50 protein-coding genes and 2 pseudogenes (2 of these 52 running past the window's edge) are annotated in these 55393 nt (G+C 74.1%); 22 read left to right on the top strand and 30 right to left on the bottom strand.

The genetic code is table 11. From position 1 onward, the window contains the following. Positions 1 to 1116 carry the beginning of a bifunctional lysylphosphatidylglycerol synthetase/lysine--tRNA ligase LysX gene (gene lysX, locus ACZ5NJ_RS12825; protein ID WP_468764857.1) on the bottom strand. It extends 2193 nt beyond the left edge of the window, so 1116 of the gene's 3309 nt are visible here — the first part of the coding sequence; it begins with the start codon at positions 1114 to 1116; the stop codon falls past the left edge of the window. Positions 1117 to 1177: 61 nt separating this feature from the next. Here lysX and ACZ5NJ_RS12820 point away from each other — a divergent pair, with 61 nt between their 5' ends. Beyond that, positions 1178 to 1639, top strand: coding sequence for a universal stress protein (locus ACZ5NJ_RS12820; RefSeq protein ID WP_468764856.1), 462 nt, complete (start codon positions 1178 to 1180; stop codon positions 1637 to 1639). A 62-nt stretch (positions 1640 to 1701) separates the two neighbouring features. Here ACZ5NJ_RS12820 and ACZ5NJ_RS12815 read toward each other — a convergent pair whose 3' ends face one another. Continuing rightward, positions 1702 to 2922 carry a CapA family protein gene (locus tag ACZ5NJ_RS12815; protein ID WP_468764855.1) on the bottom strand — a complete coding sequence of 407 codons (1221 nt, stop codon included), beginning with the start codon at positions 2920 to 2922 and terminating at the stop codon, positions 1702 to 1704. Between the two features lie 333 nt (positions 2923 to 3255). Between ACZ5NJ_RS12815 and ACZ5NJ_RS12810 the strand changes: the two genes are divergently transcribed. Together ACZ5NJ_RS12810 and ACZ5NJ_RS12805 are read left to right on the top strand one after the other, a co-directional pair. After that, complete coding sequence (locus ACZ5NJ_RS12810; RefSeq protein ID WP_468764854.1) at positions 3256 to 3789, top strand: sigma-70 family RNA polymerase sigma factor; 534 nt, start codon at positions 3256 to 3258, stop codon at positions 3787 to 3789. Positions 3790 to 4044: 255 nt separating this feature from the next. Next, on the top strand, positions 4045 to 4506 hold the full coding sequence (locus ACZ5NJ_RS12805) for a hypothetical protein (protein ID WP_468764970.1): 462 nt from the start codon (positions 4045 to 4047) through the stop codon (positions 4504 to 4506). A gap of 45 nt (positions 4507 to 4551) precedes the next feature. Here the strand turns inward: ACZ5NJ_RS12805 and ACZ5NJ_RS12800 are convergent, their stop codons facing one another. From ACZ5NJ_RS12800 to ACZ5NJ_RS12785, 4 genes are all read right to left on the bottom strand, one after another. Beyond that, positions 4552 to 4938 carry a hypothetical protein gene (locus ACZ5NJ_RS12800; protein ID WP_468764853.1) on the bottom strand — a complete coding sequence of 129 codons (387 nt, stop codon included), beginning with the start codon at positions 4936 to 4938 and terminating at the stop codon, positions 4552 to 4554. 27 nt (positions 4939 to 4965) lie between these two features. Beyond that, positions 4966 to 5826, bottom strand: coding sequence for an Fpg/Nei family DNA glycosylase (locus ACZ5NJ_RS12795; protein ID WP_468764852.1), 861 nt, complete (start codon positions 5824 to 5826; stop codon positions 4966 to 4968). A 111-nt stretch (positions 5827 to 5937) separates the two neighbouring features. Beyond that, entirely contained in the window at positions 5938 to 8034 is a 2097-nt protein-coding gene (locus ACZ5NJ_RS12790; protein ID WP_468764968.1) for a SpoIIE family protein phosphatase, read from the bottom strand. A gap of 7 nt (positions 8035 to 8041) precedes the next feature. Beyond that, a complete protein-coding gene (locus ACZ5NJ_RS12785; RefSeq protein WP_468764851.1) occupies positions 8042 to 9733 on the bottom strand; it encodes a DUF6777 domain-containing protein in 1692 nt (563 codons plus the stop codon). Between the two features lie 165 nt (positions 9734 to 9898). On the opposite strand from ACZ5NJ_RS12785, the gene ACZ5NJ_RS12780 reads away from it, so the two are divergent. From ACZ5NJ_RS12780 to ACZ5NJ_RS12770, 3 genes are all read left to right on the top strand, one after another. Then, positions 9899 to 10771 carry a YndJ family protein gene (locus tag ACZ5NJ_RS12780; RefSeq protein WP_468764850.1) on the top strand — a complete coding sequence of 291 codons (873 nt, stop codon included), beginning with the start codon at positions 9899 to 9901 and terminating at the stop codon, positions 10769 to 10771. A gap of 88 nt (positions 10772 to 10859) precedes the next feature. After that, the gene (locus ACZ5NJ_RS12775) at positions 10860 to 11390 is read left to right on the top strand and encodes a DUF1990 family protein (RefSeq protein ID WP_468764849.1); all 531 of its coding nucleotides are present in this window, start codon (positions 10860 to 10862) and stop codon (positions 11388 to 11390) included. A gap of 11 nt (positions 11391 to 11401) precedes the next feature. After that, positions 11402 to 12841 carry a lipase maturation factor family protein gene (locus ACZ5NJ_RS12770; RefSeq protein WP_468764848.1) on the top strand — a complete coding sequence of 480 codons (1440 nt, stop codon included), beginning with the start codon at positions 11402 to 11404 and terminating at the stop codon, positions 12839 to 12841. Here the strand turns inward: ACZ5NJ_RS12770 and ACZ5NJ_RS12765 are convergent. From ACZ5NJ_RS12765 to ACZ5NJ_RS12755, 3 genes are all read right to left on the bottom strand, one after another. Then, on the bottom strand, positions 12821 to 13813 hold the full coding sequence (locus ACZ5NJ_RS12765) for an NAD-dependent epimerase/dehydratase family protein (protein WP_468764847.1): 993 nt from the start codon (positions 13811 to 13813) through the stop codon (positions 12821 to 12823). The genes ACZ5NJ_RS12770 and ACZ5NJ_RS12765 overlap by 21 nt on opposite strands. 207 nt (positions 13814 to 14020) lie before the next feature. After that, complete coding sequence (locus ACZ5NJ_RS12760; RefSeq protein WP_468764979.1) at positions 14021 to 14188, bottom strand: hypothetical protein; 168 nt, start codon at positions 14186 to 14188, stop codon at positions 14021 to 14023. 335 nt (positions 14189 to 14523) lie between these two features. Next, positions 14524 to 16005 carry an SDR family NAD(P)-dependent oxidoreductase gene (locus tag ACZ5NJ_RS12755; RefSeq protein WP_468764846.1) on the bottom strand — a complete coding sequence of 494 codons (1482 nt, stop codon included), beginning with the start codon at positions 16003 to 16005 and terminating at the stop codon, positions 14524 to 14526. Positions 16006 to 16285: 280 nt separating this feature from the next. On the opposite strand from ACZ5NJ_RS12755, the pseudogene ACZ5NJ_RS12750 reads away from it, so the two are divergent. Next, positions 16286 to 17059 (top strand): annotated as a pseudogene (locus tag ACZ5NJ_RS12750) (DMT family transporter); the annotation flags it as partial. 84 nt (positions 17060 to 17143) lie between these two features. On the opposite strand, the gene ACZ5NJ_RS12745 reads toward ACZ5NJ_RS12750, so the two are convergent. From ACZ5NJ_RS12745 to ACZ5NJ_RS12715, 7 genes and pseudogenes are all read right to left on the bottom strand, one after another. After that, entirely contained in the window at positions 17144 to 18502 is a 1359-nt protein-coding gene (locus tag ACZ5NJ_RS12745) for a transglycosylase family protein (protein ID WP_468764845.1), read from the bottom strand. Positions 18503 to 18843: 341 nt separating this feature from the next. Beyond that, positions 18844 to 19455: pseudogene (locus tag ACZ5NJ_RS12740) on the bottom strand (aspartate/glutamate racemase family protein); the annotation flags it as partial. Next, positions 19452 to 19793: a GNAT family N-acetyltransferase gene (locus ACZ5NJ_RS12735; RefSeq protein ID WP_468764844.1), complete on the bottom strand. Its 342-nt coding sequence runs from the start codon at positions 19791 to 19793 to the stop codon at positions 19452 to 19454. The pseudogene ACZ5NJ_RS12740 and the gene ACZ5NJ_RS12735, both read right to left, overlap by 4 nt. A gap of 15 nt (positions 19794 to 19808) precedes the next feature. After that, the gene (panD, locus tag ACZ5NJ_RS12730; RefSeq protein WP_468764843.1) at positions 19809 to 20228 is read right to left on the bottom strand and encodes an aspartate 1-decarboxylase; all 420 of its coding nucleotides are present in this window, start codon (positions 20226 to 20228) and stop codon (positions 19809 to 19811) included. A 111-nt stretch (positions 20229 to 20339) separates the two neighbouring features. Then, complete coding sequence (locus ACZ5NJ_RS12725; protein WP_468764842.1) at positions 20340 to 21071, bottom strand: RraA family protein; 732 nt, start codon at positions 21069 to 21071, stop codon at positions 20340 to 20342. Positions 21072 to 21121: 50 nt separating this feature from the next. Then, the gene (locus tag ACZ5NJ_RS12720; RefSeq protein WP_468764841.1) at positions 21122 to 21880 is read right to left on the bottom strand and encodes a DUF72 domain-containing protein; all 759 of its coding nucleotides are present in this window, start codon (positions 21878 to 21880) and stop codon (positions 21122 to 21124) included. 17 nt (positions 21881 to 21897) lie between these two features. Next, positions 21898 to 22638: a PP2C family protein-serine/threonine phosphatase gene (locus ACZ5NJ_RS12715; protein WP_468764840.1), complete on the bottom strand. Its 741-nt coding sequence runs from the start codon at positions 22636 to 22638 to the stop codon at positions 21898 to 21900. A gap of 327 nt (positions 22639 to 22965) precedes the next feature. Between ACZ5NJ_RS12715 and ACZ5NJ_RS12710 the strand changes: the two genes are divergently transcribed. From ACZ5NJ_RS12710 to ACZ5NJ_RS12690, 5 genes are read left to right on the top strand one after another with little or no spacing between them, the layout of a single operon-like run. Next, positions 22966 to 24519 (top strand): sensor histidine kinase, encoded by a 1554-nt coding sequence (locus ACZ5NJ_RS12710; RefSeq protein WP_468764838.1) that lies wholly within the window; start codon positions 22966 to 22968, stop codon positions 24517 to 24519. A 17-nt stretch (positions 24520 to 24536) separates the two neighbouring features. After that, positions 24537 to 24923, top strand: coding sequence for a roadblock/LC7 domain-containing protein (locus ACZ5NJ_RS12705; protein WP_395512354.1), 387 nt, complete (start codon positions 24537 to 24539; stop codon positions 24921 to 24923). Then, the gene (locus ACZ5NJ_RS12700; protein ID WP_468764837.1) at positions 24920 to 25282 is read left to right on the top strand and encodes a DUF742 domain-containing protein; all 363 of its coding nucleotides are present in this window, start codon (positions 24920 to 24922) and stop codon (positions 25280 to 25282) included. Before ACZ5NJ_RS12705 ends, ACZ5NJ_RS12700 begins: the two co-directional genes overlap by 4 nt. Further along, on the top strand, positions 25263 to 25883 hold the full coding sequence (locus ACZ5NJ_RS12695; RefSeq protein WP_468764836.1) for a GTP-binding protein: 621 nt from the start codon (positions 25263 to 25265) through the stop codon (positions 25881 to 25883). The genes ACZ5NJ_RS12700 and ACZ5NJ_RS12695 overlap by 20 nt, the downstream gene beginning before the upstream one ends. Continuing rightward, positions 25880 to 27232 (top strand): cytochrome P450, encoded by a 1353-nt coding sequence (locus ACZ5NJ_RS12690; protein ID WP_468764835.1) that lies wholly within the window; start codon positions 25880 to 25882, stop codon positions 27230 to 27232. Before ACZ5NJ_RS12695 ends, ACZ5NJ_RS12690 begins: the two co-directional genes overlap by 4 nt. A gap of 16 nt (positions 27233 to 27248) precedes the next feature. On the opposite strand, the gene ACZ5NJ_RS12685 is transcribed toward ACZ5NJ_RS12690, so the two are convergent. From ACZ5NJ_RS12685 to ACZ5NJ_RS12675, 3 genes are all read right to left on the bottom strand, one after another. Further along, entirely contained in the window at positions 27249 to 28358 is a 1110-nt protein-coding gene (locus tag ACZ5NJ_RS12685) for a terpene synthase family protein (RefSeq protein ID WP_468764834.1), read from the bottom strand. A gap of 2 nt (positions 28359 to 28360) precedes the next feature. Continuing rightward, a complete protein-coding gene (locus ACZ5NJ_RS12680; protein WP_468764833.1) occupies positions 28361 to 29275 on the bottom strand; it encodes an SAM-dependent methyltransferase in 915 nt (304 codons plus the stop codon). A gap of 157 nt (positions 29276 to 29432) precedes the next feature. After that, positions 29433 to 30341 (bottom strand): MBL fold metallo-hydrolase, encoded by a 909-nt coding sequence (locus ACZ5NJ_RS12675; RefSeq protein ID WP_468764832.1) that lies wholly within the window; start codon positions 30339 to 30341, stop codon positions 29433 to 29435. Between the two features lie 108 nt (positions 30342 to 30449). On the opposite strand from ACZ5NJ_RS12675, the gene ACZ5NJ_RS12670 reads away from it, so the two are divergent. From ACZ5NJ_RS12670 to ACZ5NJ_RS12655, 4 genes are all read left to right on the top strand, one after another. Then, positions 30450 to 31367 (top strand): AraC family transcriptional regulator, encoded by a 918-nt coding sequence (locus ACZ5NJ_RS12670; RefSeq protein WP_468764831.1) that lies wholly within the window; start codon positions 30450 to 30452, stop codon positions 31365 to 31367. Positions 31368 to 31460: 93 nt separating this feature from the next. After that, positions 31461 to 32819, top strand: coding sequence for a radical SAM protein (locus ACZ5NJ_RS12665; protein ID WP_468764830.1), 1359 nt, complete (start codon positions 31461 to 31463; stop codon positions 32817 to 32819). 233 nt (positions 32820 to 33052) lie between these two features. Then, positions 33053 to 33814: a DUF4142 domain-containing protein gene (locus tag ACZ5NJ_RS12660; protein ID WP_468764829.1), complete on the top strand. Its 762-nt coding sequence runs from the start codon at positions 33053 to 33055 to the stop codon at positions 33812 to 33814. 4 nt (positions 33815 to 33818) lie between these two features. Beyond that, positions 33819 to 35183, top strand: coding sequence for a DUF1996 domain-containing protein (locus tag ACZ5NJ_RS12655; RefSeq protein WP_468764828.1), 1365 nt, complete (start codon positions 33819 to 33821; stop codon positions 35181 to 35183). An 83-nt stretch (positions 35184 to 35266) separates the two neighbouring features. On the opposite strand, the gene ACZ5NJ_RS12650 is transcribed toward ACZ5NJ_RS12655, so the two are convergent. Then, on the bottom strand, positions 35267 to 36484 hold the full coding sequence (locus ACZ5NJ_RS12650; RefSeq protein WP_468764827.1) for a PucR family transcriptional regulator: 1218 nt from the start codon (positions 36482 to 36484) through the stop codon (positions 35267 to 35269). A gap of 457 nt (positions 36485 to 36941) precedes the next feature. Between ACZ5NJ_RS12650 and ACZ5NJ_RS12645 the strand changes: the two genes are divergently transcribed. From ACZ5NJ_RS12645 to ACZ5NJ_RS12620, 6 genes are all read left to right on the top strand, one after another. Beyond that, positions 36942 to 37946, top strand: coding sequence for a hypothetical protein (locus ACZ5NJ_RS12645; protein WP_468764826.1), 1005 nt, complete (start codon positions 36942 to 36944; stop codon positions 37944 to 37946). Continuing rightward, entirely contained in the window at positions 37943 to 39406 is a 1464-nt protein-coding gene (locus ACZ5NJ_RS12640) for an NADH-ubiquinone oxidoreductase-F iron-sulfur binding region domain-containing protein (protein ID WP_468764824.1), read from the top strand. Before ACZ5NJ_RS12645 ends, ACZ5NJ_RS12640 begins: the two co-directional genes overlap by 4 nt. A 158-nt stretch (positions 39407 to 39564) precedes the next feature. Continuing rightward, on the top strand, positions 39565 to 40593 hold the full coding sequence (locus tag ACZ5NJ_RS12635; protein WP_468764967.1) for an SCO0930 family lipoprotein: 1029 nt from the start codon (positions 39565 to 39567) through the stop codon (positions 40591 to 40593). A gap of 94 nt (positions 40594 to 40687) precedes the next feature. Next, positions 40688 to 41137, top strand: a complete 450-nt coding sequence (locus ACZ5NJ_RS12630; RefSeq protein WP_468764823.1) for a hypothetical protein — start codon at positions 40688 to 40690, stop codon at positions 41135 to 41137. 176 nt (positions 41138 to 41313) lie between these two features. Further along, positions 41314 to 42891, top strand: a complete 1578-nt coding sequence (locus ACZ5NJ_RS12625; protein WP_468764966.1) for an alpha/beta hydrolase — start codon at positions 41314 to 41316, stop codon at positions 42889 to 42891. Between the two features lie 160 nt (positions 42892 to 43051). Next, positions 43052 to 43519 carry a hypothetical protein gene (locus ACZ5NJ_RS12620; RefSeq protein WP_468764822.1) on the top strand — a complete coding sequence of 156 codons (468 nt, stop codon included), beginning with the start codon at positions 43052 to 43054 and terminating at the stop codon, positions 43517 to 43519. Here ACZ5NJ_RS12620 and ACZ5NJ_RS12615 read toward each other — a convergent pair. The 10 genes from ACZ5NJ_RS12615 to ACZ5NJ_RS12570 form a co-directional block, all read right to left on the bottom strand. Continuing rightward, positions 43425 to 44771 (bottom strand): MFS transporter, encoded by a 1347-nt coding sequence (locus ACZ5NJ_RS12615; protein WP_468764821.1) that lies wholly within the window; start codon positions 44769 to 44771, stop codon positions 43425 to 43427. The two genes, ACZ5NJ_RS12620 and ACZ5NJ_RS12615, sit on opposite strands and share 95 nt — an antisense overlap. 3 nt (positions 44772 to 44774) lie before the next feature. Next, positions 44775 to 45188 carry a PaaI family thioesterase gene (locus tag ACZ5NJ_RS12610; RefSeq protein WP_468764820.1) on the bottom strand — a complete coding sequence of 138 codons (414 nt, stop codon included), beginning with the start codon at positions 45186 to 45188 and terminating at the stop codon, positions 44775 to 44777. Positions 45189 to 45243: 55 nt separating this feature from the next. Next, complete coding sequence (locus ACZ5NJ_RS12605) at positions 45244 to 47259, bottom strand: oxidoreductase (protein ID WP_468764819.1); 2016 nt, start codon at positions 47257 to 47259, stop codon at positions 45244 to 45246. A 162-nt stretch (positions 47260 to 47421) separates the two neighbouring features. Then, a complete protein-coding gene (locus ACZ5NJ_RS12600; RefSeq protein WP_468764817.1) occupies positions 47422 to 50445 on the bottom strand; it encodes an alpha-mannosidase in 3024 nt (1007 codons plus the stop codon). A 54-nt stretch (positions 50446 to 50499) separates the two neighbouring features. Continuing rightward, positions 50500 to 51321, bottom strand: coding sequence for a carbohydrate ABC transporter permease (locus ACZ5NJ_RS12595; protein ID WP_468764815.1), 822 nt, complete (start codon positions 51319 to 51321; stop codon positions 50500 to 50502). Then, positions 51318 to 52220 (bottom strand): carbohydrate ABC transporter permease, encoded by a 903-nt coding sequence (locus ACZ5NJ_RS12590; protein WP_468764814.1) that lies wholly within the window; start codon positions 52218 to 52220, stop codon positions 51318 to 51320. Before ACZ5NJ_RS12590 ends, ACZ5NJ_RS12595 begins: the two co-directional genes overlap by 4 nt. After that, positions 52217 to 53551 (bottom strand): ABC transporter substrate-binding protein, encoded by a 1335-nt coding sequence (locus ACZ5NJ_RS12585; protein ID WP_468764812.1) that lies wholly within the window; start codon positions 53549 to 53551, stop codon positions 52217 to 52219. The genes ACZ5NJ_RS12590 and ACZ5NJ_RS12585 overlap by 4 nt, the downstream gene beginning before the upstream one ends. Before the next feature lie 304 nt (positions 53552 to 53855). Next, complete coding sequence (locus ACZ5NJ_RS12580) at positions 53856 to 54215, bottom strand: hypothetical protein (RefSeq protein WP_468764810.1); 360 nt, start codon at positions 54213 to 54215, stop codon at positions 53856 to 53858. Between the two features lie 112 nt (positions 54216 to 54327). Next, positions 54328 to 55248, bottom strand: coding sequence for a serine/threonine dehydratase (locus tag ACZ5NJ_RS12575; protein WP_468764809.1), 921 nt, complete (start codon positions 55246 to 55248; stop codon positions 54328 to 54330). Positions 55249 to 55285: 37 nt separating this feature from the next. Next, positions 55286 to 55393: the 3' portion of a TetR/AcrR family transcriptional regulator gene (locus tag ACZ5NJ_RS12570; protein WP_468764808.1), read on the bottom strand. 534 nt of this gene lie beyond the right edge of the window; the window shows 108 of its 642 coding nt (coding positions 535-642); the start codon falls outside the window, past its right edge; the stop codon is at positions 55286 to 55288.

Raw genomic sequence — 55393 nt, 5'->3', positions numbered from 1 at the left:
GCGGGTGGTGGCGCCGGTCCGCTTGACCCGGTTGACGGCCTGCCGGGTGACGCGCATGTCGCGGCCGTCGAGGTCGAAGTGGGCGACGTGCAGGATGGCCTCGTCGCCGAGCTGGAGGGCGCCGAGTCCGGAGCGGGCGTACGCGGTCGCGCCGTCCTCGGAGGCGCCCATGACGGCGGGCTGCCAGCCGTAGCGGCGGGCGACGGCCAGCCAGGCGTCGATGGCGGGCGTCCAGGCACCCGGGTCGCCCACCGGGTCGCCGCTGGCGAGGCAGACGCCGGCCTCGACGCGGTAGGTGACCCCGGCTTTGCCGTTGGGGGCGAAGACGACGGCCTTGTCGCGCCGGGTGGCGAAGTAGCCGAGGGAGTCGGCGCGGCCGTAGGCGCCGAGCAGGGCGCGGATGCGCAGCTCCTCGTCCCCGTGCAGGGCGGCGGTCAGCCGCTGGGAGCGGAAGAGGGTGGAGGCGGCGTTCAGCAGGGCGACGGCGCCGAAGAGGCCGAGGAGGAAGTAGAGCACCCTGGGCGGGCGGCCGTCGAACTGGCGGGCGGAGAAGAGGCCGCCGAAGACCTGCTTGGCGGCCCAGTCCAGCCACTGCCCCTTGGGCAGGGTGCCGGGGAACAGGGCGACGAGGGCCCAGCCGAGGAGGACGGCGGCGAGCAGGCCGAGGCCCAGGACGAGCATGGCCCGCCAGACGGCGCCGGGGCGGGAGGCGGCGTAGAACTCCTTGCGGGCGGCGGTCAGCACGCCGAGGGCGGCCACCGCGAGGGCCAGGGAGAGGCCGCCGACCCACAGGTCCCCGTCGGCGATGATCAGTACGTCGACGAGGATCAGCAGGGCCAGATAGGTGACGACGATCCACCAGGCGATCTTCTTGCGGATGCCGAGCGCGGCGGCGAGCAGGAAGAGGAAGACGGCGTAGGCGAGGTTCTCGCTGACCGGCACCACGAAGTCGTCGAGGAAGCGCACCACGGGCCGCAGCAGCCCTCGCAGCACCGGGGAGAGCGCCAGCAGCGCGCACAGCAGGCCGAGCGTTCCGAAGAACGCCCCGAAGGCGTCCGGGACCCGGTTCAGGAACCTGCTGCGGGTACCGCGGGTCTGCTCCTGCGTGGCACTCATGCCATGCACTGTAGGGAGGCCCGCGCCGCCGCGCGCGCCGAACGCGGATAGCCTCGGCAGGGTGACGGAGCGAGCGAGTACGGCATTCGAACGGGGCACGGACGGGCCGAAGGTCATCCTCGCGGGGGTGGACGGTTCGGAGTCCTCCCTGCGGGCGGCGGCCTACGCGGCGGGGCTGGCCCGGCGGCAGAACGCGCTGCTGGCGCTGGTGTACGTGCAGCCGGTGCTGGCGGCCGGGGCCTCCCTGGGCGCGCCGGTGGCCGAGGCGACCGGGGAGATCGCGGAGGAGATCGTGGCCGAGATCCGGGCCTCGGCGGAGCGGCTGAAGGGGATCTTCGAGGTGCGGTGGCAGTTCCACACCTTCCGCGGCGACCCGTACGCGGGGCTGGTGAGCGCGGCCGACGAGCTGAAGGCGGACGCCGTGGTGGTGGGCGCCTCGGAGCGGGCCGGCCACCGGCTGGTCGGCTCGGTGGCGGTCCGGCTGGTGAAGGCGGGCCGGTGGCCGGTGACGGTGGTGCCGTAGGGGGCGGAGGGCTGTAGGGGCGGAGGGCTGTAGGGGGCCGCGGGGGGGGCCGTGGGCCCCCGTCAGCCGGCGCGCTTGAGGCCGTCCTTGGCGGCGCCGCGGCTGAGGACGGCCTCGGTGATCGCGTCCTGGGCGCTCTCGTACTCGGCGTCGCCGGGGTCCTGGGCGAGGGCGGCGGGGAGGTTGACGACCCGGCCGGTGGACAGGTCCATCATCTGCGGGACGAACTCCGCCCCGGTGACCCGCCAGCGCTGTCCGGGCGCGGCGGGCGGGGCGAAGGTGAAGCGGGCGATGGAGCCGTAATTGCCGCGCAGGTCGCGGGCGCCGGTGTGGTTGAACATCTCGCCGGCGACCTGGTCGCCCATGCCGTAGACGATCCAGGTCCCGTTGACCTTCTCGTAGGCCTGCGGGATGTGGGCGTGCGTGCCCAGGATCATGTCGATGTCCGGCCGGCCGCCGGTCTGCGAGGCGGTGAGGGCCTTGCCGAGCGAGAGCTGGGTCTCGTCGGGTTCGGTCTCCCATTCGGTGCCCCAGTGGAGGCTGACGAGGACCACGTCCGCGCCCGCCTTCCGGGCCGCCCGCGCGTCCGCGACGATCTTGTCCTGGCGCATCAGGTTCACCGCCCAGGGCTGGCCGTCGGGCATGGGGTAGCCGTTGGTGTCGTAGGTGTAGGCGAGGTGGGCGACCTTGGCGGAGCCGGCCGTGTAGAGGGTGGTGCGGGCGGCCTCCGCGGCGGTGCGGGCGGAGCCGGCGTGGCCGAGGCCGACCTTGTCGAAGCGGTCGAGGGTGCGTTTCACGCCTTCGGCGCCGTCGTCGAGGGTGTGGTTGGAGGCGGTGGAGCAGCCGTCGTAGCCGGCGTCCTTGAGGGCGTCGGCGACGGCGGGCGGGGAGACGAAGGCGGGGTAGCCGCTGAAGGGTCCGTCGTCGTCCCCGTAGATGGTCTCCATGTGGCACAGGGCCAGGTCGGCGGCCGAGACCACCGGCTTGACCGCGGAGAACATGGGCCGGAAGTCGTAGCCGTCCCCGCCCGCGTCGGTGTGCGCCCGCTGGATGACCGAGGTGTGCGGGAGCACGTCGCCGCTCGCGACCAGGGTGAAGCCCCGGGCGGCGGAAGGGGCGGCGGGGGACGCGGATCCGGCCGTGCCGGCGGGGGCGCCGGCGGCGCTGGAGCCCATCCGGGCGGGGGCGGGGTGGCCTCCGCCGCCGGCGGAGCAGCCGGCGGTCACGGCGGACAGCAGGGCGGCCGACAGCAGGGCGAGGGCCCGCCGGGTGCGCTGGGTCATCTGACGGGCTCTCCTTGAACGGATGATCGGATTGTCGGTAATTCCTATGAATCCATACGAGGAGTCGCCCCGCGTCAAGGAGCGGCGCCGTCCGCCCGCTCCCGCCTCACTCCGACGGCCCCGGCCGTTCGCCGCGCCGTTCAACCGTTCGTCGTCCGGCGCGGCCGCCCACCGGACCACCCGGGTGCTTGGGCGCAACGCCGGCGCCGGACGGTTCCCGGGCGGCTCCGCGCAGGTGAGGGTGGGTGAAGCCGGATACGAGGGCCCCGCCGGCCCCCCGCCGGCCGTCCCCGCAGCAGTCGCCCGCCCCGCGGACCGGAAGGAGCCACCGACGTGCCGCCCTCCCCCACCCTCCAGCGCACGGAACCCGAGGCGCTCGCCGCACTCCAGCGCGAGCACGGGCGGGCCCTGTTCTGCTTCCTGCTCGGCCTCACCGCCGGGGACGCCCAGCGTGCCGAGGACCTCGTGCAGGAGACCCTCGTCCGGGTCTGGCAGCATCCCGAGGCCCTGACGACCGGCCACGAGTCGATGCGGCCCTGGCTGTTCACCGTGGCCCGGCGGCTCGCCATCGACGCCCGCCGGGCCCGGATGTCGCGCCCCCAGGAGGTCGAGCCCGACGGTCTGGAGCAGGCGCCCGCGCCCGAGGACGCGGTGGCCGGCTCGGTCATCGCCATCGACGTGCGGCGGGCGGTCGGCAGTCTGGGGCGGGAGCACCGCGACGTGCTGATGCAGGTCTACTTCCAGGACCGCTCCGTCGCCGAGGCCGCGGCGGAGCTGGGCATCCCGGCCGGCACGGTCAAGTCCCGTACCCACTACGCCCTGCGCGCCCTGCGGAAGGGCCTCCAGGGGTACGGACTGGGCGCCTGAACCGGGGGCGGAAGCACGAGGAGCGCCCCCGCCCCGCCGGAGGAGCACTCAAGGAACGCCCTCCACGTGCACGAACCGGACACAAACCACGCCGAAATCGGCATCAGTCCGTTCAAGTTGAGTAAACATCCCCCGTTCCGCGAGCCCGCCGGTGAAGGCTCGGGGGGACGGCGGCAGGCTCGACGCGCGGGAGAAGGTGGAACGGTGCAGCCCGAGGGTTTGAACGGCACCAGTGACGGCGGACTGGCAGTGCCCATGGCGTGGCTCTACGCGGAGTACATCGCGGACGAGCTGCTGCGCACGGGCCGGCTGATCCCGGTCGGCACCCTGGAGTTCCGGGCCGGACGGGACACGCTCGCGCTGACGATCTACCTCTCGGACGCGGCCGGCGAGCTCTCCGGGATCCGGGTCGTCTCGCAGCTCGACGAGTGGCTGTCGCTGACGGCGTACGGGCACCCCTGGCGCGACTGGGTCCAGACCCGGTTCCTCGCCCTGGGCGAGCGGGCCCGTGAGCGCGGAGGCGAGGACCCGGACCTGGAACTGGCCCGGGCGGCCTGGCGCTGGCTGGACCACACCGAGCTGTTCGCCACCCACCTCGACCCGGACCACCCCGCCCAGGCCGGCCCCCCGCCGGGCCTCGACGAGAACGCCCGCGTCTGGACCCCGGCCTGGCAACTCGGGCTGCCGCTGGGCAACCTGGCGATGCACCTGTTCTGAGCGGCCCGGCCTGGCCCGACCCGCAGACCCGGACGCCCGGTGGCGCTAGGCCACCGGGTCGGCGGGGTCGGTCACCAGGCCGGTGAAGTCCGCCTCGTTGCGCTCGGCCCGCGCCACGTACCAGCGGGCGATCAGCCACATCACCGGGTACGCCACCAGCCCGAGCGCGACCCACACCACCGTGCCCGCGGCCGCCCGGGGCAGCAGGAAGCCCAGCGGCAGCAGCCCGAGCACCAGGACCAGTACCGCCATGGCACCCAGAGCCGCCCGCAGCTGGCTGCGCATCAGGGCCCGTACGTAGGTCGCGCCGAGGGTGGTCTGCTCGGAGATCTCCGAGCGGGCCGGGGCGTGCGCGGGCGGCCTGCGGCGGGCGCCGCGCGGGACTCCGGTGACGACCTCCCGCCGGGGCGGTGGCTGCTGCTGCTCGGCCATGGTGCCGGAGTCTACGCAGCGGCCCCGCTACTTGAGGAGGCGGGAGAGCCTGCGGTCGGCGAGCGGCTTGCCGCCGGTCTGGCAGGTGGGGCAGTACTGGAGCGAGGAGTCGGCGAACGACACCGAGCGGACCGTGTCCCCGCACACCGGGCACAGCTCCCCGTCGCGGCCGTGCACGCGCAGCCCGCTCTTCTTCTCGGCCTTCAGCTGGCCGGCGGCGAGGCCGTGGGCCCGCTCGACGGCGGCCCGCAGCGTGTCGCGCACCGCCTCGTGGAGATGGGTGATCTGGTCCTCGTCGAAGGAGGAGGCCAGCTTGAACGGGGAGACGCGGGCCGCGTGCAGGATCTCGTCGCTGTACGCGTTGCCGATGCCCGCGATCACGCCCTGGTCGCGCAGGACGCCCTTGATCTGGCGCCGCTCGCCGGCGAGGAGGGCGGCGAACGCGTCGCGGTCGAAGCCGGGGGCGAGCGGGTCGGGGCCGAGGCGGGCGATCCCGGGGACCTCCTGGGGGTCGCGGACCACGTACACCGCGAGGCGTTTCTGCGTGCCCGCCTCGGTGAGGTCGAAGCCGGAGCCGTCGTCGAGGACGAGGCGCAGCGCGAGGGGGCCCTTGCCGGGGCGCGGGGGCTGGGCGGGCAGGGCGTCCTGCCAGCGGAGCCAGCCGGCGCGGGCGAGGTGGGTGACGAGGTGGAGGTCGCCGACGGCCAGGTCGAGGAACTTGCCGTGGCGGGCGACGGGGCCGGTGGGCTGCCCCTCCAGGGCGGTGAGCGGGGGGTCGTAGGTCTTGAGCACGCTGACGGCGAGCGGGAGGACGCGGTCGACCGCCCGTCCGGTGAGGTGGTCGTCGAGGAACTCCCTGAGCGCCTCGACCTCCGGTAGCTCCGGCATCCTCCCAGGGTGCCGTGCCCGCCCGGTCGGCGCGACCCGGGCCGGGGGCCGCGGGTGCCGCCGACCGGGCGAAGTCCCCTGCCCCCCGCTACCGCTCCGCGCCCGGTGCGCTCAAACGCCGCGCGGGTCGAGCCGGCGGGGTTCCTCCACCACGAACTCGCACCACACGCACTTGCCGCTCCCCCGCGGTTCCACCCCCCACACGTCCGCCAGCCGGTCCACCAGCATCAGGCCCCTGCCCGACACGCCCGCCTCGCCCGCCTCCCGGCGCCTCGGCAGGGCGCTGGAGCGGTCCTCCACCTCGACCCTCAGCCTCCGCTGCGGCCCGCTCAGGACGCGGAGGGTCACGATCGCGGGGCCGTCCGTGTGCATCAGGGCGTTCACGATCAGCTCGTCCGCGACCAGTTCGATCTCGTCCGCCCGGCTCCGCGCCCCCCAGGCCCGCACCGCCGCGCCGATCATGTGCCGGGCCGCGACGAGGGCCTCGGGGTCGCCCGGGGCCACGTGCTGGCGGAAGCGGCCGCCGTCGGCCCGCGCCGCGGCGTCGCCCTCGCGGCGCAGCAGCAGGAGGGCCATGTCGTCGTCCCCGCCCCGCTCGTCGGCCACCTCGCAGAGCCGGTCGGCGAGGAGCTGGAGGTCGTCCGGGCCGTCCCGGACCAGTCCGGTCAGTGCCCGGATGCCGTCGTCCAGGTCGGCTCCGGGTTCCTCCACCAGCCCGTCGGTGCACAGGAGAAGCGTTTCCCCGTGGTCGAGTTCCACCGTCGTCACCGGGTACTCCAGCCGGCCGAACTCCGCCGACAGGCCCAGCGGCATCCCGCCCTCCACCGGGAGCCTGCGGCACTCCCCGTCCCGGGTCCGCAGCAGGGGGTCGATATGGCCGGCGCGGACCACCTGGAGCACCCCGGTGGACAGGTCGGCCTCGGCGTACGTGCAGGTCGCGAAGCGGTCGGTGTCGAGTTCGTGCAGGAACACCGAGGCCCGGGCCATCACCGTGCCCGGCGAGTGGCCTTCGGCGGCGTACGCGCGCAGCACGATGCGCAGCTGCCCCATGACCGCGGCGGCGTGCGTGTCGTGGCCCTGGACGTCGCCGATGACGGCCCCGACCCGGCCGCCCGGCAGCGGGATGACGTCGTACCAGTCGCCGCCGATGTCCTGGCCCATCCGCGCGGACCGGTAGCGGACGGCGATCCGGGCACCGGGTACGGCCGGGATGCGGCGGGGCAGCATGGCCTGCTGGAGGCCTTCTGCGAGGTCGTGCTCCTGCTCCAGGAGCATGGCCCGCTGGAGGCTCTGCGCGATGCTGCTGCCGAGGGCGACCAGCAGGTTGCGTTCCTCCTGGGTGAAGCCCTCCTTGTCCTCGTACAGCAGGCCGAGGGCGCCGATGGGGCGGGCCTGGGCGATCAGCGGCAGGTAGGCGGCGGCCGAGATCCGCATGTACGAGATCTTCGACCAGAGCGCGGGGTAGCCCTGCGCGAACTCCTCGGCGGACTCCAGGAACCTGGGCTGGAGCGAGCGGACGACCTCGCTCATCGGGTATTCCTCGTCGATGCGCGTGTAGCGCGTGCCGGGGACGAAGCTGCCGTCGGGGCCTTCCGCCACCAGGTGGATGCGGCCCGCCTCGACCAGTCCCATCACCATGCCCATCGAGCCGAGCCGCTCCAGTCCGTGGGCGTCGCCGATGACGTCGATGACGTCCTTGACGGTGCGCGCGTGGGCGAGCGCGGCGGTGGTGGACTCCACGACGGAGGTCTGGCGGCGGCGCTCCTCGTCCAGGCCGAGGCGTTCGGCGGAGTGGCTGAGCTCCTCGGTGGCGTCGCGGACGATGCCGATGATGCGGTAGGGGCGGCCGTCGGTGTCGCGCATGACGCGGCCCTGGGTGTGCGTCCAGCGCAGCCGGCCGTCGCGGCAGCGGAGGCGGAAGTACGCGCCGTAGCTGTCGGAGCCGCTCTTGAGGGCGCTGGAGACCAGTGCGTCGAGCCGGGCCGCCTCGGCGGAGGGGACGCGGCGGCCCAGCGACTCCGGCCGCCCGTCGTACTCGTCGGGCGGCGTGTCGAAGACGTCCAGGGCCGCCGTGTCCAGGTGCATGAGCCCGGTGACCAGGTCCCAGTCGAAACTGCCCATCCGGTTCAGTGACAGGGACCGGTCCGGGTGTGCGGGCCAGTCCTCCGGCAGCGATACGGTGCTCGGCACCGGTCCACCATGACACAGCGCAGGGTCAGGCGCTCTCCAGATAGGGGGGCTGGTCGGCGCCCTGGCCGGTGCCCTGGTGCTGGTCGGGGGAGCCGAAGGGGTCGGAGGGCGCGGCCGGTCCGGTGGTCGGCACGTCCTCCGGGTCCGGGGTGAGCCCCGGCTCGGAGGGGACGGGCACGGCGGGGGCCGCGGGGGCGTCCGAGAAGGGGTCGGCGGGGGTGGTGGTACCGCTTGGGAGGTCGCCCGGCGGGGTCGAGGGCGGCTCCTGCGGCGTGGACGGCCGGGCGGGGGTGGTGGAGCCGGTGCCGGTGTCGGAGGGGCAGGGGGTGGGGCCGGTGGCGGACGGCGGCCCGGGCCGGCCCGGCACGGCCTGCGCGCCGGGGTCGGCGGGGATCGGCAGCTGCTCGTCCAGGGGCCCGGCCTGGCCCGCGGCCGGGCCTCCGGGCGGGCCTCCGTGCGGCCCGGCGGGCGGGGCGTCCGGCGGGGCGGTCTCGGCGGGCGTGCCGAGGGGGCCGGCCTGCCCGGGCAGGTCCAGGGGCGGGGCCGTCTCCGGCAGGCCCTGCGCGCCGGCCGCCGGGTCCAGCGGCGGGGCCGTCTCGGGCAGGTTCCGCGTCCCGGCGCCGGGGTCCAGCGGTGGGGCCGTCTCGGGGAGGCCCTGCGCTCGCGGGTCCAGGGGCGGGGCCGTCTCGGGGAGGCCCTGCGCTCGCGGGTCCAGGGGCGGGGCCGTCTCCGGGAGGTTCTGCGGTGGGGCCGCCGGGGGGTGGTCCGAGGGCGGGCCGGAGGGGGGTGCGGAGGGGGTCTTCGGCGGGACGGTGCGGGGCGGGCCGCCCGGTCCGGCGGTGGCGCAGGGGTCGGAGGGGTCGTCCGGCGGGGTCGGGGGCGCGTCGGGGATGCCCTCGGCCGGGTCGTAGGGGGGCGGTACCTTCGGCGTCTTGTCCTGGGCCCCGTCGTCACCGGCCTTCCGCTCGATCCAGGTGTTGTCGGCGACGTTGACGATGAGGAGCCGCTTGACCGGCTGGATGGTCGGCTCGATGACGATGACCTGCTGGGGCCGGTAGCCGTTCCACTGCTCCCCCTTGAGCACCGGGCTCCCCTTGGCGGAGCGGGGGGCGCCCAGCGGGTTCCCGCAGCCGCAGCGCACCCTCGGCATGCCGTGGTCGTCCACGAGGACGGCCGTCCCCGCCTGGAGGACGGACTGGTAGCCGTCGGCGCGGCCGTCGCGGAAGCCGTGGTTGGTGATCCGGGTGTCGGCCCGCAGCACCACGGGGGTCAGCCCCCGCAGGAACTCGGGGATCTTCTCCTGTTCGACGCCGGTGGCCTGGGCGAAGGCCCGGGCCTTGGCGTCGTCGGCGGTCAGGTAGGCCGCCTGGCGCTCGACGTCGCAGCTGCCGAGCCGGCTGGTCCCGCCGTACAGGCCGGGGGTGGCGGCGCCGACCGTACGGATGCCCTGGCCGCTGCGGTTCGGTACGGGGGGCTGTACGGGGGCCGACTCGGCGGTGGCGGTGGAGGCGGTGAAGGGGTCGGGTCCGGCGGCGCCCACGGGCTGGAGGGTGAGCTCCTGGCTCTCGGCGGCCGCGCCCTTGGTCTGCTCGGGGTCCTGGGCGCCGCAGCCGGCGGCGATCAGGCCGAGGAGCGCCAAGACGGCGGCTCCGGCCGGTACATGACGGCGCGGCGCCTGACGGGGTGTCGGTGCGGGCACGTCGTTCACGTCGTTCACGCTGGATCTCCCTTTTCGCCCCGGTTGCTCCCCTCTTGTCTGACGCATCATCCGCTGGGGCGCAACCGGAGTTCCGGCAGATGCGCGCGAGCGCGGCATTGAACACGTTCAAGAAAGGGCCTAAGGTGGCGGACATCGCGCTTGAACGCGTTCAAAGGAGTGGCCGTGACCGTGCTCGTGAACCTGATCGTCGCCCTGGGCATGCTCTACGCCGTCCCCGTCGGCCTGCGCCTGATCGACCCGGCCGGGCTGGGCACGGCGGCCCGGCTGTGGCCGTGGGCGGCGGCCCCGGGCGCGCTGGCGCCGTGGCTGCCGCGCGGGAGCGCCGCCACCGCGCTCGCCGCCCTGTACGCAGCCGCCGCCCTGGCCCTGCTGGGCGCCGCGGCGGCCAGGCTGCGCCGCCGGCCCGGCCGGCCCGGGGGCAGCCGCCTCCCCGACCCGCCCGAGGTGGCGGTGCTGACCGCCCTGGCCTCGCCCTCGGTCGCCGGGGTCGCCCTGGTCGCCGAGCGGGCCGGGTACCGGCTCTTCGGCTTCGACCTGGACATCCTGGCGCTGACCGTCCCGCACTTCCATTTCGCCGGGTTCACGGCCGCCCTCGTCGCAGGCCTGGTGTGCCGGTCGGCGGCCACCGGCCACCGGGCGCACTGGGCGGCGTACAGCGTGCCGGCGGGCACCCTGCTCGTGCTGGCCGGGTACTTCGTGGACGACTGGGCCGAGCTGCTGGGCGCGGTCGTGCTGACCGGGGGCATGTGGACGGTGGCGCTGGTGACCTGGCGCGAGCTGCGGCCCGCCGCCCGCGACCGGGCGACCGGCGCGCTGCTGGCGGTGTCGGCGGCCGTCCTGGTGGCCACCATGCTGCTCGCCCTGTGGTGGGCGGCCGGGGAGGCCACCGGGATCACGCACCCGACCCTGACCTGGATGGCCGCCACCCACGGCCTCGGCAACGCGCTCGGCTTCGCCCTGTGCTCCCTGCTGGCGTGGCGGCGGCTCAGCCCCGGCCCGGCCCCGGACCCCCGGCCGGCCCCCGCCCTCACCTGACCGCCTCCCCCTTCCCATCCCCCGTCCCCCGCCCCCGCACCCGCACCCGCACCCGCACCCGCCCGCAGCCATCCGAACGGAGACCCCCGTGAGCCGCCTCCTCAGCACCGGCCGACGCGTCCTCAGCTACCCCGAACACGGCGCCACCCTCCGGCGGCCCCTGCCCGACGGATACCACCACCTGCACCACCGCACCCGTATCGGATACGGCCGGGAGGTGTTCGAGGCCGCCGGCGCGGCGGTCCGCGGCTTCCGGATGCACCGCGCCACCGGGGCGAGCGTCCGGGCGGACGGACCGGCCGTCCCGGGGGCGCGGGTGGAGATCGGCCTCGGCGTCGGCCCGCTGCGGATCAGCGTTCCCTGCGAGGTGGTCTGGACCCCCGACTCCCCCGACCTGGCCGGCTTCGCCTACGGGACCCTCAGCGGGCACCCCGAGAGCGGAGAGGAATCCTTCCTCGTGGAACTGGCCCCCGACGGCACCGTGTGGTTCGAGGTGACGGCCTTCAGCCGGCCCGCCGCCTGGTACACCCGCCTCGCCGGCCCGCTGATCCCCGTCCTGCAGCTCGCCTACGCCCGCCTTCTCGGCCGCCGCCTGCGCGCGCTGGCGGCGGCCGCCTGATACTGGAGTCGATGGACTGGTTCACGGCGCCCGGGTACTGGCTGGGCCGGCTGGTCTTCCAGCGGGCCCTGGCGGGGGTCTACCTCTTCGCCTTCGCCGGTGCCGCCCTGCAGTTCCGGGCCCTGATCGGCGCGCACGGCATGCTGCCCGTCCCGCGCTACGTGCGGTACGTGCCCTTCCGGCACGCCCCGAGCCTGTTCCAACTGCGCTACTCGGACGGGCTCTTCGCGGGTTACGCCTGGCTCGGCGCGGCGCTGTCGGCGGCCCTCGCCGCGGGCGCCGGGGACCTGGTGCCGCTGGGCGCGGCGATGGGGATGTGGGCGGTCCTGTGGCTGCTCTACCTGTCGATCGTCAACGTCGGCCAGACCTGGTACTCGTTCGGCTGGGAGTCGCTGCTGCTGGAGGTGGGGTTCCTGGCCGTCTTCCTGGGCAACGCGCGGGCGGGGCCGCCGGTGCTGGTGCTGTGGCTGCTGCGCTGGGTGCTGTTCCGGGTGGAGTTCGGGGCCGGGCTGATCAAAATGCGTGGAGACGCCTGCTGGCGGCGGCTGACCTGCCTCTACTACCACCACGAGACGCAGCCGATGCCCGGGCCGCTGAGCTGGTTCTTCCACCATCTGCCGAAGCCGCTGCACCGGGTGGAGTGCGCCGCCAACCACGTCACGCAACTGGCGCTCCCGGTCCTGCTGTTCACCCCGCAGCCGGTGGCCTCGTACGCGGCCTGGGCCATGGTGGCCACCCAGCTGTGGCTGGTGCTCTCGGGGAACTTCGCCTGGCTGAACTGGCTGACGATCACGGTGGCCCTGTCGGCCGTCGACTTCACCGGGCTCGCCGGGGCGCCGCCTGCCGCCGCCTCGCGCGGGGCGCCGGTCTGGTACGTGGTCCTGGTGTGCGCGGTGACCGTGCTGGTGCTGGTCCTCAGCCGCCACCCGGTGCTGAACATGCTCTCGCGGCGGCAGGTGATGAACCGCTCCTTCGACTCCCTGCACCTGGTCAACACCTACGGGGCGTTCGGCACGGTCGGCCGGATCCGCGACGAGGTGGTGGTCGAAGGGACCGCCGACCCGGCCCCAAGGGAGGACGGCGACTGGCGGGAGTACGAGTTCAAGGGCAAACCCGGCGGACTGCGGCGGATCCCGCGCCAGTTCGCCCCCTACCACCTGCGGCTGGACTGGCTGATGTGGTTCGCCGCGCTCTCCCCCGGCTACGCGCGGGACTGGTTCGGGCCGTTCGTCGAACGGCTGCTGGCGGGCGACCGGGACACGCTGCGGCTGCTGGCCCACAACCCGTTCCCGGACGCCCCGCCGCGTTTCGTGCGGGCCCGGCTGTACCGCTACCGGTTCACCACCTGGCGGGAGCTGCGCGAGACGGGCGCCTGGTGGCACCGCCGCCTCGTACGGGAGTACCTGCCGCCGACCCGGATCGCGGGGGCCTCATCCGCCGAGCCCGAGTAGCGCCGCCTCCCGCTCGGGGTCGAGGCCCTTGGACGACCGGTCCGGGCGCATCGGCGCCGTGCCGCCGATCGACCGGAGCCAGCTCCAGGTGTCGGCTACCGTCTCCTCGACCGGGCGGCAGGTGAGCCCGGCGGAGAGGGCCTTGGTGACGTCCGCGCGGAACATGTGGTCGTGCAGCTCGCCCGGGGGCAGCCAGCAGGGCAGCTGGATCCAGGGCTCGACGCCCGCCTCCGCGATGCGCTCCGGGTCGGTCCAGCGGAGCTCGGCGGCGCCTCCGGTGACGTCCGCGCAGGCTTCGAGGAAGGAGCCCATGGTGGCGTGTCCGGACGGGGAGGCCACGTCGTAGGGTCCGCCGAGGCCGGCCTCGGCGGCGTCCAGGGTCCAGTGCGCGAGGTCGCGGACGTCGACGTACTGCATCGGCAGGTCGCGGGGGCCGGGGGCGAGGGTGGGGCCGCCGCGCGCGATGCGGTTCAGCCACCAGGGCAGCCGGCCGACGTTCTCGTACGGGCCGAGGATCAGACCGGCCCGGACCAGCAGGGCCCGGTCGCCGAAGGCGGCCACGGCGGCCAGCTCGCCGCCGCGCTTGTCCTCGGGGTAGACGGTCGCGTCGGCGTCGGGCGATCCCTCGACCAGGGCGCCGTCCTCCGACCGGCCGGCCGGCGCCGGGTAGGCGTAGACGGAGCAGGTGGAGACGTACACGTACTGCCCGGCGCGGCCGGCGAGCAGGCGGGCCGTGTCGCGCACGGCGGTGGGGGCGCCGCTCCAGGTGTCGACGACGAGGTCCCACGTCCCCTCGGCGAGGGCGGCCAGTCCCCCGGGCGCGGTGCGGTCCCCGTGCACGGCGCGGACGCCGGCCGGCGGGGCGTGCCGGCCCCGGTGGAAGACGGTGACGTCCCAGCCCCGTTCCAGGGCGTCCTCGGTGATCGCGCGGCCGACGAATTCGGTTCCGCCCAGCATCAGTAGCTTCTTCATGCCGGTCAGCCTGCCCGGGCGGGCGGTGCCGGGGAACCCGTGATCGCTGTCGGCGATGACGCTGAGGGCTGATCGGGAACGGGAACCTCCGGACGGGTCCGGACGGTCGTGCCGCGCCCCCGTCACCGTGGGGTGCGGGGGCGTGGGGCGTGCCGTGGGCCGGTGGCTCCGGCGGGGTCCGGCCCGGGCTCGTTCGCTCGTCCGGGCCTAGTCGATGCCGGGCAGGATGTGCGGCTCGGCGAGGTCGTCCTCGTAGCCCGCCAGCCGGATGGGGGCGGAGCGGGCCCAGACCTCCAGGCTGCCGAGTTCGTCGGAACGGGTGGTCGTCCGTCCCGTCGGCTCCATGGTCGGGTTGGGCTTCGTCGTCTCAGTCACCGCGCACTCCCTTGGGTCGCGTAACCCGGCAGGCTCGACCGCGTGCCGGATAGGGAAATTAAAAGGTGTTCCGGACGCGGTGGCGCCTTGGTGGAGCGGATCCCGGGTGGGGATCCTTGCACTTCAGGGTACACATATGAGCGGGGTGCCGCTCGATGGAACGGTAAAATCCACGCGGGACCGCTTGTTTTCGCCGCGCGTTCACGACGTCGTCCCCCGGCGTGTCCCCCGGCGTGCCCGCCGGGCCGGGCCGGCCGGGACTGGTCCGAAAGGATGACGGGCCGGCCCCCGTCCCCGCCGGAGGCGGGGACGGGGGCCGGCCCGTGGGCGCCGCTTTACCAGTTGGCGGGCGCGTAGTCCTTGAGGAAGACCCCGTAGAGGTCCTCGCCGGCCTCGCCGCGGACGACCGGGTCGTAGACCCGGGCCGCGCCGTCGACCAGGTCGAGGGGCGCGTGGAAGCCCTCCTCGGCCAGGCGCAGCTTGTCGAAGTGCGGGCGCTCGTCGGTGATCCAGCCGGTGTCCACCGAGGTCATCAGGATGCGGTCGGTCTGGAACATCTCCTGGCCGCTGGTCCGCGTCACCATGTTCATGGCGGCCTTGGCGGCGTTGGTGTTCGGGTGCCCCGCGCCCTTGTAGCCGCGGCTGAACACGCCCTCCATCGCCGAGACGTTGACCACGTACGCACGCCCGCTGGACGCCTTGCGCGCGGCCTCGGCCATCGCCGGGCGCAGGGCGCTGATCAGGATGAACGGCGAGGTGTAGTTGCAGAGCTGGGTTTCGAGCAGTTCGACCGGGGAGATCTGGTCGATGGTCTGCACCCAGGTGTTGGAATCCACGACGTCCGGCAGCAGGCCGCCCGCGTCGATGGCGGTGCCGGCCAGGTGCCGCTCCAGGCTGGCGTTGCCGGCGACCAGGGCGAGGTCGGCGACCTTCTGCGCCTCCAGCCCGCTCACGCCGACGGGCAGTGCCGCCAGGCCGTCGACCGCGCCCGAGTTGAAGGCGCCGATGACGTGGTGGGCGGGGAGCTCGCCGGCCGGCAGCGGGGCGCTCTCGCCCTCGACCAGCGCGGCGTACGCGGTGGGCAGGCGGCGCACGGTCTGCGTCGCGTTGTTGATCAGGATGTCCAGCGGACCGGCCGCGGCGACCTGCTCGGCGAGGGCCACTGACTGGGCCGGGTCGCGCAGGTCGATGCCGACGACCTCCAGGCGATGCATCCAGTCCGCCGAGTCCTCCATCGCCTTGAAGCGGCGGATGGCGTCCTTGGGGAAGCGGGTGGTGATCGTGGTGTGCGCGCCGTCGCGCAGCAGCCGCAGCGCGATGTACATGCCGATCTTGGCGCGGCCGCCGGTGAGCAGCGCGCGCTTGCCGGAGAGGTCGGCGCGGGCCTCGCGCTTGGCGCGGTTCTCGGCGGCGCAATCCGGGCAGAGCTGGTGGTAGAAGTAGTCGACCTCGACGTAGCGCGTCTTGCAGACGTAGCAGGAGCGCGGGCGCTGGAGTATCCCGGCGATCCGGCCGGCCTCGGTGACCGAGGAGGGCAGGATGCCCTCGGTCTCGTCGTCGATGCGCTCGGCGGAGCCGGTCGCGGTGGCCTCGGTGACGGCCTTGTCGTTGGCGGTCTTGGCGGCGCGGCGCTCCTGGCGTCGGCGCTGCTTGACCGTCCGGTAGATGCCGGCGGTGGCGCGGCGTACCGTGATGGCGTCCGGGTGGTCGACGTCGATCTTGTCGAGCTCGTCGAGCACGCTGAGGCAGACGGCGAGGCGCTCGGGGTCGATGCCCGGCCCGTATGCCTGGTTGTCTTCGGTGTCGGTGACCGTCATGGCCGCTGCCGTTCCTTGCTCGCTCGTCCGCGTCCGCCTGCTGCGGAAGTCCCCAAAACGGAAACTGTACGGAGCCGACACGCCCGGGACCAAACCCGTTCGCGGCGCCCTCACCGACCGCGAGGGGACTGTCACGGTATGGAGGGGATCACGCCCCTTCGTACCCGTGGGTGCGGCTTGCGCGTACTCCCTCTGGTGTATGCCAGGAGGATGACTCGCCCCGGGATCAAGGGGCCCGTGGACGGATGAACGGCGGGCGCCGGTCGGGCATGGTGGGGTCATGAGTGCCCTGGCCCTGTCGGTTCTGCTCTGCCTGGTGTCGGCCGTCGCGTACGCGGGCGGCGCGATCGTCCAGGAACGCGTCGCGGCGAACTCCCCCGACCGCCGCGCCCTGGCGCCGCTGCGCCGGCCGGGCTGGTGGGCGGCGGTCGCGCTGAACTGCCTGGGCGCGCTGCTGCACGTGGTGGCACTGGCGTACGGGCCGCTCAGCCTGGTGCAGCCGCTCGGCGCGCTGACCATCGTCTTCGCCCTCCCGATGGCGGCCGTCCTGGTGGGGCGGCGGCCGGGAGCGGCGGCCTGGCGCGGGGCGGTGCCGGCGACGGCGGGCCTGGCCGGGCTGCTGGCGCTGACGGGCGGGGAGGGGCGGGGGCGGCAGGCCCTGGAGGGCGGCGAGCGCGGCCTGCTGCTGGCCGTGACGGCGGTGGCGGTGGCGGCGCTGGCCCTGGCGGCGGGCCGCAGGGAGCGGCCGGGGCCGCGCGGCGTGCTGCTGGCGGCGGCCGCCGGGACGGCCTTCGGGATGGGCTCGGTGTTCACGAAGTCGGTGGCCGAGGGCTTCGCCCCGGGCGGGCCGGACGCGGCGGGGGGCCTGTGGCCCGACCTGGGGGCGATCGCCGTGCTCGCGGGCTGCGGGCTGCTGCTGTCGCAGGCCGCCTACCGGGGCGCGGGGCTGACGGCCCCGCTGGCCACGGTGACGGTGGTGAACCCGGTGGTGGCGGCCGCCGTGGGGGTCACCCTGTTCGAGGAGGGGTTCCGGTACGGGACCGCGGGGGCCGCCGCGGCGCTGGTGTGCGGCCTGCTGGCGGCGGCCGGCCTGGTCCTGCTGACGGCCGTGCCGCCGCACGTGCGGGGGGCGCGGCCCTCAGATGCCGACGCCCTTGCCCCGCAGGTACTTCAGCGGGTCGATGTCGGAGCCGTAGGCGGGGCTGGTGCGCATCTCGAAGTGCAGGTGCGGTCCGGTGGTGTTGCCGGTCGACCCGGAGCGGCCGATGCGCTGGCCGCCGGAGACCTGCTGGCCGGCCTTGACGCCGAGCGCGGACAGGTGGGCGTACTGGGAGTAGCGGCCGTCGGCGTGCCGGATGACGACCTGGTACCCGTAGGCCCCGGCCCAGCCGGCGGACTCGACGGTGCCCGGCCCGACGGCCTTGATGCCGGTACCGGTCGGCACGGGGAAGTCGACGCCCGTGTGGTAGCCGCTCGACCAGGAGGAGCCCGCGACGTGGTAGGCGGTGCCGAGGCCGGCGTCGACGGGGGCGGTGAACCCTCCCGAGGCGGGCTTCTGCTGCGCTGAGGCGGGCTTCTCGGCGGGCTTGGCGGGCTGCGCGGGCCGGGCGGCCTGCTCGGGCGCGGGCTTCTCGGCGGGCTTGGACGCCTCGGGCGCGGGCTTCTCGGCCGGCTTGGGCTTGGCGTCGTCCTGCTGCTGCCCGGCCGGCTCGACGGGCTTGACGGGCTCGGCGGTGCGCGGCGGCTTCTCCGGGTTCTGCGCGGGCGGCGCGGCGGTGATCCGGAGGGTGAGCCGCTGGCCGGGGAAGATCAGGTTCGGATTGCCGCCGACGGTTTCCCGGTTGGTCTCGTACAGGGCCTGCCAGCCGCCCTCGACGTGCTGCTGGGAGGCGATGCTCGACAGCGAGTCCCCGGGCGCGACGACGTACGGGTTCGGCAGCACGGTGGTGCCGGTCGGGCGGGGCATGGCGACGGGGGTCGCGGTGGTGGGTTTGGTCGGCTGGATCCGGTCCATGGGCGCCTGTGTCCGCGGCGGCGTGGCGGAGGGCGCCGGAGTGTGCGCGGAGGGCTTGGCCGACGGCTTCGCGGACGGCTTGGTGTCGGAGGCCGGGGCGGCCGCGCTCCGGCTGAGCCCGGCCCGGGGGCCGCACGCGGGCCAGGCCTGGGGCCCCTGCCCCCTGAGCACCTTCTCCGCGACGGCGATCTGCTGGTCCTTGGTGGCCAGGTCGGCGCGCGGGGCGTAGGCGGTGCCGCCGAACGCGCGCCAGGTGCTCTGGCTGAACTGGAGCCCGCCGTAGTAGCCGTTGCCGGTGTTGGTCTGCCAGTTCTCGGTCGACTCGCAGGCGGCGACCTTGTTCCAGATGTCCACGCCGGCCGCCTGGGCGTCCCCGGCGCCGATGAGGGGGAGCGCGATACCGGCGCCACCCACGGTGACGACGAGCGAGGCCCGGTTGACGCTGCTCGGCTGATACCGGCGGTGCCGGCCCCGTACACCCATGGGAGCCCCCCTGGAAGACATCAGGAACCGCACAACCTAACGGCGCCCTGACGTCCTGACAAGGGCCACAACCGGCCGTTTCGGCAGGGCAGTTGACGTCAGCTCAACGGGCCGGGCTGCGGGATCGGGGCGGGTCCGGGCGGCGGGGGCACGGGGTCGGGTTCGGGGACCGGTGCCGGGACGGGCGGCACGGGCCGGGGCACCGGCCCGGGGTCGGGATCCGGCAGCGGCGGGCTCGGCGGGGGCACGGGGTCGGGCCCGGGGACCGGCGGCTGGGTCTGCTCTGCGTTTCGCACCATAGACCCCACCTTCCCCCGAACCCGGCGCGTACGCCCTCCGGGCAGCGCGGCCGCCAGACCCGGGGCGGGGCTGGACAGCACGGGCACCCGCGTCCGTACGAGGCGGGCCGCCCCGGCCATGGAGGCCTGCGCCAGCACGATGACGTCGGCGTCGGCGACCCCGTCCGCCGCCCGGGCGACCAGCGCCAGGTACCCGTCGGCGTCTCCGACCTCGAACCGCTCCCAGGCCCCTTCGACAACCTCGCTTCGGACCCGCACGGGCCGCCCGCCGGCCTCCTCGGCCAGCAGCTCCTCCGTGGGCGCGACGGTCGAAGCGAGGGCGGCCAGCACGACGACCCGGGGTCCCCTCCTCACCGCCTCGGCGGCCATGGGCCGGTCCACCCGCAGCACGGGCACGCCGAGCCGGGGCCCGAGCGACTCGGCGACCGCCCCCACCGTCGAACAGGTGACGAGGACGGGCCCGCGGACCCCGGCCAGCACACCGAGCACCTCGTCCGCCACGGACCGCGGCCCGCTCTCCCTGGCCCGGTCGAGCAGCCGCGGCACCACAAGGTGCCGCAGCCGGGCCCCCGGGTGCCGCTCGTCGCGCAGCGCGTCGAAAACGGGCACGTGCACCGGGGACGTGTGCAGCAGGGTCAGCTCCGCCGACGTCACCAGAGGTCGGCGTCCCGGTCCAGCTGGGCGACCGCCGCGTCGACCACGCCGGCCGGCGCCGCGGGCGCCTGCTCGGGATGCCGGGCCGCCCACCGGGCCGCATAGGGGCACAGCGGTACGACGGGTACCCCTTCCGCCTCGGCGATCCGGTAGAAACGCCCGACCAGGTCCCCGGCGATCCCCCGCCCCTCGTGGCCCGGTTCGACGACCGTGTGCACGGCCACCAGGGCGTGCGGCTGCGCCTCCAGCACGAAGTAGGCGATGAAGCCCACCACCGCGTCGTCCTCGACGGCCAGCAGCCGCCCCGCCTTGCGCTCGTCCAGCAGCTCGATCGCCATGGTCCCCGACTCCCCTCAGACAGCCACCGCGTGGGGGCTGCGCTCCTGGTCCGTTCCCGGCACGGGCGCGGACGGGTCCGCCCCCAGTTCGATGATCCTGTTGTCGCCGTCGACGTGCACGACGCGCGGCGTGAGCGCGCGCGCCTCGGCGTCGTCGACCTGCGCGTAACTGATGAGGATGACCAGGTCCCCGGGGTGCACGAGGTGCGCCGCGGCCCCGTTGATCCCGATCACCCCGGACCCCCGCTCCCCCTCGATGACGTACGTCTCCAGCCGCGCGCCGTTGGTGATGTCCACGATGTGGACGAGCTCCCCCGGCAGCAGGTCGGCGGCGTCGAGCAGGTCGGCGTCGATGGTCACGGACCCGACGTAGTGCAGGTCGGCCTGGGTGACGGTGGCCCGGTGGATCTTGGACTTGAACATCGTGCGAAGCATGCGGATTCTCCCGGAAGGTCTGCTCCCTGCCCGCGTTCCGCGGGTCAAGGGCGGTCCCCGGAGCCTACAACGCCCGGCATTCCCGGTCAGCTCCCCGAGTCATTCCCCGAGTCATTCCTCGATCGCGCCACCGATCCGCCGCAGGTGCGCGCGGAAGGTGTACGCGGGGTCGACGGAGCGGCGGGCCAGGTAGTCGGCGAAGGCGGTCTGGTCGCGGAGGGTCTCGCCGGCGCGGATGCGGCGGGCCTGTTCGCGTTCGGTCGCGTGGATGCGGTGGGCCGCCGCCAGGACCTCCTCGGCGCGGGCGGAGGGGACGAACAGCACGCCGTCGTCGTCGCCGAAGACGAGGTCCCCGCCGTCCACCGCGTGCTCCCCGACGCGGGCGCTTCGCAGCGCGTCGGGCTCGCGGTCGTCCAGCCGGACGGGGCCGGCCGGGCAGCTGCCGTAGCTGAAGACCGGGAGGCCGATGTCGGCCAGTTCCGGGGTGTCGCGGTGCAGTCCCCACACCACCAGGCCCGCGAGGCCCGCCGCCCGTGCCTCCAGGACGGCCAGGTCGCCGACGCAGGCCTCGTCGGTGCGGCCGCCGTTGTCGATCACGAGGACGTCGCCGGGCTCCGCTCCGGCGAAGGCTTCCAGGAAGACGTCCACGCTGCCGTAGTGCCGTACGGGCAGGGCGCGGCCGGCGACGCGGCGGCCGGCGGGGACGACCGCGGCGATGCCGGGTGGAGCGACACGCAGCGGTACGCCGGTGCGGACGCAGGCGTCGGCGACCAGCGGTGTGGACAGTGCGGCGAACTGCTCCGGCTCGGGCTTCCGCACGGTGTTCGGCTCGGTGTTCGACACGGTGTCCTCCTGACCTTCGGTCGGCCCCTCCCCGGAGTCGTGCGCCGATCCTAGGGCGTGCGGGTGGTGGTGCGGCCGTGGGCGGTGGCGGCGCGGGCGAAGACGGCGGCGTCGGCCACGGCCGCGCCGCCCGGGTCGTTGTTGAAGTACACGTAGACGTCGTCCCGGTCCGGCCAGGCGTCGGCGATCCGCCGGGCCCAGGAGTCCAGGGCCTGGCGGCCGTAGCGGGGCGGAGGGGTCGCGGCGCCGGCGTGCAGGCGCACGTACCCCCAGGACGCGGTCCGCCACAGCGGGGTCACCGGCCGTGACCAGCGGTCGGCCCAGCACAGGGCGCTGCCGTGGCGCTCCAGGACCGCCCGCAGCCCCGTCTCCTCGTCCCACCACGAGGGGTGGCGCGGTTCGACGGCCACCCGGACGGTGTCGGGGAAGCGGTCCAGGCAAGCGTCGAGGAGCGCGGGGTCCGCCCGGAGGGTGGGCGGCAGTTGCAGCAGGACGGGGCCGAGGCGGGGGCCGAGGCCGGCGGCGCGCTCCAGCAGCCGGTGGACCGGCTCGGCGGGGTCGCGCAGGCGTTTGACGTGCGTCAGGAAGCGGCTGGCCTTGACGGCCATCACGAAGTCCTCGGGGGTGCGCTCGCGCCAGGAGGCGAAGACGCCGGTCTCCGGGAGCCGGTAGAAGGCGTTGTTGTTCTCGACGGTGGCGAAGCCGCGGGCGTACTCCTCCAGCCAGAGCCGCTGCGGCAGGCCTTCCGGGTAGAACGGGCCGCGCCAGTCCCGGTACTGCCATCCCGAGGTGCCGACGTGTACGGGCATCCGGTCCCCTCCCGCCGCTAGGTCCCCACCCGCACCAGGGCGAGCGTGATGTTGTCGGGGCCGCCCGCCTCGATGGCGGCCTTCCACAGTTCGAAGGCGGCCCGGCCGTCGTCGTGGACCCGCAGGACGGCGTCGATCTCCTCGTCGGGCAGGGGGTCGGTGAGGCCGTCGCTGCACACCAGGTAGCGGTCGCCGCCGGAGAGGGGGTACGTGCTCACGTGGGGGACGGGGCTGCCGGAGGCGCGGCTGCCGCCGAGGGTCTGGGTAACGGCGGAGGTGGTGCGCTGCCCGGCGGGCGGGGGCGGGCTGTCGTCCACGCTGACCTGGCGCAGGCCGTCCGGGCCGGCGGCGTAGACCCGGCTGTCGCCCACGTTGAACACGAGCAGTGACTCCCCGAGGACGAGGACCCCGGCGACGGTGGTGGCCATGGTGAACATCTCCGGGTGGCCCTCGGCGGTCGCGTCCACCTCGTAGTCGCAGACGTGCAGGGCGTCACGGAGGGTGTCCGGGCCGTTCAGGGTGGGGCCGAGGGCGGAGAGCCGGCGGACGACGAGCGCGCTGGCGACCTCTCCGGCCGGCTGTCCGCCGAGCCCGTCGGCGACGGCGACGACCAGGGGCCGGCCGAGCGGGAAGACGAGCGTCTGGGGGCTGTCGGTCACGGTGGCGCAGAGCGTCCACGGTCCGACGACGAGGCTGTCCTCGTTGTGCTCGCGGACCAGACCGGCATGGCTGAGGGCGGTCACCGCCAGGTACGGCACCCCACCATTGTCGCTCGGCGCGCGACGGGAGGCACGGGCGGAGGAGCGGGCGGAAGCGCGGCCGGAGCCGCAGGCGGAGGCCCGGGCGGGGGCGCGGCCGGAGGCCCGGCCGGGGGCGGCGCGCGGCGGCCGGACGGAAGCGGAACGGTCCGCTTAGCAGGTCCGGGGCGGCGGCGGGGGCGGAACGGCGTAATACATCAGGTTTCGGCCAAGCCAACTCCCGTGGCTTGTCTACATCGTGACCTTCAGTCAACGGACGTGTACGGAACGACTAGGATCCCGGGCTGTTATACGAGATCTCCCGGCTCCGATCGTTTGAGGGTTCTGATGGTTCGAGAGGATTCGCCCGGCAGTCCACGTCCCGCCCCGTCCGTCGCCTGGACGCTCCCCGCCCTGGCGACCGCGGTGATATCCGCGGCGGCCGCGGCCCTGGTTCCCGCCTCTGCCCGCGCCTCCGTCATCTGGATCGGCGCCGCCGCCTGTGTCGCCGTGGCGCTGTCCTGCGCCGAGGCGGCCCGGCGCGGCAGGGCGCTCACGGAGATGCGGGCCACGGTGTCGCGGCAGCAGGACGCCCTGGTGCTCCAGCAGGCGGAGACCGTGTGGCTGGCCGAGGTACTGCTGCCCGACATCGTGAGACGGCTGCGCAAGGGTGAGTTCCCCGAGGACGTGCTCACCACCCTGGAGGAGGACGAGGTCCACCAGCCCGGGCTGCAACCGGAGTTCAGGGCGGCCCACCAGGCGGTGCTGCGTTCGGTGCTCGACGCGGTGGTCGCCGAGGAGGACCTGCGCGACTCCGCGCAGCGGGCCTTCGTCAACATCGCCCGCCGCGTCCAGGCGATCGTGCACCAACAGGGCCAGGAGCTCCGGGAGATGGAGGACCGGCACGGGCGGAACCCGGCCGTCTTCGGGGACCTGCTCCGGCTCGACCACGGCACCGCGCTCATCGGCCGGCTCGCCGACTCCATCGCCGTCCTCGGCGGCGCGCGGCCCGGCCGCCAGTGGAGCAAGTCCGTGCCGCTGTACAGCGTGCTGCGCGGCGCCATGTCCCGGATCATCGACTACCAGCGCGTGGAACTGCACTCGGTGACCCAGGTGGCCGTCGTCGGCCCCGCCGTCGAGCCGCTCATCCACGCGCTGGCCGAGCTGCTGGACAACGCCACGCGTTACTCCCCGCCGCAGACCAGGGTCCACCTGACGGCGGTCGAGGTGAATTCGGGCATCGCCATCGAGATCGAGGACGGCGGCCTGAGCATGAGCGAGGAGGCCCGCAAGCGGGCCGAGCGGATGCTGCGCCAGGCACAGGAGGGGATCGACCTCACCGACCTGGGCGAAACACCGCGCCTCGGCCTCGCCGTCGTCGGCCGGCTGGCGCAGGCGTACGGCTTCCGGGTGTCGCTGCGCTCGTCCGCGTACGGGGGCGTGCGCGCGGTCCTCATCGTCCCGCAGGAGCTGATCACCACCGTGTCGGCGTCGAGCGGCCTCGCGCACGGCATCGGCGCCTCCTCGGGCCCCCGGCCGGCCAGCCCGTCGGAGCTCACCGCGGAGCCACCGGGCCTGCCGCCGCAGCAGCAGCGCCGGTTCACCGGGCCGCAGGCGCTGCCGGAGGACGAGGACGACGACTGGCCGGTCGTCACCGAGCGGACCGCGAACGGCCTGCCGCAGCGCCGGCGCCGGGCCCGTGTCACCGCCCCGGCCGAACCGGCCGCCGTCGAGCAGACCACCACCGCCGCTCCGGAACGGGCCGAGGCCCAGCCCGGAATGTGGCTCGCCGCCTTCCAGAGCGGCCTGTCGGGCGACGCCCGGCCCATCGAGGGCCACCCGGCGGAGAACCAGAACACGAACACCGCGCCGGCTCCGGCGAGCGAGGGAGAACAGCCGTGAGTCAGCTGCAGACCAACATGGACTGGATGCTCAAGGACCTGGCGGAGGGCGTCCCGCAGACCCGGCACGTCATCGTCCTGTCCGCCGACGGGCTGCGGATGGCCCAGTACGGCGCGGAGACCGACACCGCCGACCGGCTCGCGGCGGCCTGTGCCGGCCTGCAGAGCCTGGCCGGGGCGGTCGCCTCCGAACTCCCGCACGGCGACGGGCGGATGAGACTGGTCGTGATCGAAATGGACGGCGGGTTCTTCTACCTGATGGCGGCGGGCGCCGGGGCCTACCTCGCGGTGCTGGCCGACGAGGGCGTGGACGCCGGGCTGATGGGGCAGCGCATGCGGGACCTCGTCGCGCGGATCGGAGAGCACCTCAGCAGCCCGCCGCGCAGCGACAGGCAGACCGCGTGAGCGACCCCGGCGACACAAGCTGGGAAGACGGCAGCCCGGAACGGCTCTACGTCATCACGGGCGGCCGCAGCGTACCGCTGGACCGTACCGGCCTCGACCTGGTGACGCTGATCGTCGCCACGTCGGGGCCCCGGCCCGGCATGCAGCCGGAGCACGCGGCCATCGTGCGGCTGTGCCAGTCGCCGCTCTCGGTGGCCGAGATCTCCGCGTACCTGGGTCTGCCGGTGAGCGTGGTCACCGTGCTCCTCGGCGACCTCCTCAAGGCCAAGCGGGTCCTCTCCCGCGCACCCGTTCCCCCGGCCCGGCTCCCCGACGTGGCACTGATTGAGGCGGTGATCGATGGACTTCGAAAGCTCTGAGCACGTCGTCGGGCCCCGGCAGGAGGACGTCCTGCCGGCGACGGCGGCCGCCGCCGTCAAGGTGGTGATCGTGGGCGGTTTCGGGGTCGGCAAGACGACCCTGGTCGGCTCGGTCAGCGAGATCCGGCCGCTCACCACCGAGGAGACCATGACCCGGGCCGGGATCGGGGTCGACGACACGGCGGGCGTGGAGCGCAAGAGCTCGACCACCGTGGCCATGGACTTCGGCCGGATCAGCATCAACGAGGAGCTGGTGCTGTACCTCTTCGGGACCCCGGGCCAGCAGCGGTTCTGGTTCCTGTGGAACGGCCTGTTCGAAGGGGCGCTGGGCGCGGTGGTCCTCGTCGACACCCGCCGGCTGGAGGTCAGCTTCGACGTGATCGGCCGGCTGGAGGAGCGCGGCGTGCCGTTCGTGGTCGCCGTGAACACCTTCCCGGACGCGCCCCTGCACTCCCTCGACGAGCTGCGCGACGCCCTCGACCTGCCGCGCTCCGTCCCCCTCGTCGCCTGTGACGCCCGCCGGCGCGATTCCAGCCGTGACGTCCTGATGACGCTGATGCACTACCTGCACTCCCTCGCCGTGACACCGGAGGCCTCGTGAGCACCACCCCGCCCCGCCCCTTCCCCTCCCCCGGCTGCCCCGCGCACCGGCTGTACGGACCGGAGGCCGAAGCCGACCCGCTCGGCCTGTACGAGAAGCTGCGCGCCGAGTACGGAGCGGTCGCCCCCGTGCTGGTCCACGGCGACCTGCCGGCCTGGCTGGTCCTGGGCCACCGGGAGAACCTGGACGTGGCCCGGACGCCCTCCCGCTTCTCCCGGGACCCCCGCAGGTGGCGGGAGCGGACGGAGGGCAACGTTCCCGCGGACCACCCGCTGTCCCCCATGACCGCCTGGCAGCCGGTGTGCCACATGGTGGAGGGGGCCGAGCACGAGCGGCTGCGCGGGGCCATCACCGATTCCGTGGAGCGCTTCGACCGGCGCGGCGTACGGCGCTACGTCAAGCGGTTCGCGGACCAGCTGATCGACTCCTTCGTCGAGACCGGGCGCTGCGACCTCGTCGCCGACTTCGCCGAGCCGCTGCCGATGCTGGTCATGACCCAGCTCGTGGGCGCCCCGGAGTCCTACGGGCCGCGGCTGGTCGAGGCGGCGCGCGACGTGATCCGGGGGACCGAGACGGCTCTGGTCAGCAACGGGTTCATGACGGCCACCCTCCAGGAACTCGTGGCCCGCAAGCGCCGCTCGCCGGGCCGTGACTTCACCAGCTGGGTCCTGGAGCACGAGGCGCGGTTCAGCGACGAGGAGGCGGTGGAACACCTCAGGCTCGTCCTGATCGCCGGGTTCGAGACCACCGCCAACCTGATCGCCAACACACTGCGCCTGGTACTCACCGACGCACGCTTCCGGGCGAACCTGTCGGGCGGCCAGATGACGCTCCCCGACGCACTGGAGCAGGTGCTGTGGAACGAGCCGCCGCTGATGACGGTCATCGGCCGCTGGGCGGCCGGCGACACGGAACTGGCCGGGGCGCAGATCAAGGCCGGCGACATGCTGCTGATCAGCCCCGGAGCGGGCAACCGTGATCCGGAGGTGCGCCCCGACCCGGCCGAGCCGATGCACGGCAACCGCTCCCACCTGGCGTTCAGCAGCGGGCCCCACGAGTGCCCCGGCCAGGACATCGGGCGGGCCATCGCCGACACCGGCATCGACACCCTGCTGGCCCGGCTGCCCGATCTGGAGCTGGGGGTCGCCGAAGGGGAACTGGAGTGGGTCTCCTCCCTGATGACCCGTCATGTGGTGTCGCTGCCCGTACGGTTCTCCCCGCGCGGGGTGAAGGGGAGTGGGTCCGCGCCCGCGCCCGTCCGCCCGGCTCCCCCGACGGCCGGGGCGGGAACGGGGGGCCGGCCGGCGGCGCGTCCTTCCTGGTGGCGGCGTCTGCTGGGCCGGTACTGACGCGGGGCCTCCCTTCTCAGGCGTCGAGCTGCTGCCACCACCAGGCGAGGGCCGGTACCGGCGGCGGCTCGGGGCTCGGGTCGCAGGGGACGTCCGCGTAGGTGATGTCGTACGAGGCGCCCGCCACGGGAAGCGGGTTGCGGTTGCGGGGGCTGGCGTAGCGGGGCGCGCGGCTCTGGTAGGCGATGTTGCCCGCGATCCAGTGCCCGACGGCCACCAGGTGGCGCCGGAGCGGGTCGTCGCCCTGCCGGGCCAGCCGGTCCCTCAGGCGGACGAACAGGACCAGCGTCCGGTCCCGCAACGCGAACACCTCGGGCAGCGCCTCGGCCGGCGTGCAACCACGCTGCCGCGCCAGGACGTTGACCACGTTCTGCTCCCACGGAACGTGGTGGTCCTCCTTGTTGTACGAGAAGACGTCGTTGTCACAGCCGACGACGAACCCGGCCGCCTCGGTCAGGGCCCGGACCGGGGCGGAGTACAGCACGTCGGCGGGGACCTCGATGCCGTTGGCAACGTCGCACCAGGTGAGGAGGAAACGGGTGCCCATGCTGCAGAGCCGCGCGGCGGTGAACTGGTCCAGGGAGGGCAGGAACCCCCGCTCGGCGCCGGCCGCCTCCCAGGCGGCGCCGGACGTCCACTCCCGGATGCCGTGGGCGACGCGGCGCAGCTGTCCCGGTCCGAGCAGGGCCCGGGTGCGGGAGGCCAGGTCCTCCAGGGCGTTGGTGCGTGGTCCCGGGGGCAGCAGGGCGGGTCCGGGCACCTCGACGGTACGGGCCAGGCGCGCACCGTGCTCGGCGACGGCCGCGGCGCCCGCCGAGGCGGACCCCGAGTCGTGCCAGTCGTCGGCGGCGAACGCCCAGTAGAGCCATTCCGCGTACAGGACGAGCGCTTCCGTTTCCCCGAAGGGCACGGACCGCGCGGCGAGGTCGGCCGCGCGGGTGGCCAGGCCCCAGGCGCGCTCGGTGGCGTCGGCGTAGATGCCGTGGGTGTCGATCCACTCGACGCAGCGCGCCTCGATCTCGGCGGCGCGGGGGTGGACGAGGTCCCGTTCGAAGGGGCAGTAGAACGGCGGGAGGTGCCATCCTATGCGCGAGGGGCGGTCCAGTGCGGTGTGTACGGGTGCCATGGTCAGCGCCCTCCGGTCAGGCGGAACAGCAGCAGCCGGGTCTCCATGGCGTGGTCGCGCCAGATCCGGAAGAGCTTGCCGTGGGTGACCGTGGATTCCAGGAGCCGCTCGCGCGTCCAGGCGCCGGGGCGGCCGGCGGCGTCGATCCGGTCGAGTTCGGCCGTGTTCCAGGCCATCGACTGCACCCAGAACTCGGTGACCCGGTCGGTGACGTCCTCGCACCGCTCCAGTGCGAAGCCGGCGGCCTCGGCGGCGGTGACGTACTCGGTGAGGGTGCCGAGGCGGGTCTTGTAGTAGTCGTCGATGAACTCCGTCCATTCGGGCTGGCGGACGAAGTGCTCCTGGATGCCGAACCACCCGCCGGGGTTGAGCGCGCCCGCCACGACCTGGAAGAGCCGCTCGCGGTCCATGTAGCCGGAGCTCTCGCAGGCGTAGGCGGCGTCGAAGGTGTGCCGGGGCACGAAGTCGTGGACGTCCGCGAGGAGCGGGGTGACCCGGTCGGCCACCCCGCCCTGGCGGGCGAACTCCTCGATGAGGGGTATGTGTTCGGGTGCGACGGTGAGCCCGGTGACCCTCGCTCCGAGTTCCTGCGCCCAGTACAGGGAGCCGCCGCCGACGCCGCAGCCGATGTCGAGGACGCTGGCGGGCGGGCGGGCGTGGGCGCCCCAGGTGCGGGCGGCGTGGTCGAGCATCGCCTCCTGGGCCTCCACGATGCGGCTCTTGAGGACCGGCTGCGGGACGGTGGTGTCCGGCGTCGCGCCCGGGTCGAAGAGCCCCACGTGGAAGTGGACCCTGGGGCCGGGTCCGTATTTGTGCAGGATGTCGGCCGTCTTGCGGCTGTAGTAGAGGGGGACTTGGCTCTCGTCGAAAAATGACCGGTGTCCGGAAGGGGTGTGCTTGACGAGGTTGCTTTCCATAGGTGCTCCGCTCCTGCGCTGGTGCGGGGGTGTCGCCCGGCCGTCCCACGGATTCCCGGAATGATCGACCAGCAGATTCGACCACTCACGACGTGAGCATAGCCACACCAGAAAGCGGCAGATTTGCACCGGAATTGAGCCAACCGGGCCGAGCCGCTCAGATGCCGGACGCCCACCCCGCGATGGTGAACCGGCCGTTCTCCTCCCGCACTTCGAAGGCGCCGCTGCCGCCGAAGTGCGCCGGGACCACGAGCTCCCCGCGCTCCGCCGCGCGCCCCAGGATCCGGCGGCGGGAGTCCGCGGCCTGGCCGGCGTCCATGCAGAAGCAGCTGTTGCAGGAGGGCTGGAGGACCTGGACGGGGCTGTGGAGCAGGTCGCCGACGAAGACCGCCCGGTCGGTTCCGGACTCCAGCCGCAGCACCGAGGAGCCGGGCGTGTGGCCGGGGGCGGCTTCCAGGACGAGCCGGTCGTCGATGCGGTGGGAGCCCTCCCAGAGCACCGCCTGCCCGGACCGGTGGACGGGGGCGACGCTGTCCTCGTAGACCAGCCGGTCGACCTCCCGGGCTCCGTCGCCGTATCCGCCGCGCGGACCGAAGTGGGCGTCGTCGACGGCGGGGATGAGGTACCGGGCGTTGGGGAAGGCCGGGACCCATGTGCCGTCGGCGTCCACGGTGTTCCAGCCGACGTGGTCGGCGTGGAGGTGGGTGTTGACGACGACGTCCACGTCCTCGGGGCGTACGCCCGCTGCCGCCAGGCGCCCCATGAAGTCTCCTTCGCGCCGGTGGAAGAGGGGTGAGCCGGGGCGCTCGCGGCCGTTGCCCGCTCCGGTGTCGACGAGGACGGTCCGGCCGCCGCTGCGCAGCACCCAGGTCTGGAGGGCGAGTACGGCCAGGTCGGCGTCGGGCTGCCAGTGGTCCGGGGCGAGCCAGTCCTCGTTCTCCTTCCACAGCCCGTCGCCGGACTGCGGGACGAGGTCGCGGGCGGCCGCGAAGGGGCCCTTCGCCTCGATGACGCGGGTGATCTCGACGTCGCCGAGCACGAGGGTCTGCGTGTTCTCGTTGGTCATGTGCACCACCCTAGGCAGGCCGGGTGAGCCGCCCAATGCGCGTTCCGCTCAAGCGGATACGCGTCCGGCTCACCGGCGGGCCGGCGCGCCCGGCGGTACCCTGCGCGCATGGACGTGGTGAGCGACGCGATCGCGGCCGTGCGGCTGGGGCGGCCCTCCTCCGACCGGGTGCGGGTCGGCGGGACCTGGTGCGTACGGCTGGACCCGTACGCGGGGGCGGGCTTCCACGTGGTCCTGGCCGGCAGCTGCTGGCTGCTGGCCGACGGCGGCGAACCCGTCGCGCTCGCCACGGGCGACGCGGTGCTGCTGCCGCACGGGGCGGGCCACGTGCTCGCCGACTCCCCCGTGGACGCGGCGACGGCGGCCCGGGCCCTGCCGCTGGAGCGCCACCGCGACGGGGCGGCGGCCCGTTCCTCGCTGCCGGGCGGCGAGGGGGTGGAGCTGCTGTGCGGCAAGTACCGGCTCGACCGCAGCCGGGTGCACCCGCTGCTGGCCGAACTGCCGGGCGTGGTCCGGCTGCCGAGTGGCGCGCACCGCGAACTCCAGGCGGCCATAGGCCTGTTGAGCGGTGAGGTGGACGCGCGGCGGGCGGGGTCCTCCATCGCCCTGCCGAGCCTGCTCGACCTCCTGCTCGTCTACATGGTCCGCGCCTCGGTGACCGGGTCCGCCCCCGGCTCCTGGTCGGCGGCCCTGGGCGACCCGGTGACGGCCGCCGCGCTCCAGGCGATGCACTCGGACCCGGCGGCCCCCTGGAGCGTGGACCGGCTGGCCGCCGAGGCGGGCGTCTCCCGTCCGACCCTGGTGCGCCGGTTCACCCCGCTGGTCGGCCGTCCCCCGATGGCGTACCTGACCTGGTGGCGGCTGACGCTGGCCGCCACCCGCCTGCGCGACACCCCGGACTCGCTGGCCGCCATCGCGGCCCGGGTCGGCTACGGCAGCCCGTACGCCCTGTCGCACGCCTTCGTCCGGGAGTTCGGCACCACCCCGGGCCGCTACCGGACCGCGCTCGGCGCGACCCTGGCCTGAACCTGTTCAAACGAGCGGCTACGGTGGATGCCATGGATGTGTCCGCGGGAGCCCACCGGCTCCCGCGGGCGCCCGTCTGCCCGAGGAGTTCGCATGGCAAGCCAGACCCGTACCGCGCTGGTCGAGGACCTCATGGCCCGCTTCCCCCACGTGCCGCGGGAGGCCGTGATCAAGGAGGACCTGCTGCGGGGCGGCATGGCCTTCGACGAGTCCGCGCTCAGCGGCGGCGGCGCCGACGGGCCGGGCGGCGGCGACGTGAAGCCGAAGTCGTACTTCATCTTCTCCTTCGACCACCGCACCCTGCCGGAGCTGGGCGCGGCCGCGCTCAACCGCCCGCCGGAGGAGATCGTGCTCACCGGCGGGCCGTACGGGCTGCGCCGCACGGTGGTGTCGGTACGGGTCAACCCGGACTCCCCGTACGTGGTGCGCGGCGGTGAGGACGGCACGCTGGGCCTGTACCTGGACGGGGCGCGGATCTCCGACGTGGGGCTGCCGCCGATGCCGGAGTACTACCGGCACAAGCTCTCGAACGGCAAGTCGGTGATGGAGGTCGCGCCGACCATCCAGTGGGGCTACCTGATCTACCTGACCGTCTTCCGGGTGTGCCAGTACTTCGGCGCCAAGGAGGAGTGCCAGTTCTGCGACATCAACCACAACTGGCGCCAGCACAAGGCGGCGGGCCGCCCGTACACCGGGGTGAAGCCGGTCGAGGAGGTGCTGGAGGCCCTGGAGATCATCGACCGGTACGACACGGCGGGGACCTCGCGCGCCTACACCCTCACCGGCGGGTCGATCACCTCCCAGGTCGGCGGCCGCGACGAGGCCGACTTCTACGGCCACTACGCGCAGGCCATCGAGGAGCGCTTCCCGGGCCGCTGGATCGGCAAGGTCGTCGCCCAGGCCCTGCCGCGCGACGCGGTGCAGCGCTTCCACGACCACGGAATCCGGATCTACCACCCCAACTTCGAGGTGTGGGACCGCCGGCTGTTCCAGCTCCACTGCCCGGGCAAGGAGCGGTACGTGGGCCGCGACGAGTGGCACCGCAGGATCCTGGACTCCACCGAGGTCTTCGGCCCGCGCCATGTGATCCCCAACTTCGTGGCGGGCATCGAGATGGCCGAGCCCTTCGGGTTCACCAAGGTGGGCGAGGCCATCGACTCGACCGCGGAGGGCCTGAGGTTCTTCATGTCGCACGGTGTCGTGCCGCGCTTCACGACCTGGTGCCCGGAGCCGACGACCCCGCTGGGCAAGGCCAACCCGCTGGGCGCCCCGCTGGAGTACCACATCCGGCTGCTGGAGACCTACCGGGCGACGCTGGAGGAGTTCGGCCTGAGCTCCCCGCCCGGGTACGGGCCGGCCGGTCCGGGGCGCGCCGTGTTCTCCGTCAGCTCGTTCATGGACAGCCTGGAGGGGCTGGAGGAGCCCGGCGACGAGGGTTCCGCGGCCTCCTGACCTCCGCTTCCGCTTCTCCTCGCCCGCCCTCCTCCGAAGGGGCCCGGTCCGCACGGACCGGGCCCCTTCGCCGTGCGGCGGGGGCCCCGGTCCCGGTTCCGGAAGGCGGCAAGGTAGCAGCCCCGTCCGGTCCGGCGCGGATGTTTGTCCGATGGTGATGGTCCTTCCTCGACGGCCCGGTGGCGGGCACTAGCGTCCCGTGCCACCCCCAGCCCACCGATCGAGGAGGCAGCGTGCTGTCATTGCGGCGGCGATCCACCGGCGGCCTGTCCGCGGCCACGAGGTACACGATCGGGAGCGGCCTGGTCATCAGCGCGCTGGTGGCCACGCTGGTCGCCCTGCTGGTCCCGGTGTCGAAGTTCGGCGACCGGGCCGCGGCGGCGCCCGCCGGGGCGACGGCCCTGCCCGCCGGGGTCGAGGACGACGGCGCCGGGACGATGAGCACGGCGTACGGGCCGCTGAGCCCCGTGGACCGGGACTTCGTCCGCAAGGTGCGGCTCGCCGGCCTGTGGGAGCTGCCCGCCGGGCGGCAGGCCCAGCAGCGCGGGACCCGGCCCTCGGTGCGCACCGCGGGGCAGCACCTGGTGGAGGGGCACACCGAGCTGGACCGGCAGGTGATCCAGGTCGGCCAGGCCCTCGGCGTGGACCTCCCCGACCGGCCGTCGGCTCAGCAGCAGGCGTGGCTGGACCAGCTGACGGCTGCTCAGGGTCCGGAGTACGAGCGGCTGTTCGTCCAGCTGCTGCGGCGGGCGCACGGCAAGGTGTTCGCCCTGCTGGCGCAGGTGCGGGCGCAGACCCGCAACTCGATGGTGCGCGCCCTCGCGACCTCGGCCAACACCACCGTCCTGGACCACATCACGGTCCTGGAGGAGAGCGGGCTCGTCGACTTCGACTCCCTCTCCGACGCGACGCCCGCGCCCTCCTCCCCCGTTCCGGGCCGTTCCCAGGGGGCCTCGGCCCCTCCGATGTCCGACCGACGATACGAAGTGAAGTGATCTCATGAGTCAGCAGGGCCACAGGCGCCCCCGGTTGTCGAAGAAGCTCCTGGCCGTGGTGAGCGCCCTGGTACTGGGCGGCGGCGGGGTGGCGATCGTCGCCGGGAACGCGAACGCGGGCCAGGACGCCTCCCGTACCGGGCAGGTGACGGCGACCATCGACTGCCCGGACGTGGGCGACCGGCTCACGGCCGTGCCCGACGGCGCCCGGGCGGAGGTGGACCGGAACCTCGCCGAGCTGGACGTCCAGGTCGCCGACGCCTACCGGCAGCTCGCCTCGGGGCAGGTCAAGGGCACGACGCAGCAGGACGCGCTGCTGGGCCGGCTGCGCGACCAGCGCGGTACGACCATCAGCCGGGTGTCCGACGCGATAGGCCGCTCGGGCGGGCGTCCCGAGGGGCTGGGGTCGATGAGCGGGTGCGTGATGAAGGAGGCGTCGGCGCAGGACGACGCGGCCGCCGACGGTGCCCGGAGCATCGGGCAGAAGGGCGGGCCGGCGAAGGGCGACTTCGTCGACATCACCGGGGTGCGGCCCAACGTGAAGGCGCCCGCGCCGTCGGCGGCCGCCTCCAGGGGCTCGTTCACCTCGGAGTGCGGGCGCAACGAGAACGGCCACTTCAACCCCGACAACGTGATCGTCGCCCCGGGCGTCTCCAACGGCGCGCACCACATGCACGACTACGTGGGCAACAAGACCACGAGCGCCTTCTCCACCAACGACAGCCTCGCCGCCTCGGGCACCACCTGCGCCAACGGCGACCAGTCGACCTACTACTGGCCGGTGCTGCGGCTGCGCGACGGCAGGGCCGAGCGCGACGCGAAGGCGCCGGGCGGCGGCCAGGACGCCAACGTGGGCACGATCCTGCGGCCCAAGCAGGCCTCCATCAGCTTCAAGGGCAGTGCGGCCGGCCCGGTGAAGGCGATGCCGCGGTTCCTGCGGATCATCACGGGTGACGCGAAGGCGTTCAGCAACGGCACCGCCAACGCGAACGCCTCCTGGAGCTGCACCGGGTTCGAGGACCGGCAGCTGAAGGACAAGTACCCGGTCTGCCCCAAGGGCAGCGACGTGGTGCGCACCTTCACCTTCCAGAGCTGCTGGGACGGCCGCAACACCGACAGCGCCAACCACCGTACGCACGTGGCCTTCCCGGACGCCTCCGGGCGCTGCAAGAAGGGCTTCACCGCCATTCCACAGCTGGTGGAGCGGGTGACCTACGGGGTGGCGCCGGGGGCGCGGTTCGCGGTGGACAGCTTCCCGGAGCAGCTGCACAAGCCGGTGACCGACCACGGCGACTTCATCAACGTGATGTCGGACGGGCTGATGGCCCGGGCGGTGGGCTGCATCAACGGCGGGCGGTCCTGCCGCTGATCCCCGCGCGGTACGCGCGTACGGCCGGCCCGGAGCCTGGGTGCTCCGGGCCGGCCGTGTTCGTGTGTCCGGCGCTCTCGTGGTCAGAGGCCGTTGACGCGGGCCATCCGTCCGACGACCAAGGGGGTGAAGTCGGCGGTGACGACGCGGGCGGCGCGGCGGGCGACCCGGGAGTGCTGGCGGCGCACCTGGGCCATGAGGCGGCGGCTGCGCAGGGCCATCTCCAGTTCGAAACGGGTCCGGGGGTCGCGCAGTCCGGGTCCGAAGAGCTTCTCCAGCTGCCGCATCCGGTAACGGACGGTCTGGGGGTGGACATTGAGCGCCTTGGCGGCCTCGGGGGCGCCGCCGCCCTCCAGCCAGGCGAGCAGCGTCACCTCCAGGCGTTCGCTCTGGCGCGGGGTCAGGTCGGCGAGGGGCCGCAGCCAGCGGGCGGCCAGGGCGTGGGCCAGGGGCTCGTCCTGGAGCAGGAGGAGGGTGGAGAGGTGGTCGTCGACGAAGACGGCGCGGGCGTCGACGCCGGCGCGGGCGGGGGTGAGGGTGAGCAGGCGCAGGGCCCAGCGCAGGGAGGAGGCGGTGTCGCGGAGGGGGACGGCGTGGCCGACGGCGGCCACGCGGCCGCGCAGCGGGGGTTCCAGGGCGGCGCGGGCGTCCGGGTCGGCACTGGGGAGCAGCAGGCAGGGGCGTCCGGCGAACATGCCGGCGAGGGCGTCGTCGAGGACGGCCGCCAGCTGCTGGGCCTCGCCGGGGGTGGCGAGGGCGACGGCCCGCACGGCGGCGGGGAGTGGCCAGCCCGCGGCCCGGGCGAGGTCGTCGAGGGAGTCCTGGGCGGCGGTGCGGTCGTCGGTGAGGGCCTTGAAGAGCTCCTGGCGCACCCGGTCGGGCGGGCCGGCGGCGGCCTCCTGCCGCGTTCCGCCACCCCCACCGTGGCCGTGGCCGTGGCCGTGGCCGGTACCGCGGACCGGTTCGGGGGCACCCTCGCGGAGGTCGTCGCGGCGGCCGTCGTGCCTGACCTCGTGCCCGGCGTCGAGGACGGCCCCGAGGACGTCCTTGTCCTGGCACCCGCCCTCGTCCCGGTGGGTTTCGTCGCGGTAGCCGAGGGCGGTGAGGAGGGCCTCTTCCACCCGCTGTCTGATCAGATCGTCGTCGATGGCGTCATTACCGTCGACAAGTGTGGAAAATCCCGGAATTCCATGCAGAAGCTCCTCCACTATCTCCGCGGCCAGTGCGGGGAGTTCCCTGCGCACGACACGCGTCCACTCTCCTCGCGGGCGGGACCAGATGCGGTTCAGAAGTTCGCACATCGTTTCCTCGTTCTTGCCGGGGTGAGGCCTGTCCGGTGGAGGAGCGACAAGCCCGCCAGGATGGTCTGCCTCGCCAACCACCCTGCCTGTCAAGAGAGTTGCAGCCCCCGCGCGCCCTTCTGGAGGGATCCGGCCACTTTTGCGCCCCATGGGTTTGCCTTGTTTTTGCCCCTGGGGACGCATGGATGGCGCGCGACGCGGTGGCCTGTCACGACCTCCACTGGAGGGGAATCTTCCGGCGTTGTTCGATGCGCCGGAGACGCGGTGCGAGAAATTATCACGTTTCGATAAATCCTGTGGAGATGCTGCGCAGCTCCACGATGCTGCTGCACTCCGGCCCCGAGCCCCTTCGGCCGGCGCGGGAATTCCACAGCGCTGCCGGCCTTCACCACCACGACCCCCGGGTGCCGAGCGCCAGGTGGACTGTGCTCGGAACCCCGGTGCACAGGAGAACTGGATGCCCCTGCCCCAGCCGCACATACCCCGCTCCCACCGGTCGCGACGCAGGAGCCGCCACGCGGCGGCGGCCCCGGCCGCGGGACGGCGGGCCGTCCGGCGGCCCCCGCTCCTGCCCGCCTCCGGCCGGCTGCGCCCCAGCGCGCTCGTCGCCGGCGGCGCTGCGCTCGTCTCCCTCGTCGTGGCGGTCCGCGCGGGGGCCCTGTCCCACCTGTGGGAGTTCCTCGACTACGGGGTGGGCGTGCTCTCGCTCGTCAGCCTCACCGCCACCGTCCTGTGGGGCCTGGCGGCCACCGACCGGGCGGTCCTCGGCTCCGGGCACCGGCTGCTGGCCCAGGGCGTGCACCGCGGCCTGGCCGTGGCGGGGCTGGGCTTCCTGGCGCTGCACGTGTGGGTCAAGGTGGCCCAGGGTCACACCTCGGCGGCGGGCGCGTTCGTGCCCTTCGCCGACGCGGACCGGCCCGTCCTGATCGGGCTCGGCACCCTGGCCGGATATCTCTTCGTCTCCGTCGCGGTCTCCGGGGCCGTGCGTAGTGTGTTCGCGGTCAAGAACCGCTCCGTGTGGTGGCGGGCGCTGCACATCGGCGCCTACCCGGCGTGGGGGGCCTCCCTCGTCCACGGGCTGAAGGCGGGCCGCTCCGCGGACGCCTGGGTGACGGCCTCGTACGCCCTGTGCCTGGCCGGTGTCGCCGTGGTCATCGCGCTGCGCCTGCGCTCCCGCAGGAGCGGCGTTCCCCCGCGCCCGGCCCCCGCCCCGCAGCCCGCCACCGAGCCGGCGGCGGGCCGGAACACGCGCGGGCGGACGTACTTCGTCCGGGACGTGCCCCTCACCGCAATGCCCGCCGTCCCCGGGCAGCGCCCGGCCGGGGACGCTCCCCCGCGCCCGGCGCCGCCGCCGCGGAACGGGGCCCAGCCGTACGCGGCCGCCGTCACGGGCCCGGCGGCCCCGGCGGGCGGCGACGCACGGCGCGCGGAGCGGCTCGCCGACCGTGAGGGGTGGTCGTGAGCGGCCCGGCGGAGCGCCCCGGCCTCGGCTGCGTGGGCGCGCCCCGGCTGCTGGCCGGGCTGGACCGGACCGGGTGGCTCGACCGCGAGACGCACCTGGCGGTGCACGGCCCCCTCCCGCGGTTGCGGCCGGACGAACTCACCGACCTCGCCGCGGACATCGACCTGCGCGGGCGCGGGGGCGCGGGGTTCCCGTTCGCGCGCAAGCTGCAGGCCGTGACGCGGTCGGCGCGGGACAAGGAGTCCGCCACCGCCGTCGTGGTCAACGGCAGTGAGGGAGAACCCAGTTGCCTCAAGGACACGGCCCTGCTGCTGCACGCCCCGCACCTGGTGCTGGACGGCGCCCTGCTGGCCGCGGCCGCCGTGTCCGCCGAGGAGGTGGTGGTGGCCGTCACCCGGGCGGACGTGGAGAGTTCGGTACGGGACGCCGTCGACGAACGGGGACCGGGCGGCCGCCGGGTGCGCGTGGCGCGGCTCCCCGAACGGTTCGTCACCGGCGAGGGGACCGCCCTCGTCAGCGGACTGAACGGCGGGCCGGCTCTGCCGTCCGGGCAGCGGGTGCGGACCAGCGAGCGCGGCCTGGGCGGGATGCCGACCCTGTTGTCGAACACCGAGACGTACGCGCAGCTCGCCGTCGCCGCCCGGCTCGGCGCCCCGGCCTACCGCTCGGTCGGCCTGCCCTCCGAACCGGGGACGGTGCTGCTGACCGTCGCCGGTTCCACCGTCGTCGAGACCCCGTCCGGCACCTCCCTGGCGTACGTCCTGGACCTGTGCGGGAGCGGTGTGGGCCAGGGGGTGCTGGTCGGCGGCTACCACGGCCGCTGGCTGGAGCCGGGGGCGGCGCGCTCCGCCGGCCTGTCCCGGCAGTCGCTGGCCGCCTTCGGCGCGGTGCTCGGCGCGGGGGCGGTGCTGCCGCTGCCCGAGGAGACCTGTCCGGCCGGGGAGGTGGCGGCGGTGGCGCGCTGGATGGCGAAGGAGACGGCCGGGCAGTGCGGGCCGTGCGTACGGGGGCTGCCCGCGCTGGCCGACGTCCTGGAGGACGCCGTCCGGGGCGGGGGCAGGGCCGCGCTGGAAGCGGTCGAGGCCCGGCTCAGAGCGGTGCGGCGGCGCGGCGCGTGCAGCCATCCGGACGGCACCTCGCACTTCGTGGCCTCGGCGCTCGCCGCGTTCCCCGAGGAGTTCCGCGACCACGCCGTCGGCAGCGGCTGCGGCCGCCCGGTGAAGGGGGCCCTGGCCCTGCCGCGGGAGGAGGACGGCGGCGCGGGCGCGGAGCGGCTGCTCGTGGACTGGACGCTGTGCAAGGGGCACGGGCTGTGCGTGGACATCCTGCCCGACGTCGTACGGCTCGACGCGGACGGCTACCCGGCCCAGGCGTCCATGCCGGTCCCGGCGCGGCTGAGGCCCAAGGCGCTGCGCGCGGTGCGGCGCTGCCCGGCGCTCGCGCTGCGCTTCCGGGAATGAGGCGCGCACGGCCCCCGCGGGGGGCCGAGTTCATTCCTGTCGCGATCTGACAAATTCCCGGGGATTTCGGCTCCGACCGGTCCGGGCCCCGTATCAATGGGTGAAGGCAGTGAGCCCACGGGATCGAACCAGAACCAAGAGGAGAGATCGTGAAGACAATGCGCCGTGAGATATTCGCCGGGTCGGCGGCGGTCGCGGTACTGCTGTTGACGGCCGGGTGCGGTGCCGACGGGAATTCCGCTGCGAAGGGAAATGCGGTGAAGCCCGTGAGCGACAGCAAACAGCTCGACCTGTACGGGTCGGGCTACGGCTCCGGGTCGGGTGGCGGCGACGCCCCGGCCGGTGGGGGCGCGAAGAGCGGCCCCGCCGGACAGCTGAAGGCGCAGGAGGTGGCCGGCGTGGGTTCCGCGGTCACCGATGGCGAGGGCTTCACCCTCTACCGGTTCGACAAGGACACGGCCAAGCCCCCGAAGTCCAACTGCGAGGGCGACTGCGCCCAGGCATGGCCGGTGGTCCTGGCAGACGACGCGCAGGCCGGGGCGGGTGTCGACGCCGCGATGCTGGGTTCGGTCACCCGGTCCGACGGGACGAAGCAGCTGACGCTCGGCGGCTGGCCGGTGTACCGCTACGCGAAGGACACCAAGGCGGGGGACGCGCTCGGCGAGGGCGTCGGCGGCACCTGGCACGTCCTGGGACCCGACGGGAAACCGGCCGCCGCGGGCAAGGCCGCGGGCGCCGGCCCGGCGACGGGTTCGGGAATGGGCGCCGGAATGGGCATGGGAATGGGCATGGGTGCGGGAGCGGATTCCGGGGCGGCCGGGAAGAAGCTCTCCCTCTCGGTCCGGCAGAACGCACAGCTGGGCGGAATTCTGCAGAACGCGGAGGGCTGGACCCTCTACCGTTTCGACAAGGACAGCGCCTGGCCGATGAAATTCGGCTGCCTCGACGCCTGCCTGGACACCTGGAAGCCCGCCAAACCGGTGGACAAGGCGGAGGTCTCCGGAATTCCCGCCAAACTGGTCGGCTCGGTGAAACGGCCGGACGGCAGCGAACAGCTGACGATCGACTGCTGGCCCGTCTACACGTTCACCGGTGACAAACAGCCGGGCGACGCCAACGGGCAGGGCAAGCAGGGCCTCTGGTTCGCGGTGACCGACCAGGGCAAGAAGGCGAAGGCCGCCGGCTAGCACCGGTGCCCGCCCCCGATCCCGTGGTGCCCGGCTCCCCCTCCCCCGCCGGGCACCACGGCCCTTTCCCCCTCGACCCGTCAGTGAGGTTGCCATGCCCCCGTCGGTCCGCCGGATCCGCCGTGCGCTCGCGCTGGGCGCCGCCGTGTGCACCGCGCTCGCGGCCGGAGCCTGCGCCGCCGCGCCGGCCCGCCCCGGGTCCGCGCACGCGGCCCACGCCGCCCACGCGCGGAGCGCCGCGCCCGCCGTCTCCGCGACGGTCGAGCAGATCGCCACCGCCCTCGGCTGTACCGCCCAACTGGGCATCCAGGCCGAGGAACTGCGCCAGGGGGCCTGCGAGACCGGCCAGGGCGCCTACCGCATGACCACCTTCGCCGCCGAGGAGGGCCTGCGCTCGTGGCTGGCCGAGGCCGAGCCGTACGGGGGGTTCTACCTGGTCGGGGACCGCTGGGTGGTCACCGGTCCGTCGGCGGACGCCCTGGCCGGGCTGCGCGAGCGGCTCGGCGGCAGCGTCGAGACCGGCGACGCGCACACCGGACACTGAGGGACCGGCGCGCCGTGCGGGCAACCTGCGCGGCGCGTCGGCCAGTTGTCCGGAATCACCTCGTTCGCGAGGAGGACCAAAGCCGTCGCGAGGGATGATTCGCCCCGCGCCGCCGTCCTCCAAGGTGGGCAGGGTACCGCCCTTCTGACGAAAGGAACGGCCCTTCCGTGCTGCGCATGAAGCGCCTCGCGCCCCTGCTCGCCACCGCCGGCCTGCTCGCCGGCACCCTCCCCCTCCTGACGGCCACCCAGGCCGCAGCCGACCCCGCCGCCCAGGAGTACGGGCCGCCGAAGCCCGCCTGGCACCGGTGCAGCGCCGAGCAGCCGGCCTCGTACGAGTGCGCGACCCTCACGGTGCCGCTCGACTACCGGCAGCCCCGGGGGCGCACCCTGGACCTCGCGATATCCCGGGTGAAGAGCCCGGACCCCGCCAAGCGGCGCGGGGTCCTGCTGATGAACCCCGGCGGGCCCGGCGGGCCGGGGCTGGAGCTGCCGCTGTGGGCGGACACGGCGCTGCCGAAGGAGGTCCGCGAGCAGTACGACCTGATCGGCTTCGACCCGCGGGGCGTCGGCGCCAGCAGCCCCATCGGCTGTGGACTGACCGACGCGGAGCAGGAGTTCCAGCGCGCCTACCGGCCGGAGACCTTCCCCTCGGACGTGGCCTGGGCGCGGACGGTCGCCGACAAGTGCCGGGAGAAGGCCGGCGCGGTGCTCCCGTACGTCACCACCCGCAACACCGCCCGCGACATGGACGCGATCCGGGCGGCCCTGGGCGAGCGGAGGATCTCGTACCTGGGCTACTCGTACGGGACCTACCTGGGCGCGGTGTACACGCAGATGTTCCCGGCCCGGACCGACCGGTTCGTGCTGGACAGCGCCGTCGACCCGCAGCGGATCTGGCGCGGGATGCTCCAGGTGTGGGCCACGGAGGCCGAGCCGGCGTTCGCGCGCTGGACGCGGTGGACGGCGGAGCGCGACGCCGAGTTCCACCTGGGGGCCACCCCGGAGGCGGTGTCCGCCGCCTTCTGGGCGCTGGTGGCGCGGGCGGACCGGGACCCGGTCGAGTTCCAGGGCCAGAAGATCACGGGGGACGACATCCGCAGGGCGCGGCCCCTGTTCTTCACCCCGAGCCAGGCGGCGCCGGTCATCAGCGTGCTCAAGGCCGCGGCCGACGGCGGTCCGGCGCCGCGCGGCGCGAACGTGCCGGACGTGCCGGACGTGCGCGCGGCCCTGCGGGGCGGCGCCGCCGAACCCGCCTCGGACAACGCCACGGCCGTGTTCTGGTCGGTGGTGTGCGGGGACACCGACGCCTGGCCGCGTGATCCCGAGCAGTACCGGCGTGACGCCGAACGGGACAAGGCCCGTTACCCGCTGTACGGGGACATGGCCTCCAACATCAAGCCCTGCGCCTTCTGGCAGCGCCCGGTCGAGGCGGCCACGCCGATGCGGACCCGGGCGGACGTGCTGACCGTGCAGAACGAGTGGGACTCGCAGACCCCGCGGGTGAGCGGGGAGGGGATGCACCGCGTCCTGCGGGGTTCGCGGATGGTGACGGCCCTGGGCGGGGAGGGGCACACGGTGTACCTGAGCGAGCCGAACTCGTGCGTGGCGGCGCCGGTCGGCTCGTACCTGGCCACCGGCCGGCTGCCCGCCCGTGACGTGACCTGCACGACCACTCCGGCCCCGGCGCAGCGGCGCGAGGCCCTGCCGGGGCGGGCTCCGCTGCCCTTCCCGGCCGGTCCCCAGCGGTTCTGATCCCGGGCCCCGCCCCCGCCCCGCGCGGTGTTCCGCTCAGCGGAACGCGCGTGGAGCGGGGGCGGTCCGGGGCGGCATCGTGGTGGACGCGCCGGGGGGACCGGCGCTCCGGGCCACCACGGTGGCCGGTATCACGGAACCGACATTCGGGGGATTCACCATGAGCCGCAGCACCGCCCGCTTCGCCGCCGCCTCCCTGATCGCCCTGGGCGGCCTCGCCGGGTTCGCGGGGACCGCGCAGGCCGAGCCGATCGACTACGTCAGGATCGAGCTGCTGGACCTGACCTGCCACCAGCAGAGCGAGGGCGACCACGACGAGGCGTATCTGAACATCACCGACGCCAACGGCAACCAGGTCAAGGTCTGGCCGGGCAACAACGTCAAGTACCAGACGATGGGCCCGGGTTACGTGCGCTCGCTGGCGGACGGCAACGGCAACAACGCGCTGGTCCTCGGCAAGCAGCAGGCGCGCACGCTGACCCTGTGGGACTACGACACGACCAGCGCGGACGACAAGCTCGGCGCGACCCTGGTCACGGGCAGCGAGTTCGGCGGCGAGGTCCAGTACCGCTCTCTGGAGGGTTCCGGCGGGGTGTACACCCTCGCCTATCGCGTGATCGACATCTGATCCCGGCGGCCTGGGGCGTCCCTCGGGCTCCCCGCAGCGGGGTCGCCAGTCCCGCCAGCAGGATCAGCAGGCACAGGGCCCCGCCCGCCACACTGGCCGCGGGCACCCCGTACCGGGCGCCCGCGACGGTCAGGACGGCGGCGCCGACGGGGCCCGCGGCGTTGTGCACCGTCCAGAAGGCGGAGGTGACCCGGCCGAGCAGCGCGTCCGGCGTCACCTCCTGGCGCAGGGTCATCGAGCTGACCCCGCCCAGGGTGGTGCCGAACATGAACACCGCGGCCAGCACGGCGATCACGGGCACGCTGCGGCTGAGGCCGACGCCCGCGACCGACACCGCGATCAGCCCGACGGCGCCCAGCCAGCACGGCCCGAACCCGAGGGCCCGCCGCAGCCGGCCGGCCGCGAGGGCGGCGGCGACGACGCCGAGCCCGCTGACGGCGATCACGGAGCCGAGGGTGGCCGCGTCCCGCCCGAGGTCCTCCTGGACCCGGTACACCAGCAGGTCGGTGGCGCCCATGGTGACGAAGGTCAGCAGGGTGAGCAGGACGGTCAGGGGGCGCAGCAGCACGTGCCCCCACAGGAACCGGAAGCCCACGGTGAAGACCTCGCGCAGCCCTCCGGCCGGGGTGGCCGGCGGCCGTGCGGGGGTCTCGTCCGCGGGCGGCGCCTGGCGTCCGAAGGTCACCCAGCGCAGGCTCACCGCCGAGACCAGGAAGGTCGCCCCGTCGATGCCGAGGGCCCATTCACCGCCCGGCCCGGCGGTGATGAACCCGGCGGCGACCGGGCCGGCCAGCGTCCCGAGGGCGAAGGTGCCCATGAGCCGGGCGTTGGCGGCGGTGAGGTCGCCGGCGCCCACCAGGTCGGGGACGGCGGTGACGTAGGCCACGTCGAACACCGTCTTCAGGGCGGTGACCAGCGCGGTCAGCACGTACAGGAGCCACATCCGCGGCCCGGCCGTCAGCCAGACCAGGGGCACGGCGCCGAGCAGGACGGCCCGCGCCAGATCGCAGGCGATCATCAGGCGGCGACGGTCGGAGCGGTCGACCACATGGCCGGCGAACAGGCCGGTGACGATCCCGGTCACGCCGGAGACGACGGTGATCAGGCCCATCCGGACGAGGGACCCGGTGGCGTCGAGCACGAGGAGGGGCAGCGCCACCAGCGAGAGCGAGCCGCCGATGACGGACAGGGCCTGGCCGAGCCAGAAGACGGTGAAGTCGCGGCCCAGCCGGAGCGGGGTCGGGGCCGGCACCCCTCAGCCCAGCAGGGCGTACACGGTGGAGGCGGTGGCGGCGGGGTCCTGGGCGCCGTCGGGGGTCATGGTGGCGTCGGCGAAGGCCATGCGCCTGCCGAGCTTGGTGACCCGGACCGTGATCAGCACGTCCGTGCCGACGACGGGCCGCTGGAAGCTGGTCGACTGCTGCACGGTGGTCATGGGGCCGTACGCCCCGCGCGCGGCGGAGACCGCGATGACGGTGGCGGTGTCGGCGGCGGCCATCAGGGCCTGGCCGGACAGGCCGCCCCCGTCGCGGGCCAGGGAGTCCGACCAGGGCAGCCGCAGGACGGCGTGCCGCTCCCCGGTCTCCTCGACGGTGAGGCCGAGGGCGAGGACCCAGGGGGCGAAGTTGTGGGCGAGGATCTTGTCGGCGTCTGCGGGTGTCAGCGTCACCGGAAGATTGTGGCGGCCCCGCCGGGCCGCCACAACCGCCTTTTCCCCGAAGGGATCAGAGGGACGCGGCCAGCTCGGTGCCCTGGCGGACGGCCCGCTTGGCGTCGAGTTCGGCGGCCACGTCGGCGCCGCCGATCAGGTGCGCCGCGACGCCTTCGGCGCGCAGCGCCTCGTACAGGTCGCGGCGCGGCTCCTGGCCGGTGCACAGGACGACGGTGTCGGCGGGGACCAGGCGCGGCTCGCCGTCCACGGTGATGTGCAGGCCCTGGTCGTCGATCCGCTCGTAGGTGGCGCCGGCGACGGAGACGACCCCGCGGTGCTTGAGTTCGGCGCGGTGGATCCATCCCGTGGTGGTGCCGAGGCCGGCGCCGACCTTGGTGGTCTTGCGCTGGAGGAGGGTCACCTGGCGCGGGGTGGCGGGGCGTTCGGGGGCGGTGAGGCCGCCGGGGCCGGCGTACGCGGTGTCGACGCCCCAGTGCCGGAAGTAGACGGCGGGGTCCTGGGAGGCGCCCTCGCCGCTGTCGGTGAGGAACTCGGCGACGTCGAAGCCGATGCCGCCGGCGCCGACGACGGCGACGCGCTCGCCGACGGGGGCGCCGTCGCGCAGTACGTCGAGGTAGCTGACGACGTTCTCCCGGTCGACGCCCTCGATGGCGGGGGTGCGGGGGGTGACGCCGGTGGCGACGACGACCTCGTCGTAGCCGCGCAGGGTCTCCACGTCGGCGGGGGTGTCGAGGCGCAGGTCGATGCCGAGGGCCTCGACGCGGTTGCCGAAGTAGCGGATGGTCTCCTCGAACTCCTCCTTGCCGGGGATCCGGCGGGCGATGTCGAGCTGGCCGCCGATGTGGCCGGAGGCCTCGAAGAGGGTGACGGCGTGGCCGCGTTCGGCGGCGGAGACGGCGCAGGCGAGGCCGGCGGGGCCGGCGCCGACGACGGCGACGGTCTTCTTCGTCCGGGTCGGGGACAGGACGAGCTCGGTCTCGTGGCAGGCGCGCGGGTTGACCAGGCAGCTGGTGATCTTGCCGCTGAAGGTGTGGTCGAGGCAGGCCTGGTTGCAGCCGATGCAGGTGTTGATGGTCTCGGAGCGGCCGGCGGCGGACTTGGCGACGAAGTCGGCGTCCGCGAGGAAGGGACGGGCCAGGGAGACCAGGTCGGCGCGGCCGTCGGCGAGGATCTCCTCGGCCTTCTCGGGGGTGTTGATGCGGTTGCTGGTGACGAGGGGGACGGAGACCGCGCCCATCAGCTTCCGCGTGACCCAGGTGTAGGCGCCGCGCGGGACGGAGGTGGCGATGGTGGGGATGCGGGCCTCGTGCCAGCCGATGCCGGTGTTGATGATGGTCGCGCCGGCCGCCTCGATCTCCTTGGCGAGGTGGACGACCTCGTCGAGGGTGGAGCCGCCGGGGACCAGGTCCAGCATGGACAGGCGGTAGATCAGGATGAAGTCCTCGCCGACGGCGGCACGGGTGCGGCGGACGATCTCCAGCGGGAAGCGCACGCGGTTCTCGTAGGTGCCGCCCCAGGCGTCGGTGCGCTGGTTGGTGGCGGCGGCGATGAACTCGTTGATCAGGTAGCCCTCGGAGCCCATGATCTCGACGCCGTCGTAGCCCGCGAGCCGGGCGAGGCGGGCGGCGCGGACGAAGTCCTCGACGGTCTGCTCGACCTCCTCCGTGGTGAGCTCGTTGGGGACGAAGGGGCTGATGGGGGCCTGGAGGGCGCTGGGGGCTACGAGGTCCTTGTGGTAGGCGTAGCGGCCGAAGTGGAGGATCTGCATCGCGATCTTCCCGCCCTCGGCGTGCACCGCGTCGGTGATCACCCGGTGCTCGGCCGCCTCTTCCTCGGTGGTGAGGCGGGAGCCGCCCTCGAAGGGGCGTCCGGCGTCGTTGGGGGCGATGCCGCCGGTAACGATCAGGCCGGCGCCGCCCTTGGCGCGCTCGGCGTAGAAGGCGGCGAGGCGCTCGAAGCCGCCCTGGTGCTCCTCCAGGCCGGTGTGCATCGAGCCCATGATCACGCGGTTCGGCAGGGTGGTGAAGCCGAGGTCCAGGGGGCTCAGCAGGTGCGGGTACGGGCTCATGGGTACGTCTCTCCTCGCGCGGTGTCCTGACCCTGTTGTAAGCGAGCGGGAGAGGATTTTGCAACTAAGTGCAAAACAGCTGTGGCGACTCTCACGGCCGCGCCGCCCCTCCGGCCGGTGCCGAAGGGGCGGCGGGACGGGTCCACCGGGGTCCGCGGCCCGTCAGGAGCGGTGGAGGCGGACCGTGACGATCTGGAACGGGCGCAGGTTCAGCGGGACCGCGCCCGACGGGGTCGGGCCGCCGACCGCCGTGGGGGGCAGGGGGCGCTCCAGCAGGTCGGTCTCGCTCGCCCCCCGGACGGCGAAGCCGGGGGTGAGGGTGGCCCGGGCGCGGCCGCCCCGGGATTCGTAGAGGCGGACGATCACGTCGCCGCCGCGGTCCTCGGCGAGCTTGACCGACTCCACCACCACCGCGTCCCCGTCGACGGTCACCAGCGGGGCGACCGGTCCGGCGCCGCGCAGGACGCGTTCGGGCAGGTTGAGCGCGTGGCCCTCGCGGACGGCGTCCCCGAGGGTGGCGCCCGGGGCGAGGGAGAAGCGCAGGGTGTGGCGGCCCTGGTCGGTCTCGGGGTCCGGGTAGCGCGGGGCGCGCAGCAGGGAGAGGCGGACGGTGGTGGTCTGGCCGCCGTCGGGGCGGACGTCGCGGGTGACGTCGTGCCCGTACGTGGAGTCGTTGAGCAGGGCCACGCCCCAGCCGGGCTCCTGCGCGTGGATCCAGCGGTGGGCGCAGATCTCGAACCGGGCCGCCTCCCAGGAGGTGTTGGTGTGGGTGGGACGGTCCACGTGTCCGAACTGGGTTTCGGAGGAGGTCCGTTCGGCCTTGATGTCGAGGGGGAAGGCGGCCTTGAGGAACTTCTCCGTCTCGTGCCAGTCCACCTCGGTGACCAGGTCCACGGTCTTGGCGCCGGCCCGCAGGGTGATCGTCTGGGTGACGGCGGAGGAGCCGAAGGAGCGGGTGACGGTGACGGTGCAGGCGTCGGGGCCGCTGTCGGTGACCTCCAGGCCGTCCAGGCCGTCGAGGTCGGTGACCCGGTTGCGGTAGAAGGCCTCCACGTCCCAGGCGTCCCACATGTTCGGGAAGTCGGGGTGGATCTGGAGCAGGTTGGCGGCGGCGCCCGGGGCGAGGGCCTCCCGGCCGTGCTCCAGGTCGTACGCGGAGACGATCAGCCCGCGGCCGTCGACCTCCACCAGCAGCCGCCCGTTCGCCAGGACGTGGCCGCCGCCGTGCCGCTCCTCCACGGTGACCGGCTGCCGGGCCCCGGCGGGGTGGTCCGCGCCGCCGGCCGGGACCCCGCGCCGGGCGTGCGGGGCGCAGTTGAAGACCAGCTCGGCCGTGCCCTCCCCGGCGAGCGCGGTCTGCGCGGCCAGGGTCAGGGCGCGCAGCTCCTCCCCCACCCGCGCGTACGTCTCGCGGGCCTCGCGGTGCACCCAGGCGATGGAGGAGCCGGGCAGGATGTCGTGGAACTGGTGGAGCAGGACGGTCTTCCAGAGGCGTTCCAGGTCCTCGTACGGGTAGGCGAAGCCGGGGACGCGCACGGCGGCCGTCGCCGCCCACAGCTCGGCCTCGCGCAGCAGCGACTCGCTGCGGCGGTTGCCCTGCTTGGTCCCGGCCTGGGAGGTGTAGGTGCCGCGGTGCAGTTCCAGGTACAGCTCGCCGGCCCAGACCGGGGCGTCCCCGTACTCGGCGCGGGCCTTGTCGAAGAAGGCGTCCGGGCGCTCGATCTCCACCCGCGGGGAGCCTTCGAGGTCCCTCAGCCGGCGCGCCCGGGCCAGCTGCTCGCGGGTGGGGCCGCCGCCGCCGTCGCCCCAGCCGAAGGGCACCAGGGAGCGCGAACCCCGGCCCTTCTCGCGGTAGTTGCGGGCGGCGTGGGCGAGCTGGGCACCTCCGAGGTCGCTGTTGTAGGTGTCGACGGGCGGGAAGTGGGTGAAGACGCGGGAGCCGTCGATGCCCTCCCACCAGAAGGTGTGGTGCGGGAACCGGTTGGTCTGGGACCAGCAGATCTTCTGGGTGAGGAACCACTGGTTGCCGGCCAGCCGGACGATCTGCGGGAGCGCGGCGGTGTAGCCGAAGGAGTCGGGCAGCCACACGCCCTTGGTGTCGATGCCGAACTCCTCCAGGAAGAACTTCTTGCCGTAGAGGAACTGGCGGACCATGGCCTCGCCGCCGACCATGTTGGTGTCGGACTCCACCCACATGCCGCCGACGGGGACGAACTGCCCGTCCGCGATCTTCTTCTTGACCCGTTCGAAGAGTTCGGGCCGGTGCGTCCTGATCCAGTCGAGCTGCTGGGCCTGGGACATGGCGAAGACGAACTCGGGGTGGTCGTCCATCAGGGCGACCATGTTGGAGGCTGTCCGGGACACCTTGCGCACCGTCTCGCGCAACGGCCACAGCCAGGCCGAGTCGATGTGTGCGTGGCCGACGGCGCTGATCCGGTGCGCGGAGGCGTGCGCCGGGGAGGCGAGCACCCCGGCGAGGCGGGCGCGGGCGGCGGCGGCCGTGCCGGGGACGTCGTCGAGGTCGAGCGCGTCGAGGGCGGAGGCGACGGCGCGCAGCACCGTGTGGCGGCGGGCGTCCTCCTCGCCGAGCTGGGTCATCAGGCCTTCGAGGACGTCGAGGTCCTGGACGAGTTCCCAGACCTCGGCCTCGAAGACGGCCAGGTCCATCCGGGCCAGCCGGTACAGCGGCCGGTCGCCGCTGGTCAGCCGGTCCCCTTCGGTGGTGGGCCGGTGGTCGACGAGGACGGGGTTGGCGGCGGCCTCGACGTACCACTCGACCCGCTCGCCGCCGGCCGCCCGGTCGGCCACGCGCACCCAGTCGTTATAGGGGTTGAGTGCCTTGACCTCGGAGCCGTCGGCCCGGTGGACCAGGCCCTCGCACTGGAAGCCGGGCATCATCCGGTCGAAGCCGGGGTCGAGGACGGCCTCGACGGTGCGGCCCGCCCAGTCGGCGGGGACGGTGCCGGTGACCCGGAACCAGGTGGTCCCCCAGGCCGGGCCCCAGGCGTCGCCCGCGGCGCAGGGCGTGTAGGGGGCGGCCAGTGCCTCGGCGACGGGGACGGGTTCCCCGGGGGCGTCCCAGCGCTCGACGGTGAGGGGGACCGACCGGGAGCGGACGGCGGCCCTGATGCGTTCGCCCAGGACCCGGCGCAGGCGCTGCTCGGTGATGCTGCGGTCGTCGTGCATGACGGCGGCTCCAGAAGGGGGTCGGCGGGTGGTTGCGGGACGGGGCGGAGCGGGTCAGACTTTGACGGCCCCCTCGCCCACGCCGCGGAAGAAGAACCGCTGGAGGGCGAGGAAGAGCAGCATCATCGGCAGCAGGGCGGTCATCGCCCCGGCCGCGATCAGCCGCTGGTCGTTGACGGTGGTGGCGCCGGCCAGGCTCTTCAGGCCGAGCTGGAGGGTGTAGTGGTCGCTGTCGGTCAGGACGATCAGGGGCCACAGGAAGTCGTCCCAGGCCCCCATGAAGCTGGTGATGCACACCACGGCGAGGGCGCCGCGGGCCGAGGGGAGGAAGACGCGGGTGAAGCGGGTCCACTCGTTCGCCCCGTCGAGCACCGCGGCCTCCTCCAGCTCCCGGGGGACGGCGAGGAACGCCGCCCGCATGATCATGATGTTGAGGACGGAGACCGCGCCGGGCAGCCACACGCCGACGAGGGTGTCGACCAGGCCCATCCCGCGGACGGTGAGGAACATCGAGATCATCACGGACTCGAAGGGGAACATCAGGGTGGCGGTCAGCACGGTGAAGACGGCTCGTCGCCCCTTCCAGCCCTCGCGGGACAGGGCGTAGCCGCCCATCGCGGCGAACAGCAGGTTCGAGGCGACGGCGAGGGCCGCGACGACCAGGGTGTTGGCCGTGTACGGCAGCAGCGGGAAGGACTCGGCGACCCGGACGTAGTTGCCGAGGGTGGGGCGGGAGGGCAGCACGCCCTCGTAGACGTTCTCGCCGCGCCCCCGTAGCGAGGTCAGGAACTGCCAGGCGAGCGGGCCGGTCGTCACCACGAGGGCGAGGCACAGCGTCAGGTAGCGGGCGGCGAGTCCGGCCCGTCGCCCGCTCATGCCCCGTCCCCCTTGGCCAGCCGGCGCCCCAGCAGGCTGAAGGCCAGGGTCAGCAGGAACAGCAGCAGCGAGAGGGCGGAGGCGTAGCCGGTCTCCCCGGCGAAGCCCAGGCCGACCTGCCGGATCAGGAAGGGCAGGGTGCGGGCGCCGCCGCCGGGGCCGCCGCCCTCCCCGCCCAGGATGTACACCTCGGTGAACACGCGCAGGGCGGAGATCGCCGACAGGGTCCCGACCAGCAGCATCATCGGCTTCACGGAGGGGACGGTGATGCCGGTGAACCGGCGCAGCGGGCCCGCCCCGTCGAGGGCGGCGGCCTCGTAGAGCGACGCGGGGACGTTCCCGAGGGCGGCCAGGTAGAAGACCATGTAGTAGCCCAGGCCCTTCCACACGGTCACGATCATCGCCGAGACCAGCAACAGGGTGCTGTCCGTCAGGAAGGGCACCGGCTCGGCGACCAGCCGCAGCCGGACCAGGACGGCGTTGACGGCCCCGTCGCTGCGCAGCAGCCACTGCCAGATCAGGCCGACGACCACGGCGGAGGCGATCACCGGGGTGTAGAAGGCGGACCGGAACAGGCCGATGCCGGGGACCTCCCGCCGGACCAGGACGGCCAGCGCCAGCGGCAGCACGACCAGGCAGGGCACGACGACGAGCAGGTAGAGCACGCTGTTGGCGGCCGCCGTCCAGAAGTCGGGGTCGGCCAGGGCCCGCCGGTAGTTGGCGAGGCCGACGAAGCTCCCGCCGTCCAGGACGCGGGCGTCGGTGAGCGACAGGACGACGGTGTTGACGAACGGCCAGAGGCTGAAGAGGACCACGGCGGTGAGACCGGGCGCCAGGAACAGGTACGGGCCCCACCACCGGCGGTTCGGCAGCCCGCCCCCCGCTTCCCGCGCCGTCACCTCTCGCCCGCGGCGGCCAGCAGCCGGTTGGCCTCCTCCTGGGCCCTGCGCACGGCCGTCCGCGCGTCCTGTTCGCCCTGGATGGCCCTCTGCACCTCGCGGGTCACCGCGTCGCCGACCTGACTGGTCCACTGGACGGGGGTGTTGGCGTCGAGCGCCGCCGTCCTCAGCTGCTCGGCGCCGATCGCGCGGGCCAGCGTCTCGGCGTCCTTGCCGTCGCCGCGGTCGGCGAAGCGCGGGTCGGCCAGCCCCTGGGCGTTGGAGGGGTAGATGGTGGCCCGCCGGGAGAACTCCACCTGGTTGGGACCGTTGGTGACCCACTTGGCGAACTCCGCCGCCGCGTCCGGGTGGGCGGTGTCCTTCCTGATACCGAGGGACTGGGCGTAGATGCCGATGTGGCCGAGGGTGCCGGTGACGGCGCCCGCGACCCGGGTCCGCGCGTAGACCTGCGGGGCGTTGGCCTTGATGTCCTTGACGAAGCCCGGCGAGCCGGGGCCGAAGACGAGTCTGCCGCTGCCGTAGAGCTGGTTGATGTCGTCGGACTTCAGGAGGGACTCCTTGGGCATGGCGCCCTTGGCGTACAGGTCCTTCATCCGGTCGACCCAGGCGACGGCCCGGTCGGTGTCGAAGGTGAAGCGGCCCCCGGCCCGGTTCAGGAGGGGTACGCCCATCTTCTGCCAGTCCCCGGGCAGCCGTCCCTTGGGGTCGGCCATGAAGGCCGCGTACCGGCCGCCGGAGCGCGCGGCGATCTGCTCGGCGTAGTCGAAGAACTGCTCGACGGTGGTGGGCGGCCGGGCGGGGTCGAGGCCCGAGGCGGTGAACAGCTCCTGGTTGTAGGTGAGGACCTCCGGGGTCACGTACCACGGATAGGCGTAGACGCCGTCGCCCTTGCCGGGCAGCTTGAACTGCTCCCAGGCGCCCGGCACGTACTCCTTGGCGGCCGCCGCGTCGAGGGCGGCGACGTCGGCGAGCATGCCGCGGTCGGCGAGGAGCTGGAAGGAGTCGGTGGAGAGGTTGACGACGTCGGGGAGGGCCCCGGCCCGGGCGTCGGCGACGAGCTTCTCGTTGTAGCCGTCGCCGGGGACGTCCTCCCATTTCACCGTGGCGTCCGGGTACTTGCGCTCGAAGGAGTCGATGACGCCCTGGACGTAGGCGGTGTAGACGGGCTTCAGCTGGAGCGTCCGGAAGGTGATCTCCCCGGCCACCCTGCCGGTCCTGCGCGCCTCACCGGTGTCATGGCCGGCGCCGCCGAGACCACAGGCGGAGAGGGACAGGAGTCCCGCGGCCACCAGGGTGGCGGCGGCCGTACGGGTCAGGTGGGAACGGGTCATCGTCGCCGCCTTCGTGGGAGCTCCGGCCGTGGCGCCGGAGGGCGGTGCCCCAGGCTGTACGCAAGCGCCGGGCGCGTCAACGCGGCAGGAAGTCCCGCTGGCCGGGGGAACCCGTGTCGCCGGGCCCCGCGGGCGGCCGCGGGGACACCGGCGAAGAGGCCCTTGAACTGGACCGAAGCGCTCCGGTGAGGAGCTCGGCGCCCCGGCCGCGGCACGCGCCCGGGAGACGGTTCCGGGGCAGGTTTGACTCCTTATCGACGGCGGCCGGGACGCGCGCGGCACAGCTCCGCGGGGAGCGGGAACGCTACTTCATGCGGTACTGGGCCTTCTCGGCGAGCTTGCCGTCCTTGAAGCAGAAACGGAGCACCTCCTCGGAGGCCTTGTCGTCGCTGGAGACGTACCAGGCGCACACGCTGCCCGCGGGTTCGGCGGGTCCGCCCTCCTTGAGGGCGCTCTTGACGAAGCTCTCGCCCGAGGGCAGCTTCGCGCGGACCTCGCCCTCGGGGTCGCCGACCTGCACCGATGCGTAGACCTTCGGGTCGACGAGCGTCTTCTCGGCGACGTCGATCATCTTCCCGAAGCCGAAGAAGACCGCGGCGAGGAGGCCGACGCCCAGGACCAGCGCCACTCCGCAGCCGATGAAACAACCCTTGCGCTGAGCCATGACCCGTTCCTCCGTGCCCTCGTGTTCCTGCTGACACCGGGGAGCCTCGCAGGGGGCGGGGCGGGCGCGCCGTACTCGAAAGTCGTGCGCCGCCGCGACGTTCGTCGCCGGTTCAGAGGTCCGCGGGGTCCGTGTTCGCCCCGCACAGGACGACGGCGACCCGCTCGCCCGGCGGCCGAGGGGCGGTGCGCACGGCCGCGAGGGCCGTCGCGGCCCCGGCCTCGACGACGATCCGGTGCTCCTCCCACAGGGCGCGCCGGGCCTGCGTGATGGCCGCGTCCGGGACGAGGACGGAGACGGCGTTGTCCTCCTGCGCGGCGGCGAGGGCGTCGGCGGAGACCCGGGGGGCGCCCAGGGAGTCGGCGGCCACGGAGTCCACCGGGACGTCGACGGGGCGGCCCGCCTCCAGCGCCGCGTTCAGGGCGCGGCAGTTCTCGGGTTCGGCCGCGACCACCCGTACGCCGTGCGCCCGCGCGGCGGTGGCGACGCCGGCGAACAGCCCGCCCCCGCCGACCGCGACGACCACCGTGTCCAGGCCGGGCAGCGCGGCGCGGATCTCGTCGAGCAGGGTCCCGGCGCCGGCGGCGATCAGCGGGTGGTCGTAGGCGTGGCTGCTCAGGGCTCCGCTGTCGGCGGCGAAACGGTGGCAGGCCTCCAGGGCCTCGGCGTAGCGGTCGCCGACGAGCCGGACGTCGGCGCCGTAGCCGCGCAGCCGGTCGACCTTGACGCGCGGGGCGGTGGCGGGCAGGAAGACGGTGGCGGGCACGCCCTGGGCACGGGCCGCCCAGGCGCAGGCGAGGCCGGCGTTGCCGCCGGAGGCGATGGTGACGCCGACGGCCGGGAGGGCTCCGGCCTCGCGATGGGCGGCGAGGAAGTTGTGGGCGCCGCGGGCCTTGAAGGAGCCGGTGTGCTGGAGGTGTTCCAGGGCGTACCAGAGGCCCTCGGCGACGGGTGCGACGGCGACGGGCCGGACGGCCCCGGCCGTACGGTCGGCGGCGGCGCGGACGGCGGCGTAGTCCAGCTGCTGTTCCATGGCGGGCGGCCTCTCTCGTGTCGGGATGCCGGGGCGCTCAGGCGGTGGGCCGGGCGGCGGCGATGAGCTGGCGCAGGGCGCCGTAGTAGACCTCGTGGTCGGTCAGCGGGGGCAGCAGTTCGTCCGGGGCGCCCGCGAGCACCGG

The sequence above is a fragment of the Streptomyces sp. NPDC032091 genome (genome assembly GCF_055580265.1).
Note: the sequence above shows the minus strand (reverse complement) of the source record. Positions and strands in the feature narration are given on the sequence as shown.

Excerpts from the sequence above, each read along its gene's own strand:
- ACZ5NJ_RS12815 (WP_468764855.1), bottom strand. The coding sequence starts at position 2,922 with ATGACCCAGCGCACCCGGCGGGCCCTCGCCCTGCTGTCGGCCGCCCTG.
- ACZ5NJ_RS12805 (WP_468764970.1), top strand. The coding sequence starts at position 4,045 with ATGGCGTGGCTCTACGCGGAGTACATCGCGGACGAGCTGCTGCGCACG.
- ACZ5NJ_RS12800 (WP_468764853.1), bottom strand. The coding sequence starts at position 4,938 with ATGGCCGAGCAGCAGCAGCCACCGCCCCGGCGGGAGGTCGTCACCGGA.
- ACZ5NJ_RS12795 (WP_468764852.1), bottom strand. The coding sequence starts at position 5,826 with ATGCCGGAGCTACCGGAGGTCGAGGCGCTCAGGGAGTTCCTCGACGAC.
- ACZ5NJ_RS12770 (WP_468764848.1), top strand. The coding sequence starts at position 11,402 with ATGGACTGGTTCACGGCGCCCGGGTACTGGCTGGGCCGGCTGGTCTTC.
- ACZ5NJ_RS12765 (WP_468764847.1), bottom strand. The coding sequence starts at position 13,813 with ATGAAGAAGCTACTGATGCTGGGCGGAACCGAATTCGTCGGCCGCGCG.
- ACZ5NJ_RS12755 (WP_468764846.1), bottom strand. The coding sequence starts at position 16,005 with ATGACGGTCACCGACACCGAAGACAACCAGGCATACGGGCCGGGCATC.
- ACZ5NJ_RS12745 (WP_468764845.1), bottom strand. The coding sequence starts at position 18,502 with ATGGGTGTACGGGGCCGGCACCGCCGGTATCAGCCGAGCAGCGTCAAC.
- ACZ5NJ_RS12735 (WP_468764844.1), bottom strand. The coding sequence starts at position 19,793 with ATGGCGATCGAGCTGCTGGACGAGCGCAAGGCGGGGCGGCTGCTGGCC.
- panD (WP_468764843.1), bottom strand. The coding sequence starts at position 20,228 with ATGCTTCGCACGATGTTCAAGTCCAAGATCCACCGGGCCACCGTCACC.
- ACZ5NJ_RS12720 (WP_468764841.1), bottom strand. The coding sequence starts at position 21,880 with ATGCCCGTACACGTCGGCACCTCGGGATGGCAGTACCGGGACTGGCGC.
- ACZ5NJ_RS12710 (WP_468764838.1), top strand. The coding sequence starts at position 22,966 with ATGGTTCGAGAGGATTCGCCCGGCAGTCCACGTCCCGCCCCGTCCGTC.
- ACZ5NJ_RS12705 (WP_395512354.1), top strand. The coding sequence starts at position 24,537 with ATGGACTGGATGCTCAAGGACCTGGCGGAGGGCGTCCCGCAGACCCGG.
- ACZ5NJ_RS12695 (WP_468764836.1), top strand. The coding sequence starts at position 25,263 with ATGGACTTCGAAAGCTCTGAGCACGTCGTCGGGCCCCGGCAGGAGGAC.
- ACZ5NJ_RS12685 (WP_468764834.1), bottom strand. The coding sequence starts at position 28,358 with ATGGCACCCGTACACACCGCACTGGACCGCCCCTCGCGCATAGGATGG.
- ACZ5NJ_RS12680 (WP_468764833.1), bottom strand. The coding sequence starts at position 29,275 with ATGGAAAGCAACCTCGTCAAGCACACCCCTTCCGGACACCGGTCATTT.
- ACZ5NJ_RS12675 (WP_468764832.1), bottom strand. The coding sequence starts at position 30,341 with ATGACCAACGAGAACACGCAGACCCTCGTGCTCGGCGACGTCGAGATC.
- ACZ5NJ_RS12670 (WP_468764831.1), top strand. The coding sequence starts at position 30,450 with ATGGACGTGGTGAGCGACGCGATCGCGGCCGTGCGGCTGGGGCGGCCC.
- ACZ5NJ_RS12665 (WP_468764830.1), top strand. The coding sequence starts at position 31,461 with ATGGCAAGCCAGACCCGTACCGCGCTGGTCGAGGACCTCATGGCCCGC.
- ACZ5NJ_RS12655 (WP_468764828.1), top strand. The coding sequence starts at position 33,819 with ATGAGTCAGCAGGGCCACAGGCGCCCCCGGTTGTCGAAGAAGCTCCTG.
- ACZ5NJ_RS12650 (WP_468764827.1), bottom strand. The coding sequence starts at position 36,484 with ATGTGCGAACTTCTGAACCGCATCTGGTCCCGCCCGCGAGGAGAGTGG.
- ACZ5NJ_RS12645 (WP_468764826.1), top strand. The coding sequence starts at position 36,942 with ATGCCCCTGCCCCAGCCGCACATACCCCGCTCCCACCGGTCGCGACGC.
- ACZ5NJ_RS12635 (WP_468764967.1), top strand. The coding sequence starts at position 39,565 with ATGCGCCGTGAGATATTCGCCGGGTCGGCGGCGGTCGCGGTACTGCTG.
- ACZ5NJ_RS12630 (WP_468764823.1), top strand. The coding sequence starts at position 40,688 with ATGCCCCCGTCGGTCCGCCGGATCCGCCGTGCGCTCGCGCTGGGCGCC.
- ACZ5NJ_RS12625 (WP_468764966.1), top strand. The coding sequence starts at position 41,314 with ATGAAGCGCCTCGCGCCCCTGCTCGCCACCGCCGGCCTGCTCGCCGGC.
- ACZ5NJ_RS12620 (WP_468764822.1), top strand. The coding sequence starts at position 43,052 with ATGAGCCGCAGCACCGCCCGCTTCGCCGCCGCCTCCCTGATCGCCCTG.
- ACZ5NJ_RS12605 (WP_468764819.1), bottom strand. The coding sequence starts at position 47,259 with ATGAGCCCGTACCCGCACCTGCTGAGCCCCCTGGACCTCGGCTTCACC.
- ACZ5NJ_RS12600 (WP_468764817.1), bottom strand. The coding sequence starts at position 50,445 with ATGCACGACGACCGCAGCATCACCGAGCAGCGCCTGCGCCGGGTCCTG.
- ACZ5NJ_RS12595 (WP_468764815.1), bottom strand. The coding sequence starts at position 51,321 with ATGAGCGGGCGACGGGCCGGACTCGCCGCCCGCTACCTGACGCTGTGC.
- ACZ5NJ_RS12585 (WP_468764812.1), bottom strand. The coding sequence starts at position 53,551 with ATGACCCGTTCCCACCTGACCCGTACGGCCGCCGCCACCCTGGTGGCC.
- ACZ5NJ_RS12580 (WP_468764810.1), bottom strand. The coding sequence starts at position 54,215 with ATGGCTCAGCGCAAGGGTTGTTTCATCGGCTGCGGAGTGGCGCTGGTC.
- ACZ5NJ_RS12575 (WP_468764809.1), bottom strand. The coding sequence starts at position 55,248 with ATGGAACAGCAGCTGGACTACGCCGCCGTCCGCGCCGCCGCCGACCGT.